Source organism: Microbispora hainanensis, from assembly GCF_006874475.1.
Classification (GTDB): domain Bacteria; phylum Actinomycetota; class Actinomycetes; order Streptosporangiales; family Streptosporangiaceae; genus Microbispora; species Microbispora hainanensis.
In genome coordinates this window covers 114,395-171,043 of sequence record NZ_VIRM01000010.1, presented here as the reverse complement: position 1 = coordinate 171,043, position 56,649 = coordinate 114,395, and the positions used below count along the sequence as shown (strand labels likewise).

Below are 56,649 nucleotides of genomic sequence, written 5' to 3'. Positions count from 1 at the left end.
GGTCCGCGTGGACGGCGGCTCGCACAGCTGACCGCCACGGCGCTCGACCTCGGGGCGCTGCTCGTCGAGCACGCGGTGGCGCGCCTGGTGACCCAGGACGGTCAGATTGGAGGGACCACCGACCCGGCCTGAGCCGCCGAGAGCCGAGTCCCCGAGAGTTGTGCCCCCGAGAGCTGTGCCCCCGAGAGCTGTGCCCCGGGGAGTCGGGCCCCGGGGAGTTGCGCACGGTAGAGGCGGGCGTAGGCGCCGTCCGCCGCGAGCAGCTCGTCGTGAGTGCCCTGCTCGACGATCCGTCCCTCGTCCATGACGAGGATCAGATCGGCGTTCCTGATGGTCGACAGCCGGTGGGCGATGACGAACCCGGTGCGCCCGGCCCGCAGCGAGGTCATGGCCCGCTGCACCAGCACCTCCGTGCGGGTGTCGAGCGCGCTGGTGGCCTCGTCGAGCACCAGGATCGGGGGATCGGCCAGGAACGCGCGCGCGATGGTGACGAGCTGCCGCTCGCCCGCGCTCAGCCCCTCGCCGTCGTCGTCGACCACCGTGTCGTACCCGTCGGGCAGCGTGCGCACGAGGTGGTCGACGCCCGTGGCCCTGGCCACCTCGACGATCCGCTCGCGCGGCACGTCGCCGGCGCCGTACGCGATGTTGTCGGCGATCGTGCCGTGCCGCAGCCAGGTGTCCTGCAGCACCATGCCGATCCTCTCGCGCAGCTCCTGCCCGGGCACCCGGGCGATGTCCACCCCGTCCACCGTGATCCGCCCGCCCGTGACGTCGTAGAAGCGCATGAGCAGGTTGATCAGCGTGGTCTTGCCCGCGCCCGTCGGGCCGACGATCGCGACGGTCTGCCCCGGCTCCGCGACCAGGGACAGGTCCTCGATGAGGGGCCGGTCCCGCACGTAGCGGAACGAGACGTTCTCGAACGTGACCCGGCCGGTGGCCGTCGCCGGCAGGTGGACGGGGTCGGCGACGGGCTCCTCCTCGTCCTCGTCGAGCAGCTCGAAGATCCGCCCGGCCGAGGCGAGCACCGACTGCAGGAGGGTGGACATCGACGTGACCTGGTTCACCGGCTGCCCGAACTGCAGGCAGTATTGGACGAACGCCTGCACGTCGCCGATCGACAGCGCGCCGGCCGCCACCCGCAGGCCGCCGATCACCGCGACGAGCACGTAGTTGAGGTTCATGACGAGCGACATCGACGGGCCGATCAGGCTCGACAGCAGCTGCGCCCGGAATCCCGCGCGGAACACCGCGTCGTTGCGCTCGCCGAACTCGCGTACGGCCTCGCGCCGCCGGCCGAAGACCTTCACCAGGGCGTGCCCGGTATAGGTCTCCTCGACGTGCGCGTTGAGCCGGCCCGTGGCCGCGAACTGCTCGGCGAAGCGCGGCTGGGCCCGGCCGCCGACCACTCTGGCCGCCACGACGGACAGCGGCACCATGATCACCGAGACCAGGGCGAGCAGCGGCGAGGTCCACACCATCATCACCAGCACGCCGGCGAGCGTCAGCAGCGCGGTGACCGCCACGCTGAGCACCTGCTGCAGCGTCTGGCCGACGTTGTCGACGTCGTTGGTGGCGCGGGAGAGCAGGTCGCCCCGCTGCCGCCCGTCGAAGTAGGCCAGCGGCAGCCGGGCGAACTTGGCCTGGGTCCGCTCCCGCAGCCGGAAGACCAGCCGCTGCGCGATGGTCGCGGTCGTCCGCTGCTGGACGAGGGTGAGCAGGAAAGCGGCAAGGTAGCAGGCGAGGGCGGTGAGCAGGACCCGGCCGGTGGCGGCGAAGTCCACCTGACGATGCCCGGACACGGCCGACAGCACGAGGTCGGTGGCCGCGCCGAGCAGCCGGGGGACCGCCACGGTCAGGGCCGCGGCCGCGGCCGCGCAGGCCAGGGCGGCCACGGCGAGCGGGAGTTCGGGGCCTGCCGCCTGCAGCAGACGCCGGACAATTCCGCGGCTTGGGGCCGTCATGCGGCCACCTCCTGACCTGTCTGGGAGAAGACGATCTCGCGGTAGGCGGGGCACGAGCCCATCAGCTCCTCGTGGGTCCCCTCTCCGGCGACGCGGCCCTCGTCGAGCACCACCACCCGGTCTGCGTGCCGGGTCGAGGAGATCCGCTGGGCGACCAGGACGACGGCGACGTCGCGGGTCTCCCGCGCCAGCGCGTCGGCGAGCGCGCGCTCGGTGATCGGGTCGAGGGCGGAGAACGGGTCGTCGAGCAGCAGCACCCGAGGACGGGCGACCAGTGCCCGCGCCACCGTCAGGCGCTGCCGCTGGCCGCCGGACAGCGAGGCGCCCCCCTGGCCGAGCGGCGTCTCCAGGCCCTCCGGCAGCGCCTCCACGACGTCGCGCGCCTGCGCCACCTCCAGCGCGTGCCACAGCTCGGCGTCGGTCGCCTCGGGCCTGCCATACCTGAGGTTGTCGGCGACGGTGCCGGAGAACAGGTGCGGCCGTTGCGGCACCAGCCCGACGACGCCGGCCGGCTCCTCGGGCGGCAGCGACGCGAGGTCCGTCCCGTCGAGGAGCACCCGGCCGGCGGCCGGGCCGACCAGCCGGGCCACGAGGTTCAGCAGGGTCGTCTTGCCCGAGCCGGTGGAGCCGACGACCGCGACGGTCTCGCCGGGGCGGACGAGGAGGCGCACGCCCCGCAGCACCGGCTCCTCGGCCCCCGGATAGCGCACGTGCGCGTCGCGGACCTCCACCTCACCCTCCCAAACCCGGCCCTCCCCGGCGGGGTCGATGCGAGCCGGTGACGCGTCCGGTTCTGGCCCGGTCTCCAGTACCTCGCGCACCCGTACGGCGGAGACCCGGGCGCGCGGCACGGCCAGGACGGTGAAAGTCGCGAGCAGGGCGGACCCCAGGATCACGGCCAGGTAGTTGAGGAACGCCACCAGCGAACCCACCTGGGTGACGCCGTCGTCGACGAGATGCCCGCCGAACCAGACCACCGCCACGCCGCACAGGTTGCCGATCAGCGTCCCGGCGGGGAACATCACGGCCACCAGCCGCGCGGCGCGTACGGCGAGGCCCAGCAGCGCGCCGTTGGCCTCGGCGAACCTGGCGCGTTCGCGGTCCTCGGCGGCGAACGCCCGCACGACCCGGATCCCGGTGATCTGCTCGCGCACCAGCCGGTTGACCTGGTCGACGCCTGCCTGCGTCGCCTGCCAGAGCGGGGTGAGCCGGTGCAGGATCACCCACAGGACGGCCGACAGCGCGGGCAGCGCGACCAGCAGCAGCGTGGACAGGCGCAGGTCCTGGCGCAGCGCCATGACCACGCCGCCGAGGAAGATCATCGGCGTGCCGGCGAGGCCGGTCAGCCCCATGAAGACCAGGGTCTGCACCTGCTGCACGTCGCCGATCGTCCGGGTGATCAGGGACGGGACCCCGAAGCGGCCCACCTCCCGGGAGGAGAACGACTGGACCTTCGCGTAGACGGCCGCGCGCAGCTCGTGACCGACGGCGGCGGCGGTCCTTGCGGCGAGGGCGCCCACCACGGCCGAGCACAGGACCTGGGCCAGCGTCCCGGCCACCATGACGCCGCCCAGACCCAGGATCAGCCCGGTGTCGCCGCGCAGCACGCCGTCGTCGATGAGCGTGGCGTTGATCGTGGGCAGCAGGAGGGCGGCGAGCGCCTGCGCGATCTGGAGCACGGCGATCAGGGCGACCGCGCCGCGATGCGGGCGCAGGCCGGAGCGGAGCAGGGAACCCATCTCAGCCTCCGTACGGCCGGGCCGCCCGCGCCTCGCGCAGGGCTCGGCCGAACCAGACGAGCTCGTCGAGCATCACTTTGGCGGCGCCTTCCGGGCCGGCGGGGTCCTTCGGCCAGTTCCCCTCCGCGTCGAACAGCGTCCAGGGGGTCTGGAAGGCGACGGAGTCGCGGATCGTCACCGCGTGCAGCTCGGCGAAGACCAGCCGGAGCTGCTCGACGGCCCGCAGGCCGCTGGACATGCCCCCGTAGCAGACGAACCCGACGGGCTTGGCCGCCCACTCCCGGTGGTAGCTGTCGATCATCAGCTTGAGCGCGGCGGGGAAGCTGCGGTTGTACTCGGGGGTCACGACGACGAAGGCGTCCGCCGCCTCCACCCGGGGCCGCAGCCCGACGACCTCCTCCGGCTTCTCGCCGCCGAGGTGCCCGCGCAGCCCGTCGGGGAGCCGGGTCTCGGCCAGGTCGATGACGTCGAGCGTGACGTCGTCGCGCCGGCCGGCCTGACCGGCGAACCAGTTCGCGACGAGGGGCGCGACCCTCCCCTCCCGGACGCTGCCGATGATCATTCCCACATTGAGCCGGTCTTCTCCGGACATGATTCCTCCCCGAGGTGAGTACGCCGTACGCGGCGGGTACACCGTACGCGCAAATGCGTACGGCGTACAAGTCCGAGTACGATGTACACAGCGAAGCGGGAGGAGCACGACGATGGCCGGGAAGAAGGCGGACGACACTGCCGGCGACACTGCCGGCGACACTGCCGGCGACACTGCCGGCGACACTGCCGGCAACACAGGGGACGGCACAGGGGGCGACACAGGGGGCGACACGGCTCACGAGTCCATCTGGGAACGGATGGAGCGCCCCGCCCGGCCTCCCCGTGCGGCGCTGACCCACGCGCAGATCGGCGCGGCGGCCGTGGAGATCGCGGACACCGAGGGGCTCGACGCGGTCTCCATGCGCCGCCTGGCCGAGCGGCTCGGCGTCGCCACCATGGGCCTCTACCGCTACGTGCGCGGCAAGGACGACGTGATCGAGCTGATGGTCGACAGGGTCTACGCCGAGGAGGCGCGGGCCGGTGAGGGCGGCGACGGTGAGGGTGGTGAGAGTGAGGGTGGTGAGAGTGAGGGCGGCGACTGGCGGGAGGTCCTGCGCGTGTCGGCCATGCGGCTGCGCGCCCTCATCCTGCGCCATCCCTGGCTGGTGGACACCACGGCCGGCACGGGGCCGCTGACCCCCAACTTCGTCGCGCGCATCGACCGCCTGCTCGCGTCGCTGGACGGTCTCGGCCTCGACGCCGACACGGCGATGACCGTCATCGGCACGGTCACCGCGTTCGTCACCGGGGCGACCACCATCCGGATCAGGATGGACCGGCTGATGCGCAAGGAGGGCGCGGAGAAGATGGACGACCTGCGCACCCTCTACTCGTCCCGGATGCGGTGGTTGCTGGAGTCGGGCCGCTATCCCGCGTTCGAGCGCTACATCCGCCAGGGCGTCAGGAAGGACGACGACGACTGGCAGTTCGAGCTCGGGCTCGACAGCGTCCTCGACGGCATCGCCGCCCGGCTGCGCATCGGAAAACAAGGGACCGCCATCATGGACGGCAACTGACCGACGAGCATGACACGGAGAACTCCCTCATGAGCAACGAGGTCCTCGACGCGGTTCGCACACTGCTGCCGAAGCTCGCCGAACGGGCCCGGTCCACCGACGAGGACCGCCGGGTGCCCGCCGAGTCGATCAGGGAGCTGGCCCGGGCCGGGGTCTTCCGGATGCTGCAGCCCAAGAGGTACGGCGGCGCGGAGAGCGACCCGGTGAGCTTCTACGAGGTGGTCAGGGAGATCTCCGCGGTGTGCGGGTCCACCGGGTGGACCGTCGCCGTGCTCGGTGTGCACCCCTGGCAGCTCGCCCTGTTCGAGGAGGCCGCCCAGGACGAGGTGTGGGGGAGCGACCAGGACGCGCTCATCTCCTCGTCGTACGCGCCGGTCGGGCGGCTCGTGCCCGCCGAGGGCGGCTACCGGCTCTCAGGGCGATGGCGGTTCTCCTCCGGCTGCGAGCACGCGTCGTGGGCGATGGTGGGCGGCCTGGTCCTCGGCGACCAGGGCAGGCCGGTGGACTTCATGACCGTGCTGGTGCCCCGCTCCGACTACGTGATCGAGGACGTGTGGGACGTCATCGGCCTGCGCGGCACGGGCAGCAACGACATCCTCGTCGAGGACGCCTTCGTGCCCGCTCATCGCGTGATGCGCAACCACGACATGGCGCAGTTGCGCGGCCCCGGCCAGAAGGTGAACACCGGCCCGCTCTACCGCATCCCGTTCGGCACCGTGTTCACCACCACGATCACCGCCCCGGTCATCGGGATGGCCGTCGGCTGCTACCGGTCGTACGTGACCGCGATGCGTGACCGCGTCCGGCTCAGCCTGGGCGGCGGCCGGTTCGCCGAGGACCAGTTCGCGCAGGTCGCGGTGGCCCGGGCGGCGTCGGAGATCGACGCGGCGATCCTGCAGACCGACCGCAACGTGCGGGAGGTGTACGAGCACGCGGTGCGGGGCGAGACGATCCCGGCCGAGCTGCGGCTGCGGGTGCGCCGAGACCAGGTGCGCGCCACCGAGCGGGCGCTGGAGGCCATCGACATCCTGTTCAAGACCGCCGGGGGCAACTCGCTCAGCAGGGGCAACCCGATCGAGCGGGCCTGGCGCGACGCCCACGCGGGCAGCGTCCACGTGGCCAACGACGTCGAGCGGGCCCTCGCGATGTACGGCAGGGGCGAGTTCGGCCTGACCGTCGAGGACAACCTGATCTGAGGGCCCTTCCGGGCGTCTGACCGGCCCGTACGTCCCCCTGGATGTCCCACTGAGTGGTATCGACCACTGGCGGGCAGGGGAGCTCCGCTGTGTATCGTCGTCGCGACACGCGAAGGACCAGGGGGAGACGTGCCGAGGATCGCCGAGGCCAGGGCGCCGGCTGAGCCGAGCTCACCCGAGCAGCGCGCCCGTCACCTGCGCATCCTGCGCGCCGCCGCCCGGATGGGCGCGGAAAAGGGGCTGGAGCGCGTCCAGATGCACGAGGTGGCCAAGGAGGCCGGCGTGGCGATCGCCACGCTCTACCGCTACTTCCCCTCGAAGACCCATCTGTTCACGGCGGTGCTGGCCGAGCAGGTCGACAGGTTCGGCGAGAGCCTCCCGCAGCCCAAGCCGGGGATGACGCCGGAGGACGCCGTCGGCGAGGTGCTCGTGCTCGCCAGCAGGCAACTGCTGCGCCGCCCCGCGCTCGCCATCGCGATGCTCCAGTCGGCGAGCTCCGCCAACGCCGCCGCGGTGGCCGACGTGGGCCGGATCGACCGGATGTTCCGGAAGATCGTCCTGCGTACGCTCGGCGTCGCCGAGCCCACCGTCACCGACGTCACGCTGATCCGGCTGCTGATGCAGTGCTGGTATGGCGTGCTGCAGACGAGCCTGAACGGCCGGGCGTCGGTCACCGACACCGAAAGCGACATCCGGATCGCCTGCCGGCTGCTGCTCGCGCCCCGGTCGAACGCGGCCGCCGGCCCGGCTTCCCCCTGACGGGATCGCATCCGGGCAATACGCTGCAGACGTGGCGCTGGAGATCCTCACGTACCTTTTCGCGGGGTCCGGGCTCGGCTCGATGGTGCTCGCGGCCCGGTCGGTCCCGTCGGCCCCCGGCGCGCTCGTACGCCGGCGTCCCCTGGCCTGGGGATCGGCGCTCCTCGTGGGCGGTTGCGCGGTCATGGCGCTCGCCGCGTGGTCCACGCACGAGGACGTGCACTACGACGACTTCGGGTCGGCCATGACCCTGCTGGCGGCCATAGCGGGCGGCGCCCTGGTCCTCCTCGGCCTGGGACCCTTCCTCGCACTGCTGCTGGGGGTCGCCGGGCGACGGTCCGTCCTCGCACGTGATCGTGCCCGGAGCGTTCCCGCGATCGTGGCGACGATGTCCGCCACGGCCCTCGCGGTCACGGTGGTCATCGTGGCGGCCGCCGCGACGTCGCAGAACAGGGCCGGCTACAGGCCCGAGGCCCGGCCCGGCGCCCTCCTCGTGCACGGTTTCTCCGCGGCGGACGCGCCGGCCGCGCTCGCGGCCGTGCGGCGCGAGCTGCCGGGTGTTCCCGTCGTCGAGACCTACCGGGGGATCCGGCCCTACAGCCTGCACGCCGACGGCGCGGATCTGCCGGAGCGGTACGGCGCCGTCACATCGGGCGTCATCGGTGACGGCGCACTGCTCCGCTATCTCACCGGAGACCCGTCGACGCCCTACGAGGAGAACACGGCCGTGGTGGTCACGCCCGGCGACGCCGAGGTCGCCTCCGTGACTATCGAGCACAACCTCCTCGGCCAGGACGGCGACACGGCACCGGTGGTCAAGCAGGTCCCCGCGGTCGTCGTCAGGCCCTCCGATCCTTCGGTGGAGGAGGTCTTCCTTCCGGTCAAGGTCTTCCGGGACCTCGGCCAGGACCTCAGACCCGATGCGCTGATCGTCGACCCCTCCGTGCACTCCACTTCGGAGACCGAGCAGCGGCGGCTGGACCGGTCGCTCGGCGGCGTGGCGCAGACATACGTCGAACGGGGGTATCGGCCTCCGTCCGACTGGCGGATCGCCGTCGTGGCCGTCGTCGTGGCCGCGGTCGTCGTCGCGCTCGCGGGCGCGCTGGTCGCGGCCGGAGGCGCGGACGCACCGTCGGACGCACCGTCGGACGCACGGTCGTGGCAGGCGGCCGCGCGCCGTGCGGCGCTGGCCGCCGCCATCGGCACGGCGGTGGGTGTGGCCGCGGGGTGCCTCGCCGGTCTGCTCATCGCGTGGCCGGCAACGACCTCCTCCGCGTGGGAGCCGCCTCCCCGGGCGGGATTCGCGACGCCGTGGCCGTGGATCGCCGCCCTGGCCGCGGGCCTGCCCGTGCTCGCCCCGGTCCTCACTGCGGCCGTCGCCGCCCCGGTCCTCACCGTGCGCGCGCGACGTTCCGCACGCCGGTGACGTTCACGGTGTGCCGCGGATGACCTGGTAGAAGGTTTCTGAGGTGAAGCGCGGCCGGGGTTGGTCGTTCCAGCCGATCTCGGCGGCTCGGCGCCGGATCGCGTCGCCGGCCGCGGCGGCGGCCTCGTCGTCGTCGAAAACGGCGATCGACAGGCCGTTGCCGGTGGCCGGATCCAGCAGATGGTAGGTGGCGCGCACTCCGGGGATGGCGGCGGCGGCCTCGACGACCCAGTCACGGTCGTCGGTCGGCATGGGTTCCCACCGTGCGACTCTGGCGATCATGCTGTTCTCCGATCAGTCGGTCGGGCGGGACTCAGGCCGGGTGAGGGGCCCGGCGGCCGACGGTGAGCAGAGCGATCGCGGCCACGGTGGCCGCGATCGCGATCCCGATCACGATCTTCGACCAGTCCGGTGCGTTGTCCGCCCAGTAAACGGGGAGGCTGAGCAGTGCGGAGACGACCCGGGAGCCGATCACGGTGGGGATCGCGCCGCGCCGCCGGGCGAGCGCCGCGGCCACGATCGTGACGACCCCGACCACCCCGCCGCCGATCGCGAGCGCGGCAGGCGGTCCTTCGTCGGCCCACACACCGGCCACGCCGGCGATGTCCAGCAGGCCCAGCAGTATGGCGAGGGCGAGGCCCCACTTGAGGGTCGGGTTCATGGCAGCTCCCGGTCGATGGAACGGTCATCCATGCCGGGACCGTAGGTCACGTCGGGCCGGGTGGTCGTCCGGGAAAACACTCATCCGGCATACTCATTCGCCGTATTCATTCAGGCGTATTCATTCAGGCGTATTCATTTCGCCGTATTGATTCGACCCACCTCACTCGGCAACCGGCTGCCCGTACCGTATTCGTTGACGGAGCTTGTCGGCCGTGGGCGCGAGCTGGCCGAGGTGGAGAGCCGGCTGGCCGGGGTGCGGGCCGGATCGGGCGCCGTCGTCCTGGTCGAGGGCGAGGCCGGCGCCGGGAAGACCGCGTTCGCGAATGCACTGACCCGGCGCGCACGGGCCGCCGGGCACGCCACCGCCTGGGGGTCCTGCCTCGAAGGCGAGCCGGGCGCGCCGTTCCGGCCGTGGCTGCAGATCCTGCACGCCATCCGGGCCCCGGCCACCGGCCTCGACGAGCCCGCCGACGCCTCGGTCACCCGGCACCGGCGGTTCGACGCGGTCGTCGAGGCGCTGCGCGACCGGCCCACCGGTGACGGCCTGCTGCTGGTCCTGGACGACCTGCACGCCGCCGACCTCGGCTCGTTACGCCTGCTGCAGCATGTCGCGTCCGAGGCGGCGGACCTGCCGCTGATGCTGCTGGCGCTGTTCCGCGGAGGGCAGGCCGGCCCGGACCGCCACGAGGTGCTCGGCGCGGTGGGCCGGGAGCGCGGGGCGCACCGGATCCGGCTCGGCGCGCTCGCCGCCGGCGACGTCACCGAGCTGGCGACCAGGGCCGCGGCAGGCCCGCTGGACGCGGCGACGCTGCGCGCGATCGGCGAGCGGTCCGGCGGCAACCCGCTGTTCGTGGTGGAGCTGGCCCGGCTGGCGGGCACCGGCGAGCGGCTCCCGCGTGGGATTCGCGCGGCGATCGGCCGGCGCCTGGACGGGCTTCCCGCCGATACCCGGCTCCTGCTGCGCCAGGCCTCCGTACACGGACGGGAGTTCGACGCGGCCACCCTCGCCGCGACCGTACGGCTGACGCGCGACGAGACGGTCGCGCGGCTGGGCCCCGCCCTGGATGCCGCTCTGGACGCCGCCCTGGATGCCGCCCTGGATGCCGGGGTGCTCGTCGCCGACGGACCCGTGCTGCGCTTCGACCACGTGCTCACCCAGGAGGTGCTCTACGCCGAGCTGGGGCCTGCCGAGCGGCAGGAGCTGCACGCGCGCGCCGCGTCGGCGGTCGGCGACGGTCCGATCGAGACCGTGGCGCATCACCTGCGCCAGGGCGGCGAGGCGGAGGCGTTGACGGTCACGTTGCGCGCCGCCGAGCGGGCCCGGGACCGGCTCGCGTACGAGGACGCCGCGTATCAGTACCGGGCCGCCCTCGACCTGCTTCCCCGGGCGGACGACGGAACCCGGGCCCGGCTGCTGCTCGACCTCGCCGGCTGCGAGTTCCGCGCCGGGGCGGTGGACGCCGCCTGGCGCTGCTGCCACGAGGCAGCCGACCTGGCCGGGCCGCCGGTGACGCGGCCGTGCTCGCGGACGCGGCCACGGTCCTGCGCGGGGTCACCGACTCCTCGGTCACGCCGCGGATCCACGCCTTGTGCCGGTCGGCGCTGCCGCTGCTCGGCGACACCGAGCCGGTGCGGCGCGCCCGGGTCCTCGCCCAGCTGGTCGTCACCGCCGACCCGTTCGGCCCCGGCCCGGAGGCGACGTACGACGGCGGCGAGCCGGACCTGGGGCGCCGCGCGCTGCAGCAGGCCGAGGCGTGTGGCGACCCGGACGCGGTGTTCCTCGCGTTGCAGGCGCGCGGCACCGAGCTGACCGGGGCGGGGCACGTGCTGGAGCGGCTCTCGCTCGGCGAGCGCGCGGTGCGGCTGGGCCGCGAGGTCGGCCGGCCGGAGTACGCGGCCTGGGGCCATCTGTGGCGGCTGGGCGGGTTCGCCGAGCTGGGCCGCAGGGTGCCCTTCGACGCCGAGCTGGCCGCGTTCGCGGTCGCCGTCGACCAGTTGCGCGAGCCGCTGTGGACGTGGCGGCTGACCCTGGTGCGCACGTCCGTCGCGCTTAGCGAGGGCAGGCTGGCCCTGGCCGCCGAGCTGATGGCGGAGGGGCAGGCGCGGGGCCGGCGCGCCGGGCACGAGGGGGCCGAATTCTTCCACCTCATCCATGCCGACGCGCTCGCGCAGCTCACCGGCGAGGGATACGAGCCGGTGGAGCGGGCGGTGCGCGCGTTCACCGAGCAGGGCCCGTTCCTGTCCCGCGCCTGGCATGTGAACGTGCTGACGCACATGGGCCGCATCGACGAGGTGCGGGCGATGTGGCCGTCGCTGGTCCCGCACCTCGGCGCGTTCCCGCGGCACGCCCGGGAGTGGGTCGTCGCGATGTCCGGGATGGCGGACGTGTGCGTCGCGCTCGGCGACCGGGAGACCGGTGCGTGGGTCTACGCGCAGTTGGTGACGTTCGCCGACCGGCAGGTGATCGCCGATCCGCTGGGCCCCGGATATGGTCCGGTGGCACTGCGGCTGGGCCGGCTCGCCCGGCTTGCCGGCGACGCGGAGGCCGCAGGGGAGCACCTGCGCTCCGCGCTGGCCACGAGCCTCGCGACGGGATTAGCGCCGGCCACCGGGTTCACCCATCTCGAACTGGCCCGCGCGGCGCTGGACCGGGGTGACCGGGCCGCGGCCCGCGAGCACCTCGACGCCGCCCGTGACCTGGCGCGGCGGTTGGGGCTGGCGACGCTCCAGACGGCGGTCGAAGCGCTGGTCGAAGCGGCGGCCGAAGCGGCGGCCGAAGCGGTGGTCACGCCACCGCCGGCCGGCCCGCTGACCCCGCGCGAGGAGCAGATCGCCGCCCTGGTGGCCGAAGGGCTGTCCAACCGGCAGATCGCCGAGCGGCTCTACCTGTCCGTGCGCACGGTCGAGAATCACGTCACGCACATCCTGGTGAAGCTCGGCTTCGAGTCGCGGGCCCGGATCGCCTCGTGGCACGCGCACAGGGCACACGGATAGGGCACACGGATAGGGCACACGGATAGGGCACACGGATAGGGCACACGGACAGGGCATACGGACAGGGCACACGGATAGGTACCGCGGATGAGTGGTCGCACGGATGCCCGGTGCCGGCCCCGGCCGTAGCGTGCGGGGCATGCATGCGGTGGTAGGGATCTGGTCCGCCGACGAGAGCCGGCGGGCGGAGCAGGAACGGGCGCTGCGCGCCGATGTGGTGCCCGGGACCGCCGCGCGGCCGGGTTTCGTCAGCGGTTATTGGATGCGGGACGCGCAGACCGGCAAGATGCACACGGTCGCGGTCTTCGACACCGAGCCCCACGCACGCGCGTTCAAGGACCACATCGCCCAGGCCACCCGGGCGGCCGCCCGCATCGGCGTGACCGTCGACGTGCTCGCGATGGTGGAGGTGTCCGCTCATGCCTGACGCCGATCCGTACCCCCTTGTTTTCGCGATCGCGGTCACGCACCACTGAGCGGGACCGCACCGTTGTCCGCGCCTGGAATGATTTCTAGCCTCTCCTCATGACGCTGAAGGTGGCATCCCCGTTCGAGGCCGTCATCGTCGACGCGGTGCGCACACCGGTCGGCAAGCGGTACGGCGCCCTGTCCGGGCTGCACCCGGCCGAGCTGCTCGGCGCGGTGCACCGGGCCCTGATCGAGCGCAACGGCCTCGCGGCCGAGACGATCGAGCAGGTGATCGGCGGCTGCGTCACCCAGGCGGGGGAGCAGGCCAACAACGTCACCCGCCAGGCCTGGCTGCACGCGGGCCTGCCCTGCACCACGGCCTGCACGTCGATCGACTGCGCCTGCGGCTCCGGCCAGCAGGCCGTCCACCTGGTCGCCGGGCTGATCGCGGCCGGCGCGATCGACATCGGCATCGGCTGCGGGGTCGAGTCGATGAGCCGGGTCTTCCTCGGCGCCGCGGTCACCGCGGACGCCGGCAGCCCGTTCCCGCCGTCCTGGTCGCTGGATCTGCCCGACCAGTTCACCGCGGCCGAGCGGATCGCGCAGCGGCGCGGCATCACCCGTGAGGACGCCGACGCGCTCGGCCTGCGCTCCCAGCGGCGCGCCGCGCGGGCGTGGGCGGAAGGCAGGTTCGACGGCCAGGTCCTCGCGGTGGAGGCGCCGGTGACGGGACCGGAGGGGCCGACGGGGGAGACCGCCGTCGTCACCAGGGATCAGGGGCTGCGCGACACCGGCATGGAGGCGCTGGGAAGGCTGCGGCCGGTGATACCGGGCGGCATCCACACCGCGGGCAACTCGTCGCAGATCAGCGACGGCGCGGCCGGTGTGCTGCTGATGAGCGCGGGCCGGGCGCGCGACCTCGGGCTGCGCCCGCGGGCGCGCATCGTCGCCTCCGGCGTGGTCGGCTCCGACCCCTACTATCACCTCGACGGGCCCATCGACGCGACCCGGCGCGTGCTGCGCAAGGCGGGCATGAAGCTGTCGGACGTCGACCTGGCCGAGGTCAACGAGGCGTTCGCCTCGGTCGTGCTCTCCTGGGCGCGGGCGTTCGACGTCGACATGGACACGGTCAACGTAAACGGCGGCGCGATCGCGCTCGGGCACGCGGTGGGCTCGACCGGCTCCCGCCTGCTCACCCAGGCGCTGTGCGAGCTGGAGCGCACCGGAGGCTCGACCGCCCTCGTGACCATGTGCGCCGGCGGCGCGCACGCGACGGCCACCGTCATCGAGCGCATCTGAGTGGCAAGGAAAGCGCTCTCCCAAGAGGATCGGGCTCCTCGCGGTGGCATGACAAGTGTCAGGGGGCTATTGACGCGCGGTCAGTTAACAGTAAAGTTACTTTTCTGAGAGCGCTCTCACAGCTCGTCTACGCCCTTCACCCCCCAGAGGAGCCGAGAGATGCACATGTCGTCGCGGCGATGGCGGCGGGCCCTGCTCGCCGTCGTCCAGCTCGCCGTCGTCCAGCTCGCCGTCGTCCTGCTGGCCCAGGCGGTGGTCCTCGCCGCCGGGCAGCAGGCGGCGGACGCCGCCGTCACGCAGTTGCCCTTCATGATCACCAACAACTCCGGCCGGGGCGACGCGACGTACGTCTACGTCGTCGCCCGCAACTCGCTCACCGGTCAGCAGGGATACGTGGACGCCTCGGGAACGTGGCGCGCGTACTCCTTCCCCTCGTCGATTCCCAACGGGCCGGTCCCCGCGCCGGACATCGCGATCCCCGGGCCGGGCAACGGCGCCAGCGCGACCGTCACGCTGCCGCCGAACCTGTCCGGTGGCCGCGTCTACGTGTCGATGGGCGCGAAGCTGCGCTTCTTCCTCACAACGAACGGACTGGTGGAGCCCGCGCCCTGGGTCGACAGCGACCCGAACGCCGGCATCCTCTACGACTGGACCGAGTTCGCCCGGACGAGCAACGGCGGCGCGGGCATCTTCATCAACTCCACCACGGTCGACATGTTCGGCTTCCCGGTGACGGTCAGCGTCACCGACGCCTCCGGCAACACCCAGACGCAGGGCATCGCCGGCGACCGCGCCGGCATCCTCAGCGCGTTCGCGAGCCTGGGTTCGCCGTGGTCGGCCCTGACGACGACGAGGGCCTCCGACGGCCTCCCGCTGCGCGTGCTCGCGCCCGTCCACGCCATCGCCAAGGGCCTGTTCCCCTCGACGTACCTCGACGCGTACGTGAACGGCGTGTGGTCCTACTACGCCACGCGTCCGCTGACCGTCCAGACGTCGCTGGGCACCTTCACCGGCACCACCAGCGGCGCGAGCTGGACGTTCAGGAACGCGTCCGGCGCCGTCATCGGCACGCTCACCAAACCGGCCACGAGCGACGTCTTCGCGTGCGCCGGCGGCATGCAGCCGCCGAACCAGCCGAACCAGGCGGCCATCCTCGCGGTGGGCGCGCGGGTCTGCGCCGCGCTCAACCGCGCGACGCTCTCGACGACCGGCCGGGTCATGTACGACACCCAGCCGACCACGGACGCCACGAAGTTCTACGGCCAGTCCGCGTCGAACCTGTTCAGCAAGACGATCCACGCCCACGCGCTGAACGGCCTGGCCTACGGCTTCTCCTACGACGACGTCGGCGGGTTCGCCCCGGTCATCGACCAGCCCGACCCGTCGTCGGCGAGGATGACGATCGGGAGCTTCGGCGGGGGCACGGGCGGCCCGTCCGGCGCGAACATCATCGGCCCCGGCGGCAAGTGCGTCGACGTGGCGGGCGACGACACGGGCGGCAACGGCACGGCGGTGCAGCTGTGGGACTGCCAGTCCTACGCCAAGGACCAGTTCTGGACCTGGAGCGGGCAGACGCTGCGCACCCTCGGCCGCTGCCTCGACGTGCGGTCGGGCGGCACCGCCAACGGCACCCCGTTGCAGCTCTACGACTGCAACGACACCGGCGCGCAGAACTGGGTGCGGCGGGCCGACGGGTCGATCCAGAACCCCCAGTCGGGCCGGTGCGTCGACTCGCCCGGCGGCGCGACCGGCAACGGCACCCGCCTGCAGATCTACGACTGCAACGGCACCGCGGCCCAGCGCTTCGTCATGCGCTGACCAGGCAGAGGTGGAAGAGCGGCCCGGCGGCAGCCGTCGGGCCGCTCGCTCGTTCACGTCTTCGCCCGCATCTCTTCCCCTCGCGGCAAAAATTCGTTATAACAACCTAACGATGTAACGACGCCCGGTCGGCGGCGGCGTACAGCGGGGAGGAGGCAGACCCCCTTGAGAACTGTCGGAGCGATCTCACTAGGTGCCGTGCTGGCGCTCGCGCTCGCCGGATGCGGCGGCTCAGCGGACAACGGAGCGGCCGGCGGACCGCAGACGATTTCATTCCTTACCCACTGGGGACCCGAGCAGGTGACGGCGCTCAAGGCCGCGGCCGCCGCGTTCCACACCAAGAACCCCGATGTCACGGTCGACATCCGGGCGGTCCCGTTCGCGAACCTGCTCAGCACGCTGAGGACGCAGGGCGCGAGCCCCAACGGCCCCACCATCGCGGGCATCTACGACCTCTGGCTGCCCGAACTTGTGCGGGACGGCCTGGCCGCCCCCGCCCCCTCGGGCGTGGCCGCGGACGTCAAGGCCGGCTGGCCGGGGAACATGGTCGACGACGTCACCAAGCAGGGCCAGGTGCGCGGCTATCCGAACGAGGTCGACCTCTACGCGCTCAACTACAACAAGAAGCTGTTCGCCGAGGCCGGCATCCCCGCGCCGCCCAAGACCTGGGACGAGCTGAAGGCCGACGCCGCCAAGCTGACCAAGCGCGACGGCGGCAAGGTGACGCAGCAGGGCTTCGGCCTGATCACGAGCTGGGCCTCGGGCGCCGTCCACCCCTGGCTGTCGCTGGTGAACTCCAACGGCGGGCAGTTGCTCGACGGCAGCACGCCCAAGCTGGACGACCCGAAGGTCGTGGCCGCCGCGCAGCTCTACGCGGACCTGATCAAGAGCGGGGCCACCCAGCCGTCCATGAGCAGCGCCAACGCCAACACGACCGGGCCCTACCTCGACAACTTCGTCAACGGCAAGACCGGCATGATCATCATGGCGAACTGGTGGCAGAGCGCGCTCAAGCAGGCCATGGGCGACCGCTACTCCGACGTCGGCGTGGCGCCGGTGCCGGTCGGCCCGGACGGCACGGCGTCGGCGGGCGTGTCCTACTCCTGGCTGACGATGGTGAACGGCAAGGCCTCGCCGGCCAAGCAGGACGCGGCCTGGAAGTTCCTCCAGTTCCTCAACGGACCCGAGAGCGGCAAGGGCGGCTCGTCCGCGATGGGCGACATCCTGATGTCGATGGGCATCCTGCCCAGCAGGACCAGCGACCTCACGGCGCACAAGGCCGACCTGTCCGACCCGTTCATCGCGGCGTACGTCGCCGAACTGCCGAACGCGAAGCCCTTCCCGACGGTGCTCGGCGGCGAGGCCATGAGCCAGGCCGTGCAGAAGCACATCGAGAACATCGTGTTCGGCAAGGAGACCGCGCAGCAGGCGATGACCGCGGCGCAGAGTGAGGTCGCCGGCATTCTGGCCAAGGCCGGGGCATGACGGTTGCTCGGGGGCACGCCCGGCGAGGGGCGGCGATAGCCTTCCTCTCGCCGGCGATGGCGGTGATCGTCCTGTTCGTCGCCGTACCGATCGCCCTGACCTTCTGGATCAGCCTGCACGACTGGTCGATGTACACGCCGCTGACGCAGATGACGTGGCGGGGCCTGGGCAACTACGCCGACCTGCTGCACAGCGACGACTTCCTGAACGCGCTCGGGAACACCCTGGTCTACGTCGTGCTCGTGCTGGTGACGACGGTTCCGCTGGCCCTGGCGCTCGGGATGCTGCTCTACTTCCCGAAGACGGCGGGCAAGGCGGCGGCGCGGGCCGCGCTGTTCTCGACCTACGTGATCCCGACGGTGGCCATCGCGATCGTCTGGGGTGCGCTCTACGCGCCCGACTACGGCCCGATCTCGCAGGCGCTCGGCGCCCTCGGGATCGATTCGCCCGCATGGCTGAGCGATCCCGAGACGGCGCTGCTCTCTCTGGTGATCTTCCACGTCTGGCAGATGACCGGCTACTACACGATCCTGGTCATCGCGGGGCTCACCCAGATCCCCGACGACGTGTACGAGGCGGCCCGCATCGACGGCGCCGGGTTCTGGCGGCAGACGTTCAGCGTCACCCTGCCACTGCTCCGCCGTACGACGACGTTCATCGTGCTGATCGCGGCGATCAACGCGATCCAGGTGTTCGACCCCGTCTACATCCTCACCCAGGGCGGGCCGGCCGAGAGCACCACGGTCCTGTCGTACGCGATCCAGCGGGCGGCGTTCCAGAACGGCATGGCCGGTCAGGCGAGCGCCATGGCCTTCAGCCTGCTGCTCGTGCTGGTGGCCGTCGCGGGAGTCGTCCTCGCGGCCATGCGCAGGCGTACGGCGGCGGAGGGACGGTCATGAGGCGCACGGCACGCGCGGCCACGGCACTCGCGCTCGGGCTGGTCATCCTGGTGCCGCTGTTCCCGCTCTACTGGATGGTGATCTCGGCGCTGAAGGGCCCGGAGGAGCTCCAGAAGGCGCCGCCGACCTGGTTTCCGTCGCATGTGACGTTCTCCGCGTTCGGCGAGGTCTTCCAGGCCGTCCCCTTCGGCGGCGCCTTCGCCAACAGCGTCCTGATCGCCGGGGTCTCCACGCTGTCGGTGCTGGTGACCAGCGTCATGGCGGGCTTCGTGTTCGCGAAGTATCGCTTCCGGGGCCGCGACCTGATCTTCTGGTCGGTCGTCGCGACGATGTTCCTGCCGCCGATCGTGACCCTGGTGCCGCTGTACTGGCTGGTCTCCACGATGGGCCTGGCCGACTCCTACCTCGGCGTGATGCTGCCCTGGCTGGCGAACGCCTTCGGCATCTTCCTGATGCGGCAGTTCATCGCGGACGTCCCCGACGAGCTGATCGAGGCCGCCCGCCTGGACGGTGCCTCGGAGGGGCGCATCGTCTGGCAGATCGTCACGCCGCTGCTGCGCCCGGCGCTGGTCAGCCTCGCGATCTTCGCCTTCGTCTTCTACTGGAACAACTTCCTGTGGCCGCTGTCGATCCTGCAGTCGGACGACAAGTTCCCCGTCGTCCTCGCGCTGAGCCGCCTGCTGTCCTACAGCACGAGCGTGCAGTACCAGAACGTGGTCATGGCGGGAGCGCTGATCGCCAGCGTGCCCACGATCGTGGTGTTCCTGCTCGCCCAGCGTGTGTTCGTACAGAGCATCTCCCGGACGGGGGTGAAGGGATGACGACGTTCGTCGGCATCGACGTCGGCGGCACCTCCGTACGGGTCCTGGCCGAGACGCCGGACGGACGCGGGGAGCTCGTCACGGCCCCGGTGGCCGGCTCCTACGACGCGTTCCTCGACCAGGTGGCCGGACTCTGCGCGGCAATCGCCCGACCGGCGGGAGTCGGGATCGGCCTGCCGGGGACCTCCGGCGAGAGCCGGCCGATGTTCGTCCCCGCGCTGCCGTGGCTGGAGGGCCGCGCGCTGCGGGAGGACCTGGAGGCCCGCCTGGGCGCGCCCGTACGGCTCGGCCTGGACGGCCACCTCACCCTGCTCGCCGAAGCGGCCGAAGGCGCGGCCAAGGGGGTCAGGTCGGCCGTGCTGCTGGCCGTCGGCACCGGCATCGGCGGCGCCCTCCTGATCGACGGCCGGATCTGGCGCGGCGTCCACGGCAGCGCCGGATCGTGGGGCTGGCTGCCGGCCGACGTGCCGAATGACCCTCTTCACGGGCCGTTCGAGCAGGCCGCGTCCGGTTCGTCGCTGCGCGACGGCCCCGCCCTGGTGGCGGCGGCCCGCGCGGGAGACGAGCGGGCACGCGCCGCGCTCGACGCGTACGCCGCCCGTCTCGCCCGGGGCGTCGCGGCTGTCGCCAGCACGATCGATCCCGAGATCATTCTCATCGGCGGCGGGCTGGCCGACGCGATGGACGTCCTCGGCCCTCCGCTGCAGCGGCACGTCGCGAGGTTCGCCTCACCCGACGGCCGCCGGGTGCCGGTGCGGCCCGCCGCACTGGGCTCCCGGGCGGGCGCCGTGGGAGCACTCCTCATCGCCAGAACGGAGGAATGGTGATCGTGAAGGGGCTGGACCCCACCTCGGGTGTCCCTCTCTACCTGCAGGTCGAACGGAGCCTGCAGCAACGCGTCGACGCCGGCGAGTGGGTGCCCGGCCAGCGGCTTCCGACCGAGGAGGAGCTGGGCAAGGCGTACGGCGTCAGCCGCGTCACGGTCCGGCAGGCGGTGGCCCGGCTGGTCGACCGCGGGGTGCTGGTCAGGGAGCAGGGCCGGGGCACCTTCGTCCGCGACACGAGCCTGACCGCCGGCGCGCGGTGGGTCACGTCGTTCACCGGCGAGCTCGCGCAGCTCGGCCACAGCGCGGGCTCGCGGGTCCTCGGCCAGTCGGTCGTCACGGCGGGCGAGGAGGACCTGCCCCCCGAGATGCAGCTGCCGCCCGGCGCCCGGATGCTGCGGCTGCGCAGGCTCAGGACCGACGGCTCCCGGCCGGTGGGCGTGCAGACCGCGCTCCTCCCGCTCGACCGGTTTCCCGGTCTCGCCGACATCGACTTCACCGACCGGTCGCTCTACCAGACCCTCAACGAGAAGTACGGGCTGGTCCCGCGCGAGGCCGTCGAGACCTTCACGGTCGGCGGCGTGCTCGACGAGGACGCCACGACCCTCGGAGTGGCCGCGGGCGCACACGCGTTCTACGTCGAACGCCTCACCTTCGACGCCCACGGTCCGTTCGAACACGTACGCAGCGTCATGCGCGGAGACCGATACCGCGTGCGACTGGCGCTGCGGACCCCATGAAAGGAACGTCCGTGAGTTACACCCGAACCCTGATGACCATCCTTGACCGGCTCGCCTCCACACAGGAGGAGGCGCTGACGACCGTGGCCGAGCGCAGCGCGGACGCCGTCCAGAACGGCGGCCTGATCCACCTGTTCGGCAGCGGCCACTCGGTGATCCCCACCATGGACGCCTTCCCCAGGTACGGCAGCTTCGCGGGCATCCACCCGCTCACCGATCCCCGGCTGATGTGGCACAACGTGCTGGGGCCGGGCGGCGTGCGCGAGCTGCTCTGGCTGGAGCGCACCGAGGGATACATCAAGCAGTATCTGGACCACGAGCCGCTCGCCCCCGGCGACGTGATGGTGGTCTACAGCCACGGCGGCAGGAACGCGGCGCCCGTCGAGGCGGCCATGTACGCCGCCGAGCGCGGCCTGTTCACCGTCGCGGTCACCTCGGTGGCCAACCTCGAACGCCCGGCCGAGCACTCCAGCGGCAAGCGGATCGCGGAGATCTGCGACGTGACGATCGACACCGGCGTGCCGGTGCAGGACGCCATCATCGAGGTGGACGGCTGGGACCGTCCGACAGGGGGCGCCTCGACGGTGGTGGCGAGCGTGGTCAGCCACGAGATCGTGACCCGTACGGCAGCCGTGCTCGCCGGCCGGGGCGTCGTCGTGCCGACGTTCGTCTCCCCGACCGTGCCCGGGGCCACCGTCTCGTCGAACGACGAGGTGTTCGCCGACCACCGGCGCCGCCTCCTCGCCGCCGAGGGCCGCGACCGGCGCTGAAGTGATCGGCGCTGAAGTGATCGGCGCTGAAGTGACCGGCGCTGACGTGGCCGGGTGAGGTGACACCATGACCGGCGCCGTTGCTCATTCGAGCAGTTCGACCGCGTGGGCGAACTGCTCGAGGGGCTTCCAGAACGGCAGCCGGAGCCGGGAGCGCTGCGCGTTCGCGGGGGAGAAGGCCGGGCCGGCGGTGACCAGCACGCCTCTCCTGCGAGCGCGCTCGGCCAGAGCGACGGCGTCGGTCCCGGTGTCGATCCACAGCGCCGTGCCGCCGCTCGGCGGCGTCCACCGCCACGCCGGGCGGCGTTCCGTCAGAACCGCCGCCGCGTCGGCGAGATGGGCCCGCAGGCGCCGCGTGCGCTCCTGCCGGGCCCGATCCGCCTGCGCCAGCAACTCGGCGGTCACCATCTGGTCGAGCACCGGAGCGGCCAGGTCCAGCGCCGCCTTGGCCTGCGTCAATCGCTTGATCATCGGCCGTTCCGCGCGTATCCACCCGACCCGCAGCCCGCCCCACAGCAGCTTGGACGCGGTGCCGATCCGGATCACCGGGCCGGGGCCGGGAGGATCGGGCAGCGGCGGGCGCACCCCGCGGTCGTCGAGGACGAGGTCGGCGCAGGAACGGTCCTCGATCGTCAGCACGCCGTGCCTGCCGACGATCTCGCTGAGCCGCTCCCTGGCCGCCGCGGGCAGGCTGATCCCCGTGGGGTTGTGCGCCGCGGGCTGGCAGTAGAGCAGGGCGGCCCGATGGGCGACCCGGTCGAGGTGGTCGAGGTCGAGGCCGTCCGTCCGCACGGGCACTCCGGTCAGCCGCGCCCCGGCCGTACGGAACGCCTCGATGGCGCCGCGGTAGCCCGGCTCCTCGACCAGGACCTCGTCTCCCGGCGTCACGAGGGACGACGCGCACAACCAGACGGCCTGCTGGGAGCCGGAGGTGACGAGGATCTGATCCGGTTCCGTCGGCAGCCCCTGCGCGCGGTACTGCCCGGCGACGACCGCGCGGAGACGCGGCAGCCCCGCCGCGTAGTAGCCGTCGTCGGCGAGATAGACGTCGAGTTCGCGCAGATCGACCGCCGACACGGCCTCCCGCACCAGTGACAGGGCGGGCAGGGCGCCGCTGGACAGGTCGAGCTCGACCAGGCGGCGGGTGCTGCCGAAGGACGCCAGCCGTCCGTCGACGACGTGGTCACCGCCGCCGGCGCTGCGCTCGCGCCGGACCCGCGACCCGGACCCCTGCCGTGACGTCAGCCGTCCCCGCGCGGCCAGCTCCGCGTACGCCTCGGCGACGGTCCCGCGGGAGACCCCCAGCGCGGCGGCCAGCACGCGCTGCGGCGGCAGCGCGGCCCCCTCGACCAGCACGTTGCCGGCGACCAGCTCGTCGAGCGCGTCGGCGAGGGCATGCGGCAGCGGCACGTCGTCCGCCCGCCATCCCCCGAGCAGGCGGGCCAACGCGGCACTGTCGACAGGTTCCGCACGCGCCATGGACCAATTCTGCGTGATTGGCCTGGCCGGTTCCGCCACGGCCGGACATTCTCGACCGTACGGGCAGGTCGACGACGACAGGAGGCCGCGGTGGCGACGGTAGTGCTGCTGGGAACACTGGACACCAAGACCGAGGAGTATCGCTGGGTCCGTGACCAGCTGCAAGAGGCGGGCTGCGACGTGCTCCTGGTCAACGTGGGCACCTTCGCCGCCGGGGCGGAGCTCGCCGACATCGGCGCGGACGAGGTGGCCCGGGCCGCGGGCGCCGACCTCGACCGGCTCCGCGCCGGCCGCGACCGCGGCGCCACGATGGACACGATGGCGGCCGGCGCCGCCGTGGTCGTCCGCAGGTTGTACGACGAGGGCCGCCTCGACGGCCTGCTCGCGATCGGCGGCTCCGGCGGCTCGTCGGTCGCCGCCAGGGCACTGCAGGCCCTGCCCGTCGGAGTGCCCAAGCTGCTGGTCTCGACCATGGCCTCGGGCGACGTCCGCCCGTACGTCGGAGACGTGGACGTCACGCTCATGTACTCCGTCGTGGACATCTCCGGCATCAACCGGCTCTCGCGGGCGGTTCTCGGCAACGCCGCCGCCGCCGTGGCCGGGATGGCCCAGCGGTATGCCCGGGTCCGCGCCGAAACGGGGGCCGGCGACGACCGGAAGCTCGTCGCCGCCACGATGTTCGGGCTCACCACGCCCGCCGTCGACGAGGCCCGCGACCACCTGACCCGCCTCGGATATGAGGTGCTGGTCTTCCACGCCACGGGGTCCGGCGGGCGGGCGATGGAGGCCCTCGCCGCCTCCGGCATGCTCGACGGCGTCCTCGACCTGACCACCACCGAGCTGGCCGACGACCTCGTCGGCGGCGTCCTCACCGCAGGACCCGACCGGCTGGAGGCGGCCGGGCGGGCCGGCATCCCGCAGGTGGTCAGCGTGGGCGCGCTCGACATGGTCAACTTCGGGCCCCGGGACACGGTGCCGGAGAAGTTCGCGGACCGGAAGTTCCTGGTGCACAACCCCACGGTCACCCTCATGCGGACGACCCTCGACGAGATGGCCGAGCTGGGGGCCAGGATCGGCGGCAAGCTCGGCCGCGCCACCGGGCCGGCGGAGGTCTTCCTGCCGTTGAAGGGCGTCTCCGGGATCGACGTCGAAGGCGGGCCCTTCGCCGATCCCGACGCCGACGCCGCCTGCTTCACCGCGCTGCGGGACGCCCTGAAGGACACCGGCGTCCCCGTCCACGACGTGGACGCCGCCATCAACGACCCGGGCTTCGGCCGGGCCGCGGCGGAAGCGCTGCACCACCTCATCCGTGCGTCCGATTCCGCACGCCGAACTGGAGACTGAGATGAACCGCGAGACAGCTCTCGAACGCCTGCGCGCCACCGTACGGGCCGGCCGGCCCATCATCGGCGCGGGCGCCGGCACCGGCCTGTCGGCCAAGGCCGCCGAGGCCGGCGGGGCCGACCTGCTCATCATCTACAACTCGGGCCGCTATCGCATGGCCGGCCGGGGATCGCTCGCCGGGCTGCTTCCGTACGGCGACGCCAACGCGATCGTCGTCGACATGGCGCGGGAGGTCCTGCCGGTCGTACGCGACACCCCCGTGCTGGCCGGGGTCTGCGGCACGGACCCCTTCCGGCTCATGGGCCCGTTCCTCGACCAGCTCAAGGCGATGGGCTTCGCCGGCGTGCAGAACTTCCCCACGGTCGGCCTGTACGACGGCAGGTTCCGGCAGAACCTCGAAGAGACCGGGATGGGATACCGGCTGGAGGTGGAGATGATCAGGGAAGCGCGGCGGCGTGACCTGCTCACCGCCCCCTACGTCTTCGACGCGGAGCAGGCGGCGGCCATGACCGAGGCCGGAGCCGACATCCTCGTGCCCCACGTCGGGCTGACCACGAGCGGCAGCATCGGCGCGGAGACCGCCCTCACCCTCGACGAGGCCGCCGCCGCGGTGCAGGAGATGCGCGACGCCGCGGTCGCGGTCAACCCCGACGTCATCGTGCTCTGCCACGGCGGCCCCATCGCCGAGCCGCAGGACGCCCAGTTCGTGCTCGATCACACGAACGGGATCGCGGGCTTCTTCGGCGCGTCGTCGATGGAACGCCTGCCCACGGAGAAGGCGATCGCCGCCCAGGCGACCGAGTTCAAGAGCCTGCGGCTCGGTCCCGCCTGACTCGCCCCTCACTCCGCTCCCGGTCAGCGGGATTCGCCGGATCACCGGCGGGTCCCGCCGACTAACGTCTGGACGGCGTGAAGACCGGCGTGGAGGACGGATGACCGCCTACGAGGAGTTCGCCGGACGGGAGATCCTCCCTCCGCAGGAGGGGCCCGACCCGGTGAACGTGCCCATGATCCGGCACTGGGCCGAGGCGATGGGCGACCGCAACCCGATCTACCTCGACGAGGACGCCGCCCGCGCGACCGGCCGTCCGGGGATCGTCGCGCCCGCGTCGATGATCCAGGCGTGGACGATGCGCGGGTACGCCCCGGCTCCCGATGGGGGAGGCACGGGCGGGGCATCGGGGGCCGAGGAGCTGTACGCGCTGCTGGAGAAGGACGGCTACACCTCGGTGGTGGCCACCGACTCGGAGTTCGAGTTCCACCGTGAGCTGGTGGTCGGCGACCGGGTGAGCGTCCGCGAGGTGGTGGAGTCGATCTCCCCGGAGAAGAGCACCGCGCTGGGCGCCGGCCGGTTCGTGACGACGGTCCGCACCTACACCGACCAGGACGGTGAGGTCGTCGCCGTGCAGCGGTGGCGCCTGCTGTGGTTCCGGCCGAAGGCGTCACCATCGAGCGAGCAGGCCCCGAAGGCGTCGCGGCCCCGGCCCGTGATCAACCGCGACAACGCGTTCTGGTTCGAGGCGGCGCGCGCGCACCGGCTGGTGATCCAGCGCTGCGCCGGGTGCGGGACGCTGCGCCACCCGCCCGGCCCCTGCTGCCCGCATTGCGGCTCGTTCGAGTGGGACGCCGCCGAGGCGTCCGGCCGCGGGCAGGTCTACAGCTTCGTGGTCAACCATCACCCCCGCCACCCGGCGTTCGACTATCCGCTGATCGTCGCGGTCGTGGAGCTGGAGGAGGGCACGCGGCTCGTCACCGACCTCGTCGGCGTGGCACCCGGAGAGGTCGAGATCGGCATGCCCGTCGTCCTCGACTGGCTGGACGCCGATCCCGGCCTGTCGCTTCCGGTGTTCCGCCCGCAGCCCGGGGTGGCGTCATGAACGGGCGGACGTACGAGGAGGTGGCGGTGGGGGAGGAGCTGCCCGCGCTGCCGATCCCGCTGACCCGCACGCTCATCGTGGCGACCGCCATCGCGAGCCGCGACTACCAGGACGTCCACCACGATCCCGGCCTCGCGGCCGAGCGCGGGTCGAAGGACATCTTCATGAACATCCTCACCACCAACGGTCTGGTCGACCGGTACGTCACGGAGTGGGCGGGCCCGGCCGCCGTCGTCACGGCCATCAAGATCAGGCTCGGCGTGCCCAACTACCCGGGCGACACGATGACGCTCACCGGCACGGTCACCGCCAAGCACGACGACGACCGCCGGGTCGAGATCGCCGTACGCGGCGAGAACGGCCTGGGCGCCCACGTCACCGGCACCGTCGCCGTACGGCTTCCCGCGAAGGACGTGAGATGAGCGGCTTTTCGGGCGCGGCGGCGATCGCCGGCATCGGGGCCACCGAGTTCTCCAAGGACTCCGGCCGCAGCGAGCTGCGGCTCGCCTGCGAGGCCGTGCTCGCGGCCGTCGCCGACGCCGGCCTGAAGCCGTCCGATGTGGACGGGATGGTGACGTTCACCGCCGACACCAACGCCGAGATCCACGTCGCCCGCGCCACCGGCATGGGCGACCTGACGTTCTTCTCGCGCATCCCGCACGGCGGCGGCGCGGCCTGCGGCACCGTCCAGCAGGCGGCGCTGGCCGTCGCGTCCGGCGTCGCCGGCGTCGTGGTCTGCTACCGGGCCTTCAACGAGCGGTCCGGGGTGCGCTACGGCCTCGGCCAGGCGGACAGCCCGGCCGAGACGGGGGCCGACGGCGCCGCGTACGCGTGGCTCACCCCGTTCGGCCTGACGACGCCCGCCCAGTGGGTGGCCATGTTCGCCCGCCGCTACATGCACGAATACGGCGCGACCAGCGAGGACTTCGGCCGGGTGGCCGTGGTCGACAGGAAACACGCCGCGGCCAACCCGGCGGCCTGGTTCTACCGGCGGCCCATCACCCTGGAGGACCACCAGGCGTCGCGCTGGATCGCCGAGCCGCTGCACCTGCTCGACTGCTGCCAGGAGACCGACGGCGGACAGGCGCTGGTCGTGGTCTCGGCCGAGCGGGCACGCGACCTGCCGCACCCGCCCGCCGTCATCCTCGGCGCGGCCCAGGGCTCCGGCGACGACCAGCACATGATGACGAGCTACTACCGTCCCCGCATCACCGGCATCCCCGAAATGGGGCTGGTCGGGCGGCAGCTGTACGCGCAGAGCGGCCTCGGCCCGGCGGACATGGACGCGGCGATCCTGTACGACCACTTCACGCCGCTGGTGCTGCCGCAACTGGAGGAGCTGGGCTTCTGCGCCCCCGGCGAGGCCAAGGACTTCATCGCCGAGGGCAGCCTGGAGCTCGGCGGGCGGCTGCCGTTCAACACCCACGGCGGCCAGCTCGGCGAGGCGTACCTGCACGGCATGAACGGCATCGCCGAGGCGGTGCGGCTCGTGCGGGGCACCAGCGTCAACCAGCCCGAAGGGGTACGCAACGTGATCGTGACCGCCGGCACCGGCGTGCCCACCAGCGGCCTGGTCCTCGGGACCGACCGGTGAACAGCCGCTCCGAGGTGACCGCCCGCTTCGAGGTGACCGCCCGCTTCGAGGCGAACGCAGGTTTCGAGGTGTCCGCCGCCGGGTGAGCCGGCCACCCTGCGGTAAGGATTCGGGCGGAAATTCCACCGGGGAAATTCACTCCCGTCAATTCCGCGTCGATGGCGGTGATTTTCACATGCAGTTCTTGTCCTGTTTTCGGCGGGTCCATATCCAGGGGTGACGTGAGAGCGCTTCCCGGATGGTCAAAGTCGAATCTTGACCCGCGCGGAGCGGAAACCTAGCCTTCGTTGGAGCGTTTCCAGATCCACCCGCCCCACGTTCGATAAAGGAGAGCCATGCGGCTTTCTGTGGACTTCGCCGCCGATCGTTCCGGAACGGCGGAGCTCGCATGGGGACAGCGGGACATCTGGGGGGCCATCCACAAGGTGGGGCCGGACAGCGCGCATTATTTCAACGTGCCCCGGCTCCTCGCCGTCCCTGGCGCAGGCGGCCCGCGCACTCCCCGGGCCGTGGCGGCCGCCCTGGCGCAGGTGATGGGCCGGCACGACGCCCTGCGATCGCTCGTACGGCTCGGCGCTACCGGGCCGTACCAGGAGGTGGCGGCGGCGGGGACCCTGCCGATCGAGACGGTCGAAGTGGCGCGCGACGCCGCGGACGGCGCGGCGGCGGACCTCGTCGCCCGCCTGGCCGGCCGGTCCTTCGGCGACGGCGAGCAGCCGCTGCGTGCCGGTCTTGTGGTCTGCGACGGCGCGGCCACTCACGTGGCGCTCGTGTTCAACCACGTCGTCGCGGACTGGCACGCGGCCGACGTCGTGGTGCGCGACCTGCGGATGCTGCTGCTCCGCGGAGCGATCGCGGGGCCGCCGCCGTCGCAGCTGCTCGACCTCGTGCGGGACGAGGAGGCGGCGTCGGCCCGTTCGGACCGGGCGATCGCGCAGTGGGAGGCGCTTCTCCGCACCGTGCCGTCCGCCATGTTCCCGCAACTGGTCGGAGCGGGCGCGACACCGCGATACGCGCGCGCCGTGTTGTCGTCGCCCCGGCTCAACCGCGCCGGCCAGGTGCTCGCCCGCCGCGCCGGCGTCAGCACCGCCACCGTCCTGCTCGTGGCGGTCGCCATGCTGCTGCGCGAGCTGACCGGCCACGAGGTGTGCGCGATCACCCCGATCGTGCACAACCGCTTCAACGACCGGAGCCGCGACCTGGTCACCAGCCTCAACCAGTTGGGGTTGTTCACCCTGGGGCCCTGCGCGAGCCTTCCCGAGACCCTCGTGAGCGCCTATCCGGCCGTTCTCGCGTCCTATCGGCGGGCCCGTTTCGACTCGCTGGCCCTGAACGCGATGATCGACCGGATGAGTGCCGACAGGGGCGTCCCCATGTTCCCGTCGTGCTGTTTCAACGACCTGCGCCCTGGCGAGGACCCGTGTGTCGGCGGCGGCGCGGACGGGGAGTCCGAGCTGGAGTGGCTCCCGGGCACGGACAGGCGCAGCTGCGACTTCTGCGTGGCCCTGATGCGCTGGAAGGGCACGCTCGGCGTGGAGCTCAACGCCGACACCACCCGCCTGCCCGAGAGTGAGATGGCCGCGCTGCTGCACCGGCTGGAGTCCTTCGTGGTCGGCGCGGCTCAGTCGCTCTCTTAGCACCGCCGCCTGCTCCCGATGCGGTGGTAGGTGAAGGCCCAGCGGTCGGTGCCTTCTTTGCGGCGCGTGTAGCGCTCGGGGTGCTGGTAGCGGTCGCGGTTGTGGAACTGGCAGGCCGGTCCGAGCAGCTTCAGGTCGGTCAGGCCGCCGCTGCTCCAGTTGTCGGCGTGGTCGATCTGGCACATGGTGGCCGGGAGCGGGCAGCCGTCGATCCAGCAGGTGGCGTACCGGGCGAAGATGGCCCTGCGCTGGGCGGGGGTGGCCAGGCGGACTTTGCGGCCCATGTCCAGGACCTGCCCGTCGGCGTTCATGACGATCCGCACCAATGTGCTGGTGCGGGCGAGGCGGTGCACGCTGGAGACGGGCAGCACCTGCCCGGTCGCCAGCAACAACCCCGGCACCATTCCCAGCGACACCCCCAACGCTCCCGGTACGCCTTGGCCATGCCGGCAGTCCCCCGCAGGCCGAGGCCCGGCGTGGGTGTGATGCGCGGAGGCGTCCTCGGGAGGAGGATCGGGCTGCGCTGCCTTCGAGGGCGCTGCTTGCGATGGCGGTGCGTCCGAAGCTGTCGCGCCCGAAGGTGCTGTGTCCGAAGGTGCTGTGTCCGAAGGTGCTGTGTCCGAAGGTGCTGTGTCCGAAGGTGCTGTGTGCGAACCTCCGCCCCGGTCGGCTGGCCATGCTGACGCGGCCCGCGTGGCGTGCGGTGCTCCAGACTGGGCCGCAGCACGGTCTCCGCCCACGGCGGGCGCGCTCTCGCCGCTCTCGGCAGAGCTGGTGCTCGCGGTCTCGTCGTCCTCGGCGGAGGCGGCATTCGCGGTGCGGTCGCCCCCATCGGAGGCGGTGTTCAGGGTGTCGCGCGGCTCGCACTCGCCGGGCCGCCGCTCCCCGGTCCCGGGCTCACCGACTCCGCAGCTGTGAGACTCCTCATCGGGAAGTCCGGTCACGGTGTCGACGGAGCCTGCGGCAGGGTCCGTGGTAGCGGCGGTGACGGAGTCGGAGTCGGAGTCGGAGTCGGTGGCGCTGGCGGGGTCGGCCTCGGCTTCGCGCACATCCAGGCCGGTCTCTGTGGTAGCGCAAGCGTTGTCGGCGCTTCCGGCACCGGCGTCCGTAGCGCCGTCGGCAGCGGCATCGCTCCCCGCACCGGCACCTGCCTCGGCCTCGGGAGTGTCGAACTCGTCGGCCTCGGCAGCGTCGAAGCCATCGGGGTCGTCTGCGCCGCCCGCGTGACCGGGGCCGCTCATCGCGCCGAAGACGCTGTCGTCGGCCTCGCCGGGAGCAGGGGCGCCGGTGCCGTCGGCGCTCCCCGCACTGGCGTCTGCCCCGGCCACATCGGGAGCGGGGTCGGCGGTGTCGTCGGCGGGGTCTTCGGTGGCTAGGTCGGTGTCGGTGGGGTCGGTATTGTCGGGGTCGGTGGGGAGGGATTCGGCGCTGACCACGACGAGGAGTTCGGTGACGATCTGCTGCTCCAGCAGAGCGGCGATGAGCGCGTCCGCCTGGCGCTCCGTCAGCGTGCGGTCATCGCCGTCGGCCTTCTTCTTGGCGTACTCCTGCAACAGGGTCATCAGGCGGGCGCCGGGCTCACGGGGAATGTAGAACTCCCCCTCCACGCCGCCGCCCTTGCCCGGGCGGACCCGCAGGAACCGCCGCCCGTAATCGGCCCGCTCATCGCGTTCTTCCCCGTCGGGGTCGAGCACCGCCCGCAAATGGCGGCCGGCCTTGGCCACCTCCGCCGCCCCCGCCTTACCCGCCAGCTCCACCAAAATCGGCTCCGCCAACCCGGCCTGCTCATCCGACAGCCCGGCGACAGCGGCGCAGATGGCCTCCACCACCCCCGCCGCCAACTCACCCACGGCGAACTTCTCCCGCACCACCGGCAGCCGCGGCAACTCCGCGCCCAGCATCAGCAGGCGCCCCGCACCACCCACCGTCATCCCACCGGCGGTACGCAACCAACAGCGGGTGGAGGCATGCCCGTGCTGCTTGGCCTGCCCCGCTCGATGGACCCGGCCTACCCGGTCGGCCAGGGCGCACGTGATCCGATCCCGGGCGAACAGCAACTCCTCCGCCTCAGCCAGACAGACGTCCACATCGTCGGGAAGCGGGACCAGCGCCAGCTCCTGCGCCACCTCACGAACACACCCCACCACCACCCACGACGACCGGCCCTTGCCCTGACCGGCACCGGGGGCGTCATCGCTGGTGCTGCTATCGGCGTCGCCATCAGCGCCAGTGTCGCCCTCGCCCTCGGCACGGCTCGCACCCTGCGGGGGCTCGAAGTCGTTGATCGGGAAGGGCTCGCGGGCGGACGAGCCGTCGGACGACCACAGCGGGGAATTGGCGGTCAACCGATCCCACCAGCCGTCGTCAAAACTATTCGTACGACGAGGGCGATCAGGGTCTGGATTGAACAGATCCATCTCGCCCTCCTCAGGTAATTCGAAAACTTGTATTAATTCTCTCACCTCTTCCCCGTGAGCGGCAACTCGCCGAGCGGCTAAGTTGGAGCTTCAGGCGGGGTCATAAACGCCGCAAAACTCGCGTGCGGGACATGGGCATAAGCATGTACGGGATATAAGACGGCAGGCAGGAAATCGAGCAGGGCGTGGAGCGGCCCGAAAAGCTCGAAAAGCTCGAAAAGGCTGAAAGGCCGGACGAGCGCCGGCCGGGGCGTGTTCATCCCGAAGCGCGCCGGCGGACCCGGTCGACGTACGCGCGGCCGCCGCCCCCGCGTACGGCCCCGCGTACGCGACCGGGTGAGGCTCACGGGTGCGGGATCACCATGCCCAGGCGCCGCGTACGGCCCCGCGTGCGCGACCGGGTGAGGCTCATGGGCGCGGGATCACCACGCCCAGGCCTCGGGGCCGGGGCCGCCGTTGCCGACGGGCGGGAACAGCTCGTCCAGCCGGGCCAGGGTCTCGGCGGACAGCTCGGTGCGCAGCGCGGTCAGCGGCAGGTCGAGCTGCGCGGGGGTACGCGGCCCGATGATCGGGGCGGTCACTCCGGGCCGCGACAGCAGCCAGGCGAGCGCGACCGTGGTGGGTTCCTCGCCGATCTCGGCGCACAGCTTCTCGTAGCCCTCGATCGCCGCCCGGTGCGGCTCGACCCGCTCGGGGGCGTGCAGCACGCTCCGGCCGCCCGCGCCCTCGCGCTGCTTGCGCAGGGCCCCCGACAGCGCGCCGAAGTGCAGCGGCGAGTACGGCAGGATCCCGATCCCCAGCTCGATCGCCGCGGGCAGCACCTCCAGCTCGACGTGCCGGGTGAGCAGGTTGTACTTGCACTGCTCGGAGACGAGGCCGAGGAAGTTCCTCCGCCCGGCCGCGGATTGGGCGCGGGCGAGGTGCCAGCCGGCGAAGTTGGACGACCCCGCATACCGGACCTTGCCCTGGACCACCAGCGTCTCCATGGCCTGCCAGATCTCCTCCCACGGCGTGTCCCGCTGCACGTGGTGCATCTGGTAGAGGTCGATCCAGTCGGTGCCCAGGCGGCGCAGCGACGCCTCGCAGGCGGCGATGATGTGCCGGGCCGACAGCCCGCCGTCGTTCGGCCAGTCGGTCATCGGGGCGTACACCTTCGTGGCCAGCACGATCCGGTCGCGGTGGCCGGTCTTGCCGAACCAGCGGCCGATGAACCGCTCGCTCAGGCCGTCGCCGGTCTCGCTGCCGTACATGTTCGCGGTGTCGACGAAGTTGACGCCGTCGTCGTGCGCCCGGTCGAGGATCGCGTGGCTCTCGGCCTCGCCGATCTGCCAGCCGAAGTTCATGGTGCCGAGGCAGATCCGGCTGACGAGGAGACCGGTCCGCCCCAAACGGGTGTATTCCATGCGCCGACCGTAGGAACCGGGGGGCGCTCTCCGTTAACCGTTCGAGCGTGCTCGAATGGACGGGTGATCCGGATCGAGTTCGCCCCCGCCGACCTGCTGCGGCTCAGGTTCGCGCACAGCCCGATGGCGGAGGTCGTGGCCAGTTGCCTGGCGCTGCATACTCGCTCGGCGCGCCTGGTCCCGGCGTCCTGGAGAGCCCGGGCCGAGCCGCTGCTGCGGGGCCTGACCACGCTCCGTCCGCTGGTCCCGGGTCCCAGCGGGTATGTGCCGGACTTCCTCACCCCGGCGCCGTCCGTCACCCGGCCGACCCTGGAGCAGGAGCTGCGGGTGGTGGCCGCCACGCCGCTCGACCGGGTCGCGTCCGAGGTGGAACGGGCCTGGGCCGGGCACCGCGCGCCGCCGGAGATGGAGCGCTTCTCGATCGACCCCGCGGGTGCCCTGGCCGTGACGGTGCGGGAGATCCGGCGCTACTTCTCGACGGCGATCGCGCCGAGCTGGCCGCGGCTGCGCGCGCTCGCGGAGGGCGAACTGACCCGCCGCGGGCTGCTCGCCGCCGAGCGCGGGCCGCGGGCGCTGCTGACGGACCTGCACCCGCGCCTCGACTGGGACGGCGGGGCGCTGCGGCTGGCGTACGACAAGGACGGCGAGCTCGTCCTGGACGGGCACCCGCTCACCCTGCTGCCGACCGGGTTCACCGGCACGCACGTGTACACGATGACCGACACCCCCTCGGGGCGTGCGCTGTGGTACGCGCCGCGCGGTCACGGGCGGGTGTGGGACCGGCCCGTGCCGGCCGAGCCGCCGGAGGCGCTGGCCGCCCTGCTCGGCCCGACCCGTGCGGCCGTGCTCGCTCTGCTGGCCGAGCCGTCCAGCACGGGGGAGGTGGCAGCCGCACTCCGGCTGGCCCCGGCGACCGCCTCTCACCACCTGACCACGCTCAGGGACGCCGGCCTGGTCACCGGCGAACGGGACGGCCGCCGCCTGCGCTACCGCCGCACGGGCCTCGGCGAACAGCTCGCAGGGGAGAGCCGGACGCCCTGATCTCCACCCGACTCTCCACCCCGATCTCCACCGTGTGCAGGTGCCGGGTCCACCTGGTCGCTCCGTACGGTTCCGTCCATGAACGACAGGGACGCCTCACGGCGGATGGAGGGGAAAATGAACGGCAAATCGGTGATGGCCATGGTCGTCGTCGGCCTGGTCGTCCTGGCCGGGTTAGTCGCATACCGGCTGCTGGCCTTCGAGCTCATCGCGAACCTGCGCCGTCACTAGCGGCGCGTCTCCGGGAGGCACCATGGTGCACACGGCCCTCCGGGCGGTACGGCGATCCTGGCCGGCGAGCCTGTCGCCCGGATGGCGGGTCGAGCGCCTGATCGGCACGGTCATGATGGTGGCGGCGCTCCCCACCGCCCGCCCGGACGCGGTGACCGGCGCCGCCTGGGTGTCCCTCGGTGCCGGCCTGGCGTGCTGGCTGGTCTTCGTGCGGCTGGAGCTGAGATCTCCGGTGGCCGCCCTCGTCGCGCTCGGCGTGTCGTCCCTGACCGCCGCCGCGACCACCGGCCCGGTGGACGACGGCACCGCGATGATCATGGCGTGTGTCGGGCTGGCGGCCCTTTCGATGCACACGCGGCCGAGCCCGCTGTGGATCATTGCGATCACCTGCGCGGCCGTCGTCGCGGGAGTGGCCTCCGGCGCGCTCGCCCAGCGATCGGCCGGGGATGTGCTCGGCAATGCCGCGATCATGCTCGTCGTCGTCCTGCTCGGGCTGAGCCGCCGGCAGTACCGCTTGGAGGCCGGGCACGCCCGGCGGCTGCTCGAACAGACCCGGCGCGCGCAGGCCGAGCACGCGCGGGCCGCCGCGCTGGACGAGCGAACCAGGATCGCCAGGGAACTGCACGACGTGCTCGCGCACTCCCTCGGCGCACTGGGCGTGCAACTCGAACTGGCGGACGCGTTGCTGAGCGAGAAGGGCGACGTGGCCGCGGGGCTGGACCGGGTGCGGCGGGCCCGGAGGCTGGCCGCCGACGGACTGGCCGAGGCGCGGCACGCCGTGGCCGCCCTGCGCGAGGACGTGCCGCCGCTGACCGAGGCCCTGGCCCGGCTCGCGGCGGCCCACGGTGACGACCACGCGGGGGAGGTCCGCTTCCAGGTCGGCGGGACGCCCCGGTCCCTGCCGCCGGCGATCACCGTCTGCCTGCTGCGCACGACGCGGGAGGCGCTGACGAACGCCGCCAGGCACGCCCCGGCCACGCCGGTCACCGTACGGCTCGACTACCGGCCCGATGCCGTACGCCTGGAGGTGCGCAACGGTCCCGGCGCGGACGGGAGCGGCCGGGCGGCCGGGCCCGGGGGATACGGTCTGGAGGGCATGCGGGAGCGGCTCGCTCTCGTGGGCGGCCGGCTGGTCGCGAGCGAGGTCGAGGGCGAGTCCACCGAGGAGGCGGGCGGATGGCAGGTCGTCGCGGAGGTGCCGGCGTGAGCGGCGACCCCGTCATCCGGGTCCTGGTGGCCGACGACCAGGAGATCGTACGGGAGGGCCTGGTGGCACTGCTCGGCCTGGTCGACGACATCGAGGTCGTCGGCGCCGCCGGTGACGGAGAGGGCGTGCTCCGCCTGCTGGCCGAGGCGCCCGCGGACGTCGTCCTGATGGACCTGCGCATGCCGGTGCTCGACGGCGTGGAGGCGACGCGGCGGATCGTGCGCGACCACCCCGAGGTCGCTGTCCTGGTGCTGACCACGTACGCCGACGACGAGTCGATCGCCGCGGCCCTTGGGGCGGGCGCGCGCGGCTACCTCACCAAGGACGCGGGGCGAGCGGAGATCGCGGCCGCCCTGCGCGCCACGGCGTCGGGCCAGTCCACCTTCGACTCCGAGGTCTCGCGACGCCTGGTGCGCGCGATGCTCCGGCCTTATCCGACGGGCGGGCGGGCCGATCGGTGGAGCAACCCGGACCGGCTCACCCCGCGCGAGATCGAGGTCCTCACGCTGATCGCGCAGGGCATGGACAACGCGCGGATCGCCGCGTCGCTGTTCATCGGTGAGACGACGGTGAAGACGCACGTCAACAACGTCTTCGGGAAGATCGGGGCCCGCAACCGGAGCGACGCGACGCGCTACGCGTGCCGTCACGGGCTCGCGGGGGAGGATCGGGCGCCGTAGACGCGCCACAATGGAGATCTTGCCGAAACTATGTAGACCGGTCTAGTCTGATCGGCATGACGCGAAGGAACGACACGCGCGAGCGCGTCCTGCGCACGGCCGCCGGGCTCTTCCAGCGGCAGGGCTACAACGCCACCGGCCTCAACCAGGTGCTGGCGGAGAGCCGGGCGCCCAAGGGCTCGCTCTACTTCCACTTCCCCGAGGGCAAGGAGCAGCTGGCCGTAGAGGCGGTGGCGATCGCGGGCAGTGAGCTGGGCGAGCGCATCGCCGCGGCCGTGACCGCCGCCCCCGGTCCCGCCGAGGCCGTCGCCCGGATCGGCGACCTGCTCGCCCACAACCTGGAGGAGTCGGGGTTCCAGGAGGGCTGCCCGGTGGCCACGGTCGCGCTGGAGGCCGCGGGCGACAGCGAGCCCATCCGGTCGGCCTGCGACACGACGTACGCCTCCTGGCTGCGCGGCCTTGCCGACTATCTGCGCTGGCACGGCGTGGACGAGCCCGAGGCGCTCGCCGACCTGGTGCTGTCGTCGCTGCAGGGAGCGCTCCTGCTCGCCCGCGTGCGCCGCGACACCGCCGTCATCCACTCGGTTACGCGGCGGATCGGCGGCATGGTCGCCGGCGCCGCCGGGCGAAAGGACTCCGAATGAAGATCCATCACCTCAACTGCGGCTCCATGCGGAAGCTCGAGCCCATCGACGACGGCCTGCCGTCCGCGCACGCGGTGGCGCACTGCCTGCTGGTCGAGACCGATCGCGACGGCCTGGTGCTCGTGGAGGCCGGGCTCGGGCTCGGCAACGTCCGCGACCCGGCGGGCTCGCTCGCCGCGGACTGGACGGAGATGGTCGAGCCGGTGCTCGACCCGGCCGAGACCGCCGTGCGCCAGGTCGAGCGGCTCGGATACGCGCCCGCCGACGTGCGGCACATCCTGCTGACCCACCTCGACGTCGACCACTCCGGCGGCCTGCCGGACTTCCCGGACGCCCGGGTGCACGTCCTGGAGGAGGAGCTGACCGCGGCGCTCGCCGAGGCCCCGAGCCGGCGCTACCGGCCGGCGCACTGGGCCCACGGGCCCCGGTGGGAGACGTACGGGACCGGTGCGGGCGAGGAGTGGTTCGGCTTCGGCGGCGTACGGCGGCCGCACGGGCTGCCGGCGGACTTCCTGCTGGTGCCGCTGGGCGGGCACACGGCCGGGCACGCGGCGGTGGCCGTGCGCGACGGCGGCCGGTGGCTGCTGCACGCGGGCGACGCGTACTTCTACCACGGCGAGCTGCGGGCGGACGAGCCGCAGCCGCACCCGCTGCTCGATCTCGTGCAGACCGGCTCGCAGGTCGACGCCGAGCTGCGGCTGCGCAACCGCGACCGGCTGCGCGGGCTGGTCCGCGACCACGCGGACGAGGTGGAGGTCTTCTCCGCCCACGATCCGTGGGAGCTGCGCCGTTACACGTCCCCCGGCGAGTGAGCCGGCTGTCGAGATCCTTCGCATCCGTCGGCGTGCGGTAACCTCAACCGTCCTCATGCTGTTTGGGAGCACGGATGGCCTGCACGTACGACCGCTTCACGACGACCCGCGCCCGCGCCGACAGGGGGACGCGGCGATGAGCACTGCCACCAGCGCCGCCACGAGTGAGGCGGCCAGGCGCCGCACGTTCGCGGTGATCAGCCACCCGGACGCGGGAAAGTCCACGATGACCGAGGCGCTCGCCCTGCATGCCTCGGCGATCACCCAGGCGGGAGCCGTGCACGGCAAGGCCGGGCGGCGGGGCGTGACGTCCGACTGGATGGAGATGGAGCGGGCCCGCGGCATCTCCATCACGTCGGCCGCGCTGCGCTTCGACTATCGCGGCCATGTGTTCAACCTGGTGGACACGCCCGGTCACGCGGACTTCTCCGAGGACACCTACCGCGTGCTTGCCGCGGTCGACTGCGCGGTCATGCTGCTCGACGCGGCCAAGGGCATGGAGCCGCAGACCATGAAGCTGTTCGAGGTCTGCCGCCACCGCCGCATCCCGGTCATCACGTTCGTGAACAAGTGGGACCGGCCGGGCCGGGAGCCGCTGGAGCTGCTCGACGAGATCGAGGAGCGCACCGGCCTGCGTCCCACGCCGGTCACCTGGCCGATCGGCGTGGCCGGGAACTTCCACGGCGTGGTCGACCGGCTGCAGGGCCGCGCGGTCCGCTACACCCGCACGCCCGGCGGCGCGACCAAGGCGCTGGAGACCGAGCTGACCCCCGGGCAGGCCGCCGCCGAGCTCGGGGCCGACTGGGTGCGCGCGGAGGAGGAGGCCGACCTGCTCGCCGCCATCGGGGCCGAGCACGACCAGAAGGCGTTCGAGGCGCACGAGTCCACGCCGGTGCTGTTCGGCGCGGCGCTGTCGAACTTCGGCGTGGCCCGGCTGCTGGACGTGCTCGTCGACCTCGCCCCCGCCCCGGCGCCCCGGCCGGACGTCGAGGGAGCGGACCGGCCGCTGGACGCGCCGTTCTCCGGCCTGGTCTTCAAGGTGCAGGCCAACATGGACCCCGCCCACCGCGACCGCATCGCGTTCGTCCGGGTCTGCTCCGGCCGGTTCGAGCGCGGCATGGTGCTCACCCACGCCGCCACCGGCCGTCCGTTCGCCACCAAGTACGCCCAGTCGGTGTTCGGTCAGGAGCGCGCCACCATCGATGAGGCGTACCCGGGAGACGTGGTCGGGCTGGTGAACGCCACCGCGCTGCGGCCCGGCGACACCCTCTACGAGGGGACGCCGGTGGAGTTTCCGCCCATCCCCAGCTTCGCCCCCGAGCACTTCGCCGTGGCCCGGTCGCGCAGCACCGCCAAGGCCAAGCAGTTCCGCCGCGGCATCGACCAGCTCGACGGCGAGGGCGTGATCCAGGTGCTCCGCTCCGACCTGCGCGGCGACCAGGCCCCGGTGCTCGCGGCGGTCGGGCCCATGCAGTTCGAGGTCGTGCAGCAGCGCCTGGCCACCGAGTTCGGCGCGGAGATCGTCCTCGACCGGTTGGAGTACAGCCTCGCCCTCCGCACCGACGCCGAGTCCGCGGAGGTGCTGCGGCGCCAGCGCGGCGCGGAGGTGCTGATCCGCAGCCGCGACCAGGCCCTGCTCGCCGTGTTCGCCGACCAGTGGCGCATGCGCTCCATCCAGCGGGAGCACGAGGGTCTCACCCTCGAACCGCTGATCGCCGGCCAGGCCGTCCCCGGCACGTCTCTCTGACGTCCTTTCACGCCCCCAGGCGTACGGGGAGACGGGCGAGGCGCCAGGAGAAGGGGAGGAACTGCCGGTCGAGGTCCTGCGGCGCGACGGCCAGTTCGAGCGCCGGATAGCGGCGCAGCAGGGCGCCGAAGGCCACCTCGCCCTCCTGCCGGGCCAGCGCCGCGCCCAGGCAGTAGTGCAGGCCGTGGCCGAAGCCGACGTGGACCTCCTTGTGGCCGTCGGGCTCGCGGGTGACGTCGAGCCGGTCGGGATCGTCGAAGCGCCGGGGGTCGTAGTTGGCCGACACCAGCACCGCCATCACCGGCTCGCCCCGGCGCACGGTCATGCCGCCGAACTCGACGTCCTCGGCGGCGTACCGGATCCGGGTGCCCTGGACGGGCCCGCACCAGCGCATCAGCTCGTGCACGGCGCGCGGCAGCAGCTCCGGGGCGGCCCGCAGCGCGGCGAGCTGGTCCGGGTGGGTCAGCAGGGCGGCGGTGCCGTTCCCGATCAGGTGGGCGGTGGTCTCGTGCCCGGCGAGGACGAGCGTGAGGACCATGGTGACCATCTCGGTGTCGGTGAGCCGGTCGCCGTCCTCGTCGTGGGCGCGGATCAGGCCGGTCAGCAGGTCGCCGGCGGGCTCGGACCGGCGGCGGGCGATCAGCTCCTGGATGTAGGCGACCATGTGCCGCAGCGGCTCGGCCATCGCTCCGGGCTTGAGCGAGACCAGGCTCCTGCCCCACTCCCGCCACCGCGGGCGGTCATCCTCGGGGATGCCGACCAGTTCGCAGATGACGGTGATCGGCAGGGGGTAGGCGACGTGCTCGATCAGGTCGGCGACGCCGTCCTCGGCGTGGCCGGGCAGCCTGTCGAGGAGGTCTTCGGTGATCTCCTCGACCCGGGGCCGCAGCTCCGCCACGCGGCGGGCGGTGAAGGCGCGCGAGACCAGCCTGCGCAGCCGGAGGTGGTCGTCCCCGTCGGAGTCGAGGACGCTGTCGAGGATGTACGGGGCGTACTCGCGGGGGATGCCCCGGGCCTCGATGAGCTGCTCGCGGATGTTGTGCACGTTCGCACCCGGCACGTTGGCCGGGTTGTTGACGAACCTGCGGTCGCCCAGCACGGTCTTGACGTCGTCGTATCGTGTGACGAGCCAGACCGGGGAGTCCAGGCCGGGGAAGGAGCCGCGCACCATCGGGGCCTGCTCCCGCAGGCGCGAGTAGCCCTCGAACGGGTCGCGCACCAGCTCCGCGCCGAACAGGTCGACGGGTCGTGCCGTGCCGGAAGTGCTCATGCCTACCTCACTTCGATGTCAGTCCTCCAGGGCGGCCAGCAGCGACTCCAGCTCGCGCATCAGGCGGTCGGTGCGGGCCGGGCCGTACGCCGTGATGATCCCCCGCTGGTGCTCGGCGATGCCCGCCTCCAGGCGGGCGAGCAGGTCGCGGCCCCGGTCGGCGAGGAAGACCGCGACCTTGCGGCGGTCGGCCGGGTCGTGCCCCCGGTAGACCACCGCGCGGTCCACCAGCCGGTCGACCGCCTTGGTCAGCGTGGGGTGGGGCATCAGCGCGGCCTCGGCCAGGTCGCCCATCGAGTGCCCGCGCCCGTCCGCGAGCGCCTGCAGGATGCGCCACTGCTCGACGGTCACGTCCTCGGTGGCGAGCACGGCGGCCAGGCCGCGGTTGACGCTGCGTTCTGCCCGGCTCAGCAGATAGGCGAGCGACGACCCGAGGCCGGTCACCTGTTCGGTGGGGGGATACTCGTGCACGTGGCCGATCCTGTCACAGTCGTCATCGACTCTCTCGAGGCACACCTGCTGCCCGCGGACACGCTCCGCGTCGCGCTGGTGGTGCCGGTCTCCGGCGTGCTCGGTCTGCTCGGGCCCGGAGCGATCAACTGTGCCGTGCTGGCCGCCCGGGAGGTCAACGCCGCTGGGGGAGTGCTGGGCAGGCCGGTCGAGCTCGTGCTCGTCGACGGAGGCCGCGGCCCGGCCGCGGTCGCCTCGGAGGTGCGGAGCCTGGTGCTCTCCGGCGCCGTCCAGGCCGTCGTCGGCACCCACGCCAGCGACGTGCGCATCGCTGTCGAGCAGGCGCTGGGCGGCGCGGCCCCCTTCGTCTACACCCCGCCGTACGAGGGCGGCGCCCGCCGTCCGGGCGTCTACTACCTCGGCGAGCCCGCGTCGCTGCAGGTCGCCCCGGGGATCGACTGGCTGGTCGGGCACCGGCGGGCCCGGCGCTGGTTCCTGCTCGGCAACGACTACGTCTGGCCGCGCCTGGTGCACGCCTCGGCCCGCGGGCACCTGCGCGCCCGGTCCGCGACGGTCGTGGGGGAGCGGCTCGTCCCGCCCGGGACCGCCGGGACGGACCGGCTGCTGGAGGAGGTGGCCGCCGCGCGGCCGGACGCCGTGCTGCTCACGCTCATCGGCAGCGACCTGATCGCGTTCAACCGTGCCTTCGCCGCCAGCGGTCTCGGCTGCGCGCGGCTGTGCGGCGCGCTGGAGGAGCACGGGCTGCTCGCCGCGGGCGGCGACACGACCGGCGGGCTCTACGCCGCCATGGGGTACTTCGGCGGCATCGCGACCGACGCCAACTTCGCGCTGGCCGAGCGCTACACGGCGGTGTTCGGCCCCGAGGCGCCGCTGCTGAACGGGCACGGTCACGGCTGCTACGAGGGTGTGCTCATGCTGGCCGCCCTGGCCCGGCGCGCGGGCACGCTGGCGGTGCCGGCCGTGGAGGCGGTCGCCGACGGCACGACGATCGTCTCCGGGCGCGGCCCGCTCACGCTGGACGCGGGCCGGGTGCGCCAGCGGGTGTACCTCGCCAGGGCCGACGGGCTGGACTTCGAGGTCGTCGCGCCGTTTGTGTACCCCTTATAAAACTTCCACGAGAAACCTTTTCGTTTTCAAGGATTGCCCCTATCGTACGGCTCTGCCCCCATGTGCGTTTAGGAGCGGATCCATGTCCTCCCCACAGTCGACGGCGCCCGGCGTCGAGCGCTTTGGTTACCAACAGGAGCTGCAGCGCTCGCTCAGCTTCGCCGACCTGCTCATCTACGGTTTGATCTTCATGGTGCCGATCGCGCCGTTCGGCATCTTCGGCAGCGTCTTCCAGTCGTCCGGCGGGATGGTGGCGCTCGCCTACGTGATCGGCATGGTCGCGATGGCGTTCACCGCCCTGTCGTACGCCCAGATGGCGCGGGCGTTCCCGATGGCGGGCTCGGTCTACACGTACGCGGGCCGGGGCATCGCCGCACCGGTCGGCTTCCTCGCGGGCTGGGTGATCCTGCTCGACTACGTGCTGGTGCCGGCGCTGCTGTACCTCGTGGCGAGCTCGGCCATGACGTCGTTCGTGCCCGGCGTGCCGATCTGGGTCTGGCTGATCGCCTTCATCGTGCTCAACACGGTGGTCAACTACCTCGGCATCGAGATGACCGCCCGGATGAACAAGATCATGCTGGTCGCGGAGCTGATCGTGCTGGCGATCTTCCTGGTCGTCGGGATCGTCGCCCTGGCGCAGGGCAAGGGTCACGGCGCCGCGCTCAGCCCGCTGTTCGACTCCTCCACGTTCTCCTGGCCGCTGGCGTTCGGTGCCGTGTCCGTGGCGGTGCTGTCGTTCCTCGGGTTCGACGGCATCTCGATGCTCGCCGAGGAGAGCCGCGAGAGCACCCGGCGCCTGGGCCGCTCGATGGTCTTCGCCCTCGTCCTGGCCGGCGCGCTGTTCGTCGTGCAGACCTGGGTCGCGGCGCTGCTCGCCCCCAACCGCGCCGACCTGCTCGCCCACGGCGGCGACAACGCGTTCTACGACACCGCCGAGTACGCCGGAGGCCACTGGCTGAGCGTGCTCACGGCCGTCGCCACCGCGGTCGCGTGGGGGTTCGCGAACTCCCTGGTCGCCCAGGCGGCCACCTCCCGCCTGCTGTTCGCCATGGCCCGCGACCGCCAGCTCCCGGCGTTCCTCCGCAAGGTGCACCCCACGCGCAAGGTGCCGGTCAACGCCACGTTCCTGGTGGCCGTGGTGTCCCTGGCCCTCGGCCTGTACCTGAGCACGCGCGACGACGGCATCGGGTTGCTCGGCTCGCTGGTCAACTTCGGCGCGATGACCGCGTTCCTCGCCCTGCACGTCTCGGTCGTCGTCCACTACGTCGTGCGCAACCGCAGCCGTGACTGGTGGCGGCACCTCGTGGCCCCCGCGATCGGCTTCCTCATCCTGCTCTACGTCGTGATCAACGCCAGCATCGCCGCCCAGGTGCTCGGATTCGTCTGGCTGGCGATCGGCGTCGTGATCCTCGCCGGCTCCTACATGATGGGCCGGCGCCCCACCCTGTCCGCCGTCACCCCGGAGGCCACCGAGTGAACATCGTGTCCTACCGTCCCCGTCCCGACGACCTGGCGTACACCTTCGGCGGCCGTCCGGCCGTCGAGTCCGTCGCCCCCGGCACGGTGCTGGAGCTGTACACCGAGGACTGCTTCGGCGGCCGGGTGAGGGGCCCCGGCGACCTTCCCTCGCAGGTCTGCGAGTTCCCCTATCTGAACCCGGTCACCGGCCCGTTCCACGTCGAGGGGGCCGAGCCCGGCGACACGCTGGCCCTCCACTTCGTCTCCATCGAGCCCGCCCGCGACTGGGCGGTCTCCACGACGTTCCCGCACTTCGGGGCGCTGACGAGCACGCACACCACCGCCACGCTCCAGCCGCCTCTGGAGGAGGCCGTGTGGATGTACGAGGTGGACGCCGAGAAGCGGACCGTGCGCTACCGCGCCCGGCGGGGCGACTTCGCCGTCGAGATGCCGCTCGACCCGATGCACGGGACCGTGGGCGTCGCCCCGGCCGCCGCCGAGGCGCGGATGACCATCACCCCCGACGCCCACGGCGGCAACATGGACACCCCCGAGCTGCGCGCCGGGGTCACCGTCTATCTGGGCGTCAACGTGCCGGGCGCGCTGTTCGCGATCGGCGACGGCCACTGCCGTCAGGGCCACGGCGAGGTCTGCGGCACGGCCGTCGAGGCCGCGATGAACACCGTCGTCGCCGTCGAGCTGATCAAGGGCGCCGGCACGCCGTGGCCCCGGCTGGAGGACGACCACCACATCATGTCGACCGGTTCGGCCCGGCCGCTGGAGGACGCCTACCGCATCAGCCAGCACGACCTCGTCACCTGGACCGCCTCCCTCACCGGCCTCGACGAGCTGGACGCCTACCAGCTCGTCAGCCAGGGCGGGGAGGCCCCGGTCGGCAACGTCTGCGACACCAACTACACCATGGTGGCCAAGCTGCCCAAGGCCTACCTGGGCGGCCCGGACGTGTACGGCTCCGCGCACGCCCGCCTGCGCGCCCTCGGCGAGGAGTACCTCAGCCGCTGAGGGGAGCGCCGAGGGGGAGCGCTAAGGGGGTGCCGACGGGGTTACAGCCAGCCGTTGTGGCGGGCGACCCGGACGGCCTCCATGCGGTTGCGGGTGCCGGTCTTGGTGATGCACGCCGACAGGTGGTTGCGTACGGTGCTCTCCGACAGGTAGAGGCGGCGGGAGATGTCGGCGGCGGCCGAGCCGTCCGCGGCGGCGGCCAGCACCTCGCGCTCGCGCGGCGTCAGCGGGTTGGGCCCGGCGCTCAGAGCGGCGGTGGCCAGGGCGGGATCGACCACGATCTCGCCCGCCAGCACGCGCCTGATCGCCTGGGCCAGCTCGCCGACCGGCCGGTCCTTGACCACGAAGCCCCGCGCGCCCGCGTCGAGCGCGCGGCGCAGATAACCGGGCCGCCCGAACGTCGTGACGATGACCACCACGCACTCCGGGAGGGCGGCCCGCAGGTCCGCGGCCACGTCGAGGCCGCTGCCGCCGGGCATCTCGATGTCGAGCAGGGCCACGTCGGGCTTGACCCGCAGCGCGGTGGGCACGATCTCGCCCGCCGTCGAGGCCTGCGCGACGACCTCGAAGTCGTCCTCAAGATCGAGCAGCACGGTGAGCGCGTCGCGCATCATCGTCTGGTCCTCGGCGATCAGCACACGGGTCACAGGCCGTCCTTCCGGTCGTCGTCGTCCACGCCCGCGTGCGGGATCTCGGCGGTGAGGACGAACCCCCGCGGCGTGCGGACGGTGGTCAGTCGCCCGCCTGCGACGGCCAGGCGCTCGCGCAGCCCGCGCAGGCCGCTGCCGTCCTTCCCGCCTGTCGTGTCGTCACCGTCGCCGTCATCGGGGCCGTCGTCGCTGATCTCGACCAGCACGGGGTCGCGGTCGCGGCGCAGCGTGATGACGCAGCGCCGGGCGCCGGAGTGCCGCACGACGTTCGTGATCCCCTCGCGGACGACCCAGCTCAGCAGCATGTCGGTCTCCCACGACAGCGCGGGCCCCGACTCGTTCACCACGCAGTCGATGCCGGCCGCGTCCAGGGCCGCCCTGGCGCTGTCGAGCTCGAAGGCGAGGCTCGCGTCCCGATAACCCGTGACCGCCTCGCGCACCTCGGTCAGCGCCTGCCGCCCGATGGCCTCGATGTCCGCGGCGTGCCGCACGGCCGCCTCCGTGTCGCGCGGGGCCAGCCGGCGTACGGCCTCGGCCTTGACGACCACCATCGAGAGCGTGTGGCCGAGCAGGTCGTGCAGGTCACGGGAGAAGCGCAGGCGCTCGGCCGAGACGGCGGCGACGGCGAGCGCCTCCCGGGTCCGGGCGAGCTCCGCGATCACCTCGCCCATCCGGCGGAAGCCGTACGTCGTGATCCCGGCGAGGAAGGTGGTCAGCCCGGCGCCCCACAGCGCCTCGCCGACCGAGCCGTGCACCGGGACGATCGTGGCCAGCACGGCCGTGACCGCGACGAGCGGGGGCGCCGCCCGGATCGGGAGCACGAGCGCCACGGCCACGGCGAGCAGGGAGAACAGCGTCTGCCAGCCGTCCTCGCGGTAGGCCAGGGCCGCCGTGACCACGACCGCCGCGAGCAGCGCGACGAACGCCGCCGTCACGGGCCGTACGTCCGGGCGATCCAGGCGGGCGGTCAGCACGGCTCCCGCGAACGACAACCCTGCGGCGGCCACCAGGGTCCAGGCGGGCCAGGCCGGCACCACCGAGGCGGCGACCGCGGCCGGAGAGATCAGCAGCAGGGCGGTCAGCCCGAACGCGGGGACGAGCAACCGGCCCGGCAGCCGCACGCGCTTCGCCGCCGCTTCCGTCATGGTCGCCATTATGGCCGCATTATGGCCGCCTTCCCGCCGCCTTCCCGCCGCCTTCCGGCCGCCTTCCGGCCGAAGCGGACAGCGTCGTCACCCGGGTCTTCGGTCCCCGGGTCTTCGGTCCCCGGGTCTTCGGTCACAGACGGCCGGGACCTCCGCACCTGGAGAGGGGCCCGGGGCGCGTCGCAGCCTGGCCTGGGGGTGCCTGTGATGAGACGCTGCAACGAGGAGGTCGCCGGGCTGCTGCAGGAGTACGCCGACCTGATCGCGATCACCGGGGGCGACGCGTTCAAGGTGCGGGTCTACGAGAAGGCGGCCCGGTCGGTCGGCGGGTACGGCCGCGACATCGACGGCATGGACGCGGCCGAGCTGCGGGCGATCCCGAACGTCGGGGCGTCGATCGCCGCGAAGATCGAGGAATACCTGCGGACCGGGTCGATCCACCAGCTTGAGGAGCTGCGGACGAAGATCCCCGCCGGGGTGCGCCTGCTGACCACGATCCCCACGCTGGGGCCGAAGAAGGCGATGCTCCTCTATCGGGAGCGGGGCATCGACTCGATCGAGAAGCTGGAGGACGCCATCCGCGCCGGGGACCTGCGGGGGCTGCACGGCTTCGGGCCGAAGACCGAGGAGAACCTGCTGCACGGCATCGAGGTGATGCGCAAGACCGGCAGCCGGGTGCACATCGGGATCGCGATGGCGGTCGCCGAGGAGGTCGTCCCCGCGCTGTCGGCCGTGCCGGGCTGCGAGCGGTGCGCGTACGCCGGGTCGCTGCGGCGCATGAAGGACACGATCGGCGACGTCGACGTCCTGGCCACGGCGGAGGACCCGGCCGCCCTGATGGCGGCCTTCACCGCGCTGCCGTACGTCACCGAGGTGATCGCGCACGGCGAGACGAAGAGTTCGGTCCGCACGGACGCGGGGCTCCAGGTCGACCTGCGGGTGGTGCCGAGGGACTCCTGGGGCGCCGCGCTGCAATACTTCACCGGCTCGAAGGCGCACAACATCCGCACCCGGGAGATCGCCGTCCACCGCAAGCTGAAGCTGTCGGAGTATGGCGTGTTCGACGTGGCGACCGGCGAGAAGATCGCCTCGGCCGACGAGGCGGAGGTGTACGGCATGCTCGGCCTGCCGTGGATCGAGCCGACGCTGCGCGAGGACACCGGGGAGATCGAGGCCGCGCTGGGCGGGGGGCTGCCGAAGGTGGTGACCCTGGCCGACATCCGCGGCGACCTGCACACGCACACCGACCTGACCGACGGGCTCGCGCCGCTGGAGGAGATGGTCGAGGCGGCCGCGGCGCGCGGCTACGCCTACTACGCGGTGACCGACCACGCGCCCAACCTCTTCATGCAGCGGATGACCGACGAGAAGGCGCTGGACCAGCGCGAACGGCTCCGCCGCCTCGGCGCGGCCCGCCACGGCATGACGCTGCTGCACGGGTGCGAGCTCAACATCGGCCCGGAGGGCGAGGTCGACTGGCCACCGGAGTTCCTGGCCGGGTTCGACCTGTGCGTGGCCTCGGTGCACTCGCATTTCACCCAGCCGCCCGAGGAGATGACCCGGCGGCTGATCCGGGCCTGCGAGAACCCGTACGTGAAGATCATCGGCCATCCGACGGCGCGGATCATCGGCAGGCGGGAGCCGGTGGACGCCGACTGGACGAGGGTGTTCGACGCCTGCGTGCGCACCGGGACGGCGCTGGAGATCGACTCCTTCCCCGACCGGCTCGACCTGCCTTCCGACCTCGTCCGGCGGGCGGCCGGCCGGGGCGTGCTGTTCTCGATCGACAGCGACGCGCACGCCGTGCCGCACTTCGACGTCATGCGATACGGCGTCGGCACCGCGCAGCGCGGCTGGCTCACCCCCGACCGGGTAATCAACACGTGGCCACTGGATCGGCTGCGGGAGTTCCTCCGCCCGGGATGAAGGGGGTTTCATGCTGACGATCGGCGGGCGGCCGCTGCCCGTGGTGGGCCGCGCCCGGATGTACGTGTGCGGGATCACGCCCTACGACACGACCCATCTCGGTCACGCGAGGACGTTCGTGTGGGCCGACGTCGCGGGGCGGGTGCTGCGGCACGCGGGCGTGCCCGTCGAGGTGTGCCGCAACGTCACCGACGTGGACGACGTGCTGACCTCGGCGGCGCGCCGGGCCGGCAGTCCGTACGACAGCTTCGCCGCCGTGCAGCAGTTCTATTTCGACCGGGACATGGCCGCGCTGCGCGTGCATCCGGTGACGTACGAGCCGCGGGCGCACACCTATGTGCCGCAGGTCGTGGCGCTCGCCCGCGCACTGTTGGACCTGGGCCACGCGTACGAGCGGGACGGCGCGGTGTACTTCCGGGGCGCGGGCGTGCGCGAGCGGGCCGGGCTCGGCCCCGAGGAGGCGGCCCGCCTGCTGGCGGAGTTCGGCGAGACCGACCCGCGCAGGGACGACCCGGCGGACGTCGCGGTCTGGCGGCCCTCGGCGAAGGGAGAGCCGGGCTGGCCGAGCGAGTGGGGCAGCGGACGGCCCGGCTGGCACGCCGAGTGCGCCGCCATGGCGCTGACGACGTTCGGCCCGGCCCTCGATCTGCACGCGGGCGGCGCCGACCTGCGCTTCCCGCACCATGCCTACGAGGCCGCGATGGCCGAGGCGGTGACCGGAGTGCGGCCGTTCGCCCGGGCCTGGCTGCACGTGGGCGTGGTCCGGGTGGACGGCGCCAAGATGGCCAAGTCGGCGGGCAACCTCGTCTTCACCGCCGACCTCCTGCGGCACCATCCCGTCGGCGCCGTACGCCTGCTGCTCCTCGGCCACCCCTGGGCGGCCGACTGGGACTACCGCCCCGGCGACCTGGAGAAGGCCGAGGCCCGGCTGGAGCGGCTGCACCGTGCTGCCTCCCGAACCGCCGCCGGGCGGCCCGCGGCCTCGGCGGCGGGAGAGCGGGCGGCCGTGCGCGCGCTGCTGGACGACCTCGACGTCGCGACCGCCCTGGAGATCGCCGAGGAGGAGGGCGGGCAGGCCGCCCGCACCGTGATCGCGGTGCTCGCGCTCGGCTGATCTACACGGCTGATCTGCGCTTTGATCTGCGCTTTGATCTGCGCTTTGATCTACGCGGCGGCGGCCCGGCCGTCGTACTGGTCGTGCACGGCCACCACGTCCCGCCCGGCGGCGGCCAGGATCGAGGCGGCGATGGACGCCCGGTAGCCGCTCGCGCAGTGCGTCCACACCTCGCCGCCCGGCACCTCGCCGAGCCGCGCGGGCAGCTCGTGCAGCGGGATGTGGACCGCGCCGGGGAGGTGCGACTCGCGCCACTCGATCTCACGGCGCACGTCCAGGACCACGATCGGGCGGCTCCGGCGTACGGCGGCCAGGTCGGCGAACGTCGCCGCCGGCATGGACGCGGGCTTGTCGTCGCCGGCCCACTCGGCGGGCCCTCCAGTGGCGGCCGCGGCCGGGCGGTCGATGCCGATCCGGGCCAGCTCGCGCTGGGCCCGCGCGATGTCCCCGGGCGTTTCGCCCAGCAACGTCACCGGTGTCCCCCAGGGAACGAGCCAGCCCAGGTAGACGGCGAGGTTGCCGTCCAGCCCGAAGTTGAGCGTCCCCGCCAGGTGGCCGGCCGCGAAAGCCGTACGGGACCGCAGGTCGAGCACCCACTCGCCGGCCCGCAGGCGGCGGTGCAGCTCGGCGGCGTCCGCGTGGCGCGGCGGGGACAGGTCGGGCGCGTCCTGCCCGGCCAGGTTGAGCGGGGCCATCTGCGCGTAGTAGGCCGGATAGACGTCCAGCCCGGCCAGCAGCGCCTTCACGTAGTCGTCCTCGCCGCGGGTCAGGACCGGGTTGACCTGCCGCTCCCTGCCGATCGTCGACTCGGCGACGTCCGACTGCGCGGCCGAGCAGAAGCTGCCGAACCCGTGGGTGGGGAGGACGCGGGTCTCGGCCGGCAGCTCGCGGGCCAGCCGGTGCGCCGAGGCATGCTGGGCGCGCGCCAGGGCGCCGGTGTGCTCGGGGCCGAGCAGGTCGGGCCGCCCGGTCGTGCCGTGCAGCAGCGAGCCCCCGGTGAAGACGGCGGGCGGCCGGCCCGGGGACTCCAGCACGTACGACAGGTGGGTGTAGGTGTGGCCGGGGGTGGCGACGGCGCGAAGGCGCGTGCGCGGGCCGATCTCGACCACGTCCCCGTCCTCGATCGGACACCGGTCGAACTCCACGGGGTCGGCCGCGTTGACGTGGTAGTCCGCGCCGGTGGCCGAGGCGAGGGCGGGCCCGCCGGTCACGTAGTCGTTGTGCACGTGGGTCTCGAAGACGTGGCGGATCTCCACGCCGCGCCGCTCGGCCAGGCGGAGCAGCCGGTCGACGTCCCGCTGCGGGTCCACCACGAAGGCGACCTTCCCGTCAGTGACGAGGTAGCTGCGGTCGCCAAGGGAGGGGGTCTCGACGGGGATGATTTCGATCATTCAGGTCCCTCCTCTGCTCGTGAGGCACCCGTACCCAGGGAGAAGGACTTCACCTCCTCCCAGGCGTCATGTGGCCTCCCCCGGGGTGTCCTCCGGGCTGCCATCCGGGCCGCCATCCGGGCCGCCATCCGGGGCGTCCTCCGCGAGCACCCGCTGGGCGACGGCGAACGCGGCGTTGGCGGCGGGCACTCCGCAGTAGATCGCGGTCTGCAGCAGCACCTCCTTGATCTCGCCGGTCGTGAGCCCGTTGCGCCGCGCGGCCCGCACGTGCATGGCCAGCTCCTCCAGGTGCCCGCCCGCCACCAGGGCGGTGAGGGTGATGCAGCTGCGGGTCCGGCGGTCGAGCCCCGGCCGGGTCCAGATCTCCCCCCAGGCATAGCGGGTGATCAGGTCCTGGAAGTCCGCGGTGAACTCGGTGGTGCGCGCCCGCGCCCGGTCCACGTGCGCGTCGCCCAGCACCTCGCGGCGCACCCGCATGCCGTCGTCGTAGCTCATGCCGTCCTCCAGCGGATGGTCAGGTGCTTGGTGATCGCCGCGGTCGCGACGTCCGGGCGTTCGGCGGTGGCGAGGTGGGCGGCCCCCGGCACGACCAGCAGCGCGGCCTCCGGGATGCCCCCGGCGAGGACCTCCGCGTGCGACGGCGGGGTCGCCGGGTCGTCCGCTCCGGCGATCACCAGTGCGGGCGCGCGGATCTCGCCGAGCCGGTCGCGGACGTCGAAGACCGCCAGGGCGTCGCAGCACGCCGCGTATCCCTCGGGGTCAACGCCGCGCAGCATGTCCAGGTAGCGCTCGGCGTCGGGGAAGCCCGGGGTGAACCACCGGCCCCGCGTCGCCTCGGCCAGAGGTTTGGTGCCCTCGGCGCGGACCAGCGCGGCGCGTTCGCGCCAGCTCTCCGCCGTGCCGAAGCGGGCGGAGGTGCAGCACAGGATCAGGCTCGCGATCCGGTCCGGCGCGCGCAGCGCCAGCGCGGTCCCGACGGCCCCGCCCAGCGACACCCCGGCGTACGCCGCGGCCTGGACGCCGTGGCGGTCGAGCAGCGCCAGCACGGCGCCGGCGAGGTCGTCCACGGTGAGATCACGCGTGAGGCCGGACGCGGCCGGGGATCCGCCGTGGCCGGGCAGGTCGTAGCGGAGCACCCGCCAGGCGGCCGTGAGCGCGGGAAGCTGCGGCTCCCAGAGCCCGAGCGTCGTGCCGAGCGAGGGCCCGAGCACGACGACCGGAGCGTCCGGCGGCCCGTCGAATCGGTGGTTCAGGATCATCGGTCTTTCCTCGTGTGCCATTCCAGCGCCCGGTCGACGAGCGCGGGCGCCTGCCCGACGCCGGGGTCCTCCCCGTGCTCGGCCAGCACGGCGCGCAGGTGATCGAGATTGTGCCGCATGCGCCCGGGGAAGACCTCCAGCCCTTCGGTCAGCTCGGCGGCCGTCTCCGCCGCGCCGCCGGCCAGGCGCAGGCACTCGCGCATCGGCTGCCACTCGGCGTGCCAGCTCCCCGCGGGCCGCTCGTGCTCGGCGACCCGCGCGGCGACCACGATCTGCGCGAGCGCGGGCGCCTGCAGCGCGGCCGACCTGATCATCGTGGCGAGCACCGGGTTGCGCTTGTGCGCCATCGCCGACGAACCGCCACGGCCGGGCGCGGCGGGCTCGGCGACCTCGCCCACCTCGCTCTGCGCCAGCAGGATCACGTCGGTGGCGAGCTTGCCCAGCGCGCCCGTCACGGCGGCGAGCGCGCCGGCCAGGTCGGTCACCGGCGTGCGCAGCGTGTGCCAGGGCAGCACCGGCTCGGCCAGCCCGGTCTCGGCCGCGAACAGCGGCAGCAGGCCGAGCGCCCTCTCCCCATATCCGGCCATGGTGCCGGCCGCGCCGCCGAGCTGGACCGGCAGCCGCACCGCCGCGAGGCGGTCGCGGGCGTCCCGGCAGCCGGCCAGCCACCCGGCGGCCTTCAGCCCGAACGTGGTGGGCACGGCCTGCTGCCCGAGCGTGCGCCCCGCCATCGGGGTGTCCCGGTGATCGGCGGCCAGCCGGGCCAGCGCGGTGAGCACCCGGCCGAGGTCGCGCAGGATCACCTCGCGGGCCCGCGCGGCGACCAGCATCGCCGCCGTGTCGAGGATGTCCTGGCTGGTGGCGCCGTGATGCACCCAGGGGCCCGCCTCGCCGGCCGCGGCCCGCAGGTCCTTGACCAGGGGCACGACGGGGTTGCCCGCGTCCCTGGCGCGGCGGGCGAGATCGGCGGCGTCGTGACGGTCCTCACGCGCCGCCTCGGCGATCGCGGCGACGGCCCGCTCAGGGACGACGCCGAGACGGGCCTGCGCCCGCGCGAGGCACACCTCCGTCTCCAGCATCGCCCGCAGCCAGGCGTCGTCGCCGGTGACCGCCGCGACGTCCGTGCCCGCCCACACGGGGCCCAGGAGCCCCACATCAGAACTCAAGAAAAACCGTCTCCTGCTCGCCCTGCAGCCGCACGTCGAACCGGTAGACGTCCTGCCCCTCGGGGCGGGCGAGCAACGTCGCGCGGCGGGCCGGGTCGAGGGAGCCGAGCAGGGGGTCGGGCGCGTCGGCGAGATAGACGCGGGTCCGCACCGGCTTGAGCAGGCCCCGCGCGAAGACCAGCAGCGCGGCGTACGGCCGGGACGGCGGCGCGAGGCGGAACCTGTAGGAGCCGTCGGGCGCGGTGCCGCACCGCCCGAAGCCGGACACCCCGGCGCCTTCCCGGCTGAGGGCGCCCCGATCGCCGGGCTCTCCGGTCCACAGCTCCAGCAGGGCGTCGGGCACCGGCTCACCGGCCCCGTCGAGCACCACGCCGGTGATCGTGACCGCCCCCGGGTGGCCCTCGGGGACGAGCTCCCAGTCGGCCGCGTACGGCAGGGCGAACCCGAAGAACGGCCCGACGGTCTGCGAGGGAGTGGTCACGCGTCCTCCATGGGGGTCTGGCCGAGCACGATGTCCCACCGGTAGCCGAGAGCCCACTCCGGCTCGGTCACGTCGAGGTCGAACGCGGCGACGAGCCGCTCGCGGGCGGCCGGGTCGGGAATGGACCGGAAGATCGGGTCGAAGGCGAACAGCGGGTCGCCGGGGAAGTACATCTGCGTCACCAGGCGCTGGGTGAACGCCGTGCCGAACACGGAGAAGTGGATGTGCGCGGGCCGCCAGGCGTTGGGGTGGTTGCGCCAGGGATAGGCCCCCGGCTTGATCGTGACGAACCGGTAGCGGCCCTCGTCGTCGGTCAGGCACCGGCCCGCGCCGGTGAAGTTGGGGTCGAGCGGGGCCGGGTGCTGGTCGCGCTGGTGGGCGTACCGCCCGGCGGAGTTGGCCTGCCAGACCTCCACCAGCGTGCCCGGGATCGGCCGGCCCGCGGCGTCGAGGACGCGCCCGGTGACGATGATGCGCTCACCGAGCGGCTCGCCCGCGTGGCCCGTGGTCAGGTCGGCGTCGAGCGCATCCACCTCGCCGTGGCCGAAGACCGGGCCCGTCAGCTCGGCCGCCTCCGGATCCTCCTTCATCTCCAGCGGCTGGCGGGACGGCGCCCGCAGGACCGTGCTGGCGTAGTCCGGGTGCAGGTAAGGAGGGTGTGTCATGGCTTCTCCTCTTGGTAGGGCAGGCCCACGTAGTTCTCCGCCAGCGTCGTCGCGGCCGCCTCCGAGGATGTCACGTAGTCGAGGTAGGAGGTCTGCAGCTTCCTGGCGTAGGCGTCGTCGGACTCGAACGTGTGCAGCAGCGTCGTCATCCACCACGAGAAGTGCTGGGCCCGCCACACCCGGGGCAGGCAGGCCTGTGAATAGCCGTCCAGCGCCTCCGTCGAGCCGTCGGCGAAGAAACGCGCCAGCGCCTCGGTCAGCACCCGCACGTCGGCCACCGCGAGGTTGAGCCCCTTCGCGCCGGTCGGCGGCACGATGTGGGCCGCGTCCCCGGCCAGGAACAGCCTGCCGTACTGCATGGGCTCGGCCACGAAGCCGCGCATCGGCGTGATCCCCCGTTCGAGGATCTCGCCGGTGGCGAGGGTGAAACCGGGCACCGTCTCCAGCCGGGCCCGCAGCTCGGACCAGATCCGCTCGTCGGGCCACTCGGCGAGGTCCTCGTCGGGGGCCACCTGCAGATAAAAGCGGCTGATCTCCGGGGAGCGCATGCTGTGCAGCGCGAAGCCGCGCTCGGTCCGCGCGTAGATCAGCTCTTCCGACGACGGCTTCACCCTCGCGAGGATGCCGAGCCAGGCGAAGGGGTAGTCGCGCTGATACTCGGTCAGCACGCCCTCGGGGATCGACGGCCGGGACACCCCGTGGAAGCCGTCGCACCCGGCGATCACGTCGCAGTCCAGCCGCTCGCCCGCGCCGTCCGCTCCGGTGAAGGTGAGGTACGGCCGGTCGGTGCCGATGTCGTGCACCGCCACGTCGTCCACCTCGAAGCGGATGTCGCCCCCGGCCGCCAGCCGCGCGGCGATCAGGTCCTTGACGACCTCCTGCTGGCCGTACACGGTGATGCAGCGACCGGGCACCAGCCGCTCGAAGGCGACGCGATGGCCCGCTCCGCCATACCGCAGCTCGATGCCGTGGTGGGGCAGGCCCTCCCGCCGCATCCGTTCGCCCACCCCCGCCTCGACGAGGGTGTCGACCGTGCCCTGTTCGAGCACTCCCGCCCGCACCCGCCGCTCGACGTACTCCCTGCTGCGGCGTTCGAGCACGACGGACTCGATCCCGCGCAGATGGAGCAGATGGGAGAGCAGCAGGCCGGCCGGCCCGGCTCCGATGATCCCGACCTGAGTTCGCATGGCTAAAGCATCGGGAAGCAGCCGCCGTCTCGCGTAGGCTTTGCTTCTACTGAGTGGAAGAAGGAGCCATATGGCCGGCGGCGCGCGCGATCCGGGGCGTTCCGTGACGTCCCGGGTGCTGGCCATCCTCGGCGCCTTCGACGCCCACCACCCGCGGCTCACGCTGACGGAGATCGCCGAACGGACCGGCTTGGCGCTGAGCACCGTCCACCGGCTCGCCGGGGAGCTGGAGGAGTGGCGCGCCCTGCGCCGCGGCGCCGACGGGCGCTACCAGATCGGCCGCCGCCTGTGGGAGCTGGGGCAGCTCGCTCCCGACCCGCTGCATGAGGTGGCGCACCCCTGGCTGCAGGAGCTGTTCGGCGGCACCGGGGAGAACGTCCACCTCGCGGTGCGCGACGGGCTCGAAGTGCTCTACGTCGACAAGGTGTACGGCAAGCGGGCCGTGCCGATCGTGTCGCGGACGGGTGCGCGCCTGCCCATGCACCCGACCGGTGTCGGCAAGGCGCTGCTCGCCTACGAACCGGGCTGGTTCGTCGGCTCCTACCTGTCGAGGCCGCTGGAGCGGCCGACCCCCCACACCATCACCGAGCCGGGCCGGCTGGCCCGCGAGCTGACCCAGGTGCGCGCCCAGGGGTACGCCACGACCCACGAGGAGATGACGCTCGGCTCCTGCTCGGCGGCCGCGCCCGTGCTGGTCGACGACCGGCCCGTCGCGGCCGTCGGCATCGTGGTCTCCTCCAGGCGGGTGCGCGAGCTGCCCCGCCTGGTCGATCCGCTGCTGGCCGTCGCGGCCGGTATCGCCCGCGACTAC

53 protein-coding genes (2 of these 53 only partly in view) are annotated in these 56,649 nt (G+C 72.8%); 34 read left to right on the top strand and 19 right to left on the bottom strand.

Annotated features, from left to right (window positions below; genetic code table 11):
- A protein-coding gene (locus FLX08_RS11265) for an SDR family NAD(P)-dependent oxidoreductase (protein ID WP_142618617.1) crosses the window boundary here: on the top strand, positions 1–31 show its end. It extends 731 nt beyond the left edge of the window; only the last 31 of its 762 coding nucleotides appear in the window; its start codon lies off the left edge, out of view; its stop codon occupies positions 29–31.
- A 70-nt stretch (positions 32–101) separates the two neighbouring features.
- Here FLX08_RS11265 and FLX08_RS11260 read toward each other — a convergent pair whose 3' ends face one another.
- The 3 genes from FLX08_RS11260 to FLX08_RS11250 are packed head-to-tail and all read right to left on the bottom strand — an operon-like array spanning position 102 to position 4,292.
- Entirely contained in the window at positions 102–1,961 is a 1,860-nt protein-coding gene (locus FLX08_RS11260) for an ABC transporter transmembrane domain-containing protein (RefSeq protein ID WP_142618614.1), read from the bottom strand.
- On the bottom strand, positions 1,958–3,700 hold the full coding sequence (locus FLX08_RS11255) for an ABC transporter ATP-binding protein (protein ID WP_142618612.1): 1,743 nt from the start codon (positions 3,698–3,700) through the stop codon (positions 1,958–1,960). Before FLX08_RS11255 ends, FLX08_RS11260 begins: the two co-directional genes overlap by 4 nt.
- Before the next feature lies 1 nt (position 3,701).
- Positions 3,702–4,292 (bottom strand): NADPH-dependent FMN reductase, encoded by a 591-nt coding sequence (locus FLX08_RS11250; protein WP_142618610.1) that lies wholly within the window; start codon positions 4,290–4,292, stop codon positions 3,702–3,704.
- 112 nt (positions 4,293–4,404) lie between these two features.
- Here FLX08_RS11250 and FLX08_RS11245 point away from each other — a divergent pair, with 112 nt between their 5' ends.
- The 4 genes from FLX08_RS11245 (at position 4,405) to FLX08_RS11230 (ending at position 8,691) form a co-directional block, all read left to right on the top strand.
- The gene (locus FLX08_RS11245) at positions 4,405–5,310 is read left to right on the top strand and encodes a TetR/AcrR family transcriptional regulator (protein ID WP_142618608.1); all 906 of its coding nucleotides are present in this window, start codon (positions 4,405–4,407) and stop codon (positions 5,308–5,310) included.
- A 29-nt stretch (positions 5,311–5,339) separates the two neighbouring features.
- Positions 5,340–6,506, top strand: a complete 1,167-nt coding sequence (gene hsaA, locus FLX08_RS11240) for a 3-hydroxy-9,10-secoandrosta-1,3,5(10)-triene-9,17-dione monooxygenase oxygenase subunit (RefSeq protein ID WP_142618606.1) — start codon at positions 5,340–5,342, stop codon at positions 6,504–6,506.
- Positions 6,507–6,635: 129 nt separating this feature from the next.
- Positions 6,636–7,265 (top strand): TetR/AcrR family transcriptional regulator, encoded by a 630-nt coding sequence (locus FLX08_RS11235; RefSeq protein ID WP_142618604.1) that lies wholly within the window; start codon positions 6,636–6,638, stop codon positions 7,263–7,265.
- A gap of 31 nt (positions 7,266–7,296) precedes the next feature.
- Positions 7,297–8,691, top strand: a complete 1,395-nt coding sequence (locus tag FLX08_RS11230) for a hypothetical protein (protein WP_142618602.1) — start codon at positions 7,297–7,299, stop codon at positions 8,689–8,691.
- Positions 8,692–8,694: 3 nt separating this feature from the next.
- On the opposite strand, the gene FLX08_RS11225 is transcribed toward FLX08_RS11230, so the two are convergent.
- Both FLX08_RS11225 and FLX08_RS11220 read right to left on the bottom strand, forming a co-directional pair.
- A complete protein-coding gene (locus FLX08_RS11225; RefSeq protein WP_208761389.1) occupies positions 8,695–8,943 on the bottom strand; it encodes a hypothetical protein in 249 nt (82 codons plus the stop codon).
- A gap of 61 nt (positions 8,944–9,004) precedes the next feature.
- Positions 9,005–9,352, bottom strand: coding sequence for a hypothetical protein (locus FLX08_RS11220; RefSeq protein ID WP_142618598.1), 348 nt, complete (start codon positions 9,350–9,352; stop codon positions 9,005–9,007).
- A gap of 195 nt (positions 9,353–9,547) precedes the next feature.
- Here FLX08_RS11220 and FLX08_RS11215 point away from each other — a divergent pair, with 195 nt between their 5' ends.
- The 11 genes from FLX08_RS11215 (at position 9,548) to FLX08_RS11165 (ending at position 21,412) form a co-directional block, all read left to right on the top strand.
- Positions 9,548–11,164, top strand: coding sequence for an ATP-binding protein (locus FLX08_RS11215; protein ID WP_167530359.1), 1,617 nt, complete (start codon positions 9,548–9,550; stop codon positions 11,162–11,164).
- Between the two features lie 275 nt (positions 11,165–11,439).
- Positions 11,440–12,348 carry a LuxR C-terminal-related transcriptional regulator gene (locus FLX08_RS41325; RefSeq protein ID WP_208761397.1) on the top strand — a complete coding sequence of 303 codons (909 nt, stop codon included), beginning with the start codon at positions 11,440–11,442 and terminating at the stop codon, positions 12,346–12,348.
- 139 nt (positions 12,349–12,487) lie between these two features.
- Complete coding sequence (locus tag FLX08_RS11205) at positions 12,488–12,775, top strand: hypothetical protein (RefSeq protein ID WP_142618592.1); 288 nt, start codon at positions 12,488–12,490, stop codon at positions 12,773–12,775.
- A gap of 98 nt (positions 12,776–12,873) precedes the next feature.
- Complete coding sequence (locus tag FLX08_RS11200) at positions 12,874–14,055, top strand: steroid 3-ketoacyl-CoA thiolase (protein WP_142618590.1); 1,182 nt, start codon at positions 12,874–12,876, stop codon at positions 14,053–14,055.
- Between the two features lie 159 nt (positions 14,056–14,214).
- A complete protein-coding gene (locus FLX08_RS11195) occupies positions 14,215–15,873 on the top strand; it encodes a beta-1,3-glucanase family protein (protein ID WP_142618588.1) in 1,659 nt (552 codons plus the stop codon).
- Positions 15,874–16,038: 165 nt separating this feature from the next.
- Positions 16,039–17,358 carry an ABC transporter substrate-binding protein gene (locus tag FLX08_RS11190; protein WP_208761388.1) on the top strand — a complete coding sequence of 440 codons (1,320 nt, stop codon included), beginning with the start codon at positions 16,039–16,041 and terminating at the stop codon, positions 17,356–17,358.
- Positions 17,355–18,257, top strand: a complete 903-nt coding sequence (locus FLX08_RS11185; RefSeq protein ID WP_142618586.1) for a carbohydrate ABC transporter permease — start codon at positions 17,355–17,357, stop codon at positions 18,255–18,257. Before FLX08_RS11190 ends, FLX08_RS11185 begins: the two co-directional genes overlap by 4 nt.
- Complete coding sequence (locus FLX08_RS11180) at positions 18,254–19,078, top strand: carbohydrate ABC transporter permease (protein ID WP_142618583.1); 825 nt, start codon at positions 18,254–18,256, stop codon at positions 19,076–19,078. The genes FLX08_RS11185 and FLX08_RS11180 overlap by 4 nt, the downstream gene beginning before the upstream one ends.
- On the top strand, positions 19,075–19,905 hold the full coding sequence (locus tag FLX08_RS11175) for an ROK family protein (RefSeq protein WP_142618581.1): 831 nt from the start codon (positions 19,075–19,077) through the stop codon (positions 19,903–19,905). The genes FLX08_RS11180 and FLX08_RS11175 overlap by 4 nt, the downstream gene beginning before the upstream one ends.
- A complete protein-coding gene (locus tag FLX08_RS11170; RefSeq protein WP_142618579.1) occupies positions 19,899–20,642 on the top strand; it encodes a GntR family transcriptional regulator in 744 nt (247 codons plus the stop codon). Before FLX08_RS11175 ends, FLX08_RS11170 begins: the two co-directional genes overlap by 7 nt.
- Positions 20,643–20,653: 11 nt before the next feature.
- On the top strand, positions 20,654–21,412 hold the full coding sequence (locus tag FLX08_RS11165) for a sugar isomerase domain-containing protein (protein WP_208761387.1): 759 nt from the start codon (positions 20,654–20,656) through the stop codon (positions 21,410–21,412).
- A gap of 84 nt (positions 21,413–21,496) precedes the next feature.
- Here the strand turns inward: FLX08_RS11165 and FLX08_RS11160 are convergent, their stop codons facing one another.
- A complete protein-coding gene (locus FLX08_RS11160; protein ID WP_142618575.1) occupies positions 21,497–22,891 on the bottom strand; it encodes an aminotransferase-like domain-containing protein in 1,395 nt (464 codons plus the stop codon).
- Positions 22,892–22,981: 90 nt separating this feature from the next.
- On the opposite strand from FLX08_RS11160, the gene FLX08_RS11155 reads away from it, so the two are divergent.
- The 6 genes from FLX08_RS11155 to FLX08_RS11130 all read left to right on the top strand — a co-directional run bounded on the left by FLX08_RS11155 (position 22,982) and on the right by FLX08_RS11130 (position 29,343).
- Positions 22,982–24,235: a Tm-1-like ATP-binding domain-containing protein gene (locus FLX08_RS11155; protein WP_142618573.1), complete on the top strand. Its 1,254-nt coding sequence runs from the start codon at positions 22,982–22,984 to the stop codon at positions 24,233–24,235.
- A gap of 1 nt (position 24,236) precedes the next feature.
- The gene (locus tag FLX08_RS11150; protein ID WP_142618571.1) at positions 24,237–25,067 is read left to right on the top strand and encodes a phosphoenolpyruvate hydrolase family protein; all 831 of its coding nucleotides are present in this window, start codon (positions 24,237–24,239) and stop codon (positions 25,065–25,067) included.
- A gap of 100 nt (positions 25,068–25,167) precedes the next feature.
- On the top strand, positions 25,168–26,112 hold the full coding sequence (locus FLX08_RS11145; RefSeq protein WP_142618569.1) for a bifunctional MaoC family dehydratase N-terminal/OB-fold nucleic acid binding domain-containing protein: 945 nt from the start codon (positions 25,168–25,170) through the stop codon (positions 26,110–26,112).
- Complete coding sequence (locus tag FLX08_RS11140; RefSeq protein ID WP_142618567.1) at positions 26,109–26,534, top strand: MaoC family dehydratase; 426 nt, start codon at positions 26,109–26,111, stop codon at positions 26,532–26,534. Before FLX08_RS11145 ends, FLX08_RS11140 begins: the two co-directional genes overlap by 4 nt.
- On the top strand, positions 26,531–27,706 hold the full coding sequence (locus tag FLX08_RS11135; RefSeq protein WP_142618565.1) for a lipid-transfer protein: 1,176 nt from the start codon (positions 26,531–26,533) through the stop codon (positions 27,704–27,706). The genes FLX08_RS11140 and FLX08_RS11135 overlap by 4 nt, the downstream gene beginning before the upstream one ends.
- A 335-nt stretch (positions 27,707–28,041) precedes the next feature.
- A complete protein-coding gene (locus tag FLX08_RS11130) occupies positions 28,042–29,343 on the top strand; it encodes a condensation domain-containing protein (protein WP_142618563.1) in 1,302 nt (433 codons plus the stop codon).
- Here the strand turns inward: FLX08_RS11130 and FLX08_RS11125 are convergent.
- Positions 29,340–31,688, bottom strand: coding sequence for a DUF222 domain-containing protein (locus FLX08_RS11125; protein WP_167530358.1), 2,349 nt, complete (start codon positions 31,686–31,688; stop codon positions 29,340–29,342). The genes FLX08_RS11130 and FLX08_RS11125 overlap by 4 nt on opposite strands.
- Before the next feature lie 494 nt (positions 31,689–32,182).
- On the bottom strand, positions 32,183–33,163 hold the full coding sequence (locus FLX08_RS11120) for an aldo/keto reductase (protein WP_142618559.1): 981 nt from the start codon (positions 33,161–33,163) through the stop codon (positions 32,183–32,185).
- A 63-nt stretch (positions 33,164–33,226) separates the two neighbouring features.
- On the opposite strand from FLX08_RS11120, the gene FLX08_RS11115 reads away from it, so the two are divergent.
- The 6 genes from FLX08_RS11115 to FLX08_RS11090 all read left to right on the top strand — a co-directional run bounded on the left by FLX08_RS11115 (position 33,227) and on the right by FLX08_RS11090 (position 39,525).
- Positions 33,227–34,204 (top strand): ArsR/SmtB family transcription factor, encoded by a 978-nt coding sequence (locus FLX08_RS11115; RefSeq protein ID WP_142618557.1) that lies wholly within the window; start codon positions 33,227–33,229, stop codon positions 34,202–34,204.
- Positions 34,205–34,457: 253 nt separating this feature from the next.
- Positions 34,458–35,642: a sensor histidine kinase gene (locus tag FLX08_RS11110; RefSeq protein WP_142618555.1), complete on the top strand. Its 1,185-nt coding sequence runs from the start codon at positions 34,458–34,460 to the stop codon at positions 35,640–35,642.
- Entirely contained in the window at positions 35,639–36,322 is a 684-nt protein-coding gene (locus tag FLX08_RS11105) for a response regulator transcription factor (RefSeq protein WP_244312549.1), read from the top strand. Before FLX08_RS11110 ends, FLX08_RS11105 begins: the two co-directional genes overlap by 4 nt.
- 56 nt (positions 36,323–36,378) lie before the next feature.
- A complete protein-coding gene (locus tag FLX08_RS11100) occupies positions 36,379–36,966 on the top strand; it encodes a TetR/AcrR family transcriptional regulator (protein ID WP_142618551.1) in 588 nt (195 codons plus the stop codon).
- Positions 36,963–37,778, top strand: a complete 816-nt coding sequence (locus FLX08_RS11095) for an MBL fold metallo-hydrolase (protein WP_142618549.1) — start codon at positions 36,963–36,965, stop codon at positions 37,776–37,778. The genes FLX08_RS11100 and FLX08_RS11095 overlap by 4 nt, the downstream gene beginning before the upstream one ends.
- Positions 37,779–37,914: 136 nt before the next feature.
- Positions 37,915–39,525: a peptide chain release factor 3 gene (locus FLX08_RS11090; protein WP_142618547.1), complete on the top strand. Its 1,611-nt coding sequence runs from the start codon at positions 37,915–37,917 to the stop codon at positions 39,523–39,525.
- A gap of 7 nt (positions 39,526–39,532) precedes the next feature.
- Here the strand turns inward: FLX08_RS11090 and FLX08_RS11085 are convergent, their stop codons facing one another.
- Positions 39,533–40,795 (bottom strand): cytochrome P450 family protein, encoded by a 1,263-nt coding sequence (locus tag FLX08_RS11085; protein WP_142618545.1) that lies wholly within the window; start codon positions 40,793–40,795, stop codon positions 39,533–39,535.
- Positions 40,796–40,813: 18 nt separating this feature from the next.
- A complete protein-coding gene (locus FLX08_RS42905) occupies positions 40,814–41,266 on the bottom strand; it encodes a MarR family winged helix-turn-helix transcriptional regulator (RefSeq protein ID WP_280117091.1) in 453 nt (150 codons plus the stop codon).
- Here FLX08_RS42905 and FLX08_RS11075 point away from each other — a divergent pair, their 5' ends adjacent.
- The 3 genes from FLX08_RS11075 to FLX08_RS11065 all read left to right on the top strand — a co-directional run bounded on the left by FLX08_RS11075 (position 41,267) and on the right by FLX08_RS11065 (position 44,854).
- Positions 41,267–42,373, top strand: a complete 1,107-nt coding sequence (locus FLX08_RS11075) for a substrate-binding domain-containing protein (RefSeq protein ID WP_142618543.1) — start codon at positions 41,267–41,269, stop codon at positions 42,371–42,373.
- Between the two features lie 82 nt (positions 42,374–42,455).
- The gene (locus tag FLX08_RS11070) at positions 42,456–43,850 is read left to right on the top strand and encodes an APC family permease (protein WP_142618541.1); all 1,395 of its coding nucleotides are present in this window, start codon (positions 42,456–42,458) and stop codon (positions 43,848–43,850) included.
- Positions 43,847–44,854: an acetamidase/formamidase family protein gene (locus FLX08_RS11065; protein ID WP_142618539.1), complete on the top strand. Its 1,008-nt coding sequence runs from the start codon at positions 43,847–43,849 to the stop codon at positions 44,852–44,854. Before FLX08_RS11070 ends, FLX08_RS11065 begins: the two co-directional genes overlap by 4 nt.
- Before the next feature lie 41 nt (positions 44,855–44,895).
- On the opposite strand, the gene FLX08_RS11060 is transcribed toward FLX08_RS11065, so the two are convergent.
- A complete protein-coding gene (locus tag FLX08_RS11060) occupies positions 44,896–45,501 on the bottom strand; it encodes a response regulator transcription factor (protein ID WP_142618537.1) in 606 nt (201 codons plus the stop codon).
- Positions 45,498–46,649 carry a sensor histidine kinase gene (locus tag FLX08_RS41320; protein ID WP_208761384.1) on the bottom strand — a complete coding sequence of 384 codons (1,152 nt, stop codon included), beginning with the start codon at positions 46,647–46,649 and terminating at the stop codon, positions 45,498–45,500. The genes FLX08_RS11060 and FLX08_RS41320 overlap by 4 nt, the downstream gene beginning before the upstream one ends.
- A 207-nt stretch (positions 46,650–46,856) precedes the next feature.
- Here FLX08_RS41320 and polX point away from each other — a divergent pair, with 207 nt between their 5' ends.
- Entirely contained in the window at positions 46,857–48,575 is a 1,719-nt protein-coding gene (gene polX, locus FLX08_RS11050; RefSeq protein WP_142618535.1) for a DNA polymerase/3'-5' exonuclease PolX, read from the top strand.
- Between the two features lie 10 nt (positions 48,576–48,585).
- Positions 48,586–49,689 (top strand): class I tRNA ligase family protein, encoded by a 1,104-nt coding sequence (locus tag FLX08_RS11045; RefSeq protein WP_142618533.1) that lies wholly within the window; start codon positions 48,586–48,588, stop codon positions 49,687–49,689.
- Positions 49,690–49,739: 50 nt separating this feature from the next.
- Here FLX08_RS11045 and FLX08_RS11040 read toward each other — a convergent pair whose 3' ends face one another.
- The 7 genes from FLX08_RS11040 to pobA all read right to left on the bottom strand — a co-directional run bounded on the left by FLX08_RS11040 (position 49,740) and on the right by pobA (position 55,838).
- Entirely contained in the window at positions 49,740–51,080 is a 1,341-nt protein-coding gene (locus FLX08_RS11040; protein WP_142618531.1) for an MBL fold metallo-hydrolase, read from the bottom strand.
- A gap of 66 nt (positions 51,081–51,146) precedes the next feature.
- Positions 51,147–51,575, bottom strand: coding sequence for a 4-carboxymuconolactone decarboxylase (gene pcaC / locus FLX08_RS11035; RefSeq protein ID WP_142618529.1), 429 nt, complete (start codon positions 51,573–51,575; stop codon positions 51,147–51,149).
- Positions 51,572–52,339, bottom strand: a complete 768-nt coding sequence (gene pcaD / locus FLX08_RS11030; protein WP_142618527.1) for a 3-oxoadipate enol-lactonase — start codon at positions 52,337–52,339, stop codon at positions 51,572–51,574. Before pcaD ends, pcaC begins: the two co-directional genes overlap by 4 nt.
- Positions 52,336–53,505, bottom strand: coding sequence for a 3-carboxy-cis,cis-muconate cycloisomerase (pcaB, locus tag FLX08_RS11025; RefSeq protein WP_208761383.1), 1,170 nt, complete (start codon positions 53,503–53,505; stop codon positions 52,336–52,338). Before pcaB ends, pcaD begins: the two co-directional genes overlap by 4 nt.
- Complete coding sequence (locus tag FLX08_RS11020) at positions 53,495–53,986, bottom strand: peptidase associated/transthyretin-like domain-containing protein (protein ID WP_142618525.1); 492 nt, start codon at positions 53,984–53,986, stop codon at positions 53,495–53,497. Before FLX08_RS11020 ends, pcaB begins: the two co-directional genes overlap by 11 nt.
- On the bottom strand, positions 53,983–54,651 hold the full coding sequence (pcaH, locus tag FLX08_RS11015; protein ID WP_142618523.1) for a protocatechuate 3,4-dioxygenase subunit beta: 669 nt from the start codon (positions 54,649–54,651) through the stop codon (positions 53,983–53,985). Before pcaH ends, FLX08_RS11020 begins: the two co-directional genes overlap by 4 nt.
- Positions 54,648–55,838, bottom strand: a complete 1,191-nt coding sequence (gene pobA / locus FLX08_RS11010; protein WP_142618521.1) for a 4-hydroxybenzoate 3-monooxygenase — start codon at positions 55,836–55,838, stop codon at positions 54,648–54,650. The genes pcaH and pobA overlap by 4 nt, the downstream gene beginning before the upstream one ends.
- Positions 55,839–55,908: 70 nt before the next feature.
- Between pobA and FLX08_RS11005 the strand changes: the two genes are divergently transcribed.
- Positions 55,909–56,649 carry the 5' portion of an IclR family transcriptional regulator gene (locus FLX08_RS11005; RefSeq protein ID WP_142618519.1) on the top strand. 24 nt of this gene lie beyond the right edge of the window, so only the first 741 of its 765 coding nucleotides appear in the window; it begins with the start codon at positions 55,909–55,911; the stop codon falls past the right edge of the window.

Excerpts from the sequence above, each read along its gene's own strand:
- FLX08_RS11110 (WP_142618555.1), top strand. The coding sequence starts at position 34,458 with ATGGTGCACACGGCCCTCCGGGCGGTACGGCGATCCTGGCCGGCGAGC.
- FLX08_RS11130 (WP_142618563.1), top strand. The coding sequence starts at position 28,042 with ATGCGGCTTTCTGTGGACTTCGCCGCCGATCGTTCCGGAACGGCGGAG.
- pcaC (WP_142618529.1), bottom strand. The coding sequence starts at position 51,575 with ATGAGCTACGACGACGGCATGCGGGTGCGCCGCGAGGTGCTGGGCGAC.
- pcaD (WP_142618527.1), bottom strand. The coding sequence starts at position 52,339 with ATGATCCTGAACCACCGATTCGACGGGCCGCCGGACGCTCCGGTCGTC.
- FLX08_RS11250 (WP_142618610.1), bottom strand. The coding sequence starts at position 4,292 with ATGTCCGGAGAAGACCGGCTCAATGTGGGAATGATCATCGGCAGCGTC.
- FLX08_RS11100 (WP_142618551.1), top strand. The coding sequence starts at position 36,379 with ATGACGCGAAGGAACGACACGCGCGAGCGCGTCCTGCGCACGGCCGCC.
- FLX08_RS11145 (WP_142618569.1), top strand. The coding sequence starts at position 25,168 with ATGACCGCCTACGAGGAGTTCGCCGGACGGGAGATCCTCCCTCCGCAG.
- FLX08_RS11200 (WP_142618590.1), top strand. The coding sequence starts at position 12,874 with ATGACGCTGAAGGTGGCATCCCCGTTCGAGGCCGTCATCGTCGACGCG.
- FLX08_RS11140 (WP_142618567.1), top strand. The coding sequence starts at position 26,109 with ATGAACGGGCGGACGTACGAGGAGGTGGCGGTGGGGGAGGAGCTGCCC.
- FLX08_RS11070 (WP_142618541.1), top strand. The coding sequence starts at position 42,456 with ATGTCCTCCCCACAGTCGACGGCGCCCGGCGTCGAGCGCTTTGGTTAC.
- FLX08_RS11090 (WP_142618547.1), top strand. The coding sequence starts at position 37,915 with ATGAGCACTGCCACCAGCGCCGCCACGAGTGAGGCGGCCAGGCGCCGC.
- FLX08_RS11150 (WP_142618571.1), top strand. The coding sequence starts at position 24,237 with ATGAACCGCGAGACAGCTCTCGAACGCCTGCGCGCCACCGTACGGGCC.
- FLX08_RS41325 (WP_208761397.1), top strand. The coding sequence starts at position 11,440 with ATGGCGGAGGGGCAGGCGCGGGGCCGGCGCGCCGGGCACGAGGGGGCC.
- FLX08_RS11195 (WP_142618588.1), top strand. The coding sequence starts at position 14,215 with ATGCACATGTCGTCGCGGCGATGGCGGCGGGCCCTGCTCGCCGTCGTC.
- FLX08_RS11170 (WP_142618579.1), top strand. The coding sequence starts at position 19,899 with ATGGTGATCGTGAAGGGGCTGGACCCCACCTCGGGTGTCCCTCTCTAC.
- FLX08_RS11245 (WP_142618608.1), top strand. The coding sequence starts at position 4,405 with ATGGCCGGGAAGAAGGCGGACGACACTGCCGGCGACACTGCCGGCGAC.
- FLX08_RS11180 (WP_142618583.1), top strand. The coding sequence starts at position 18,254 with ATGAGGCGCACGGCACGCGCGGCCACGGCACTCGCGCTCGGGCTGGTC.
- pcaH (WP_142618523.1), bottom strand. The coding sequence starts at position 54,651 with ATGACACACCCTCCTTACCTGCACCCGGACTACGCCAGCACGGTCCTG.
- FLX08_RS11045 (WP_142618533.1), top strand. The coding sequence starts at position 48,586 with ATGCTGACGATCGGCGGGCGGCCGCTGCCCGTGGTGGGCCGCGCCCGG.
- FLX08_RS11120 (WP_142618559.1), bottom strand. The coding sequence starts at position 33,163 with ATGGAATACACCCGTTTGGGGCGGACCGGTCTCCTCGTCAGCCGGATC.
- FLX08_RS11135 (WP_142618565.1), top strand. The coding sequence starts at position 26,531 with ATGAGCGGCTTTTCGGGCGCGGCGGCGATCGCCGGCATCGGGGCCACC.
- FLX08_RS11260 (WP_142618614.1), bottom strand. The coding sequence starts at position 1,961 with ATGACGGCCCCAAGCCGCGGAATTGTCCGGCGTCTGCTGCAGGCGGCA.
- pobA (WP_142618521.1), bottom strand. The coding sequence starts at position 55,838 with ATGCGAACTCAGGTCGGGATCATCGGAGCCGGGCCGGCCGGCCTGCTG.
- hsaA (WP_142618606.1), top strand. The coding sequence starts at position 5,340 with ATGAGCAACGAGGTCCTCGACGCGGTTCGCACACTGCTGCCGAAGCTC.
- FLX08_RS11220 (WP_142618598.1), bottom strand. The coding sequence starts at position 9,352 with ATGAACCCGACCCTCAAGTGGGGCCTCGCCCTCGCCATACTGCTGGGC.
- FLX08_RS11085 (WP_142618545.1), bottom strand. The coding sequence starts at position 40,795 with ATGAGCACTTCCGGCACGGCACGACCCGTCGACCTGTTCGGCGCGGAG.
- FLX08_RS11040 (WP_142618531.1), bottom strand. The coding sequence starts at position 51,080 with ATGATCGAAATCATCCCCGTCGAGACCCCCTCCCTTGGCGACCGCAGC.
- FLX08_RS11185 (WP_142618586.1), top strand. The coding sequence starts at position 17,355 with ATGACGGTTGCTCGGGGGCACGCCCGGCGAGGGGCGGCGATAGCCTTC.
- FLX08_RS11160 (WP_142618575.1), bottom strand. The coding sequence starts at position 22,891 with ATGGCGCGTGCGGAACCTGTCGACAGTGCCGCGTTGGCCCGCCTGCTC.
- FLX08_RS11095 (WP_142618549.1), top strand. The coding sequence starts at position 36,963 with ATGAAGATCCATCACCTCAACTGCGGCTCCATGCGGAAGCTCGAGCCC.
- polX (WP_142618535.1), top strand. The coding sequence starts at position 46,857 with ATGAGACGCTGCAACGAGGAGGTCGCCGGGCTGCTGCAGGAGTACGCC.
- FLX08_RS11175 (WP_142618581.1), top strand. The coding sequence starts at position 19,075 with ATGACGACGTTCGTCGGCATCGACGTCGGCGGCACCTCCGTACGGGTC.
- FLX08_RS11225 (WP_208761389.1), bottom strand. The coding sequence starts at position 8,943 with ATGCCGACCGACGACCGTGACTGGGTCGTCGAGGCCGCCGCCGCCATC.
- FLX08_RS41320 (WP_208761384.1), bottom strand. The coding sequence starts at position 46,649 with ATGACGGAAGCGGCGGCGAAGCGCGTGCGGCTGCCGGGCCGGTTGCTC.
- FLX08_RS11205 (WP_142618592.1), top strand. The coding sequence starts at position 12,488 with ATGCATGCGGTGGTAGGGATCTGGTCCGCCGACGAGAGCCGGCGGGCG.
- FLX08_RS11255 (WP_142618612.1), bottom strand. The coding sequence starts at position 3,700 with ATGGGTTCCCTGCTCCGCTCCGGCCTGCGCCCGCATCGCGGCGCGGTC.